The 47,082-nt window shown below is 39.6% G+C and carries 54 protein-coding genes and 1 pseudogene; 24 read left to right on the top strand and 31 right to left on the bottom strand.

What is annotated here, in order from left to right:
• From ABDW32_RS22650 to ABDW32_RS22670, 5 genes are all read right to left on the bottom strand, one after another.
• On the bottom strand, positions 1-472 hold a 472-nt coding region (locus tag ABDW32_RS22650; protein WP_343566084.1), incomplete at its 3' end, for a hypothetical protein.
• A 5-nt stretch (positions 473-477) separates the two neighbouring features.
• On the bottom strand, positions 478-663 hold the full coding sequence (locus tag ABDW32_RS22655) for a hypothetical protein (protein WP_343566085.1): 186 nt from the start codon (positions 661-663) through the stop codon (positions 478-480).
• Between the two features lie 315 nt (positions 664-978).
• The gene (locus tag ABDW32_RS22660; RefSeq protein ID WP_343566086.1) at positions 979-1,731 is read right to left on the bottom strand and encodes an SDR family oxidoreductase; all 753 of its coding nucleotides are present in this window, start codon (positions 1,729-1,731) and stop codon (positions 979-981) included.
• 60 nt (positions 1,732-1,791) lie between these two features.
• A complete protein-coding gene (locus tag ABDW32_RS22665; protein WP_343566087.1) occupies positions 1,792-3,432 on the bottom strand; it encodes an FISUMP domain-containing protein in 1,641 nt (546 codons plus the stop codon).
• Positions 3,433-3,469: 37 nt separating this feature from the next.
• Positions 3,470-3,643: a hypothetical protein gene (locus tag ABDW32_RS22670; RefSeq protein WP_343566088.1), complete on the bottom strand. Its 174-nt coding sequence runs from the start codon at positions 3,641-3,643 to the stop codon at positions 3,470-3,472.
• Between the two features lie 510 nt (positions 3,644-4,153).
• Here ABDW32_RS22670 and ABDW32_RS22675 point away from each other — a divergent pair.
• The gene (locus ABDW32_RS22675; protein ID WP_343566089.1) at positions 4,154-4,552 is read left to right on the top strand and encodes a hypothetical protein; all 399 of its coding nucleotides are present in this window, start codon (positions 4,154-4,156) and stop codon (positions 4,550-4,552) included.
• A gap of 106 nt (positions 4,553-4,658) precedes the next feature.
• Here the strand turns inward: ABDW32_RS22675 and ABDW32_RS22680 are convergent, their stop codons facing one another.
• The 4 genes from ABDW32_RS22680 to ABDW32_RS22695 all read right to left on the bottom strand — a co-directional run bounded on the left by ABDW32_RS22680 (position 4,659) and on the right by ABDW32_RS22695 (position 7,130).
• Positions 4,659-4,823 carry a hypothetical protein gene (locus ABDW32_RS22680; RefSeq protein ID WP_343566090.1) on the bottom strand — a complete coding sequence of 55 codons (165 nt, stop codon included), beginning with the start codon at positions 4,821-4,823 and terminating at the stop codon, positions 4,659-4,661.
• Between the two features lie 495 nt (positions 4,824-5,318).
• A complete protein-coding gene (locus ABDW32_RS22685; protein ID WP_343566091.1) occupies positions 5,319-5,549 on the bottom strand; it encodes a hypothetical protein in 231 nt (76 codons plus the stop codon).
• A 404-nt stretch (positions 5,550-5,953) separates the two neighbouring features.
• Positions 5,954-6,358, bottom strand: coding sequence for a DUF5675 family protein (locus tag ABDW32_RS22690; RefSeq protein ID WP_343566092.1), 405 nt, complete (start codon positions 6,356-6,358; stop codon positions 5,954-5,956).
• 4 nt (positions 6,359-6,362) lie between these two features.
• Complete coding sequence (locus ABDW32_RS22695) at positions 6,363-7,130, bottom strand: hypothetical protein (RefSeq protein ID WP_343566093.1); 768 nt, start codon at positions 7,128-7,130, stop codon at positions 6,363-6,365.
• Between the two features lie 443 nt (positions 7,131-7,573).
• On the opposite strand from ABDW32_RS22695, the gene ABDW32_RS22700 reads away from it, so the two are divergent.
• Positions 7,574-7,771 carry a hypothetical protein gene (locus ABDW32_RS22700; RefSeq protein ID WP_343566095.1) on the top strand — a complete coding sequence of 66 codons (198 nt, stop codon included), beginning with the start codon at positions 7,574-7,576 and terminating at the stop codon, positions 7,769-7,771.
• A 48-nt stretch (positions 7,772-7,819) separates the two neighbouring features.
• On the opposite strand, the gene ABDW32_RS22705 is transcribed toward ABDW32_RS22700, so the two are convergent.
• Both ABDW32_RS22705 and ABDW32_RS22710 read right to left on the bottom strand, forming a co-directional pair.
• Positions 7,820-8,308 carry a hypothetical protein gene (locus ABDW32_RS22705; protein ID WP_343566096.1) on the bottom strand — a complete coding sequence of 163 codons (489 nt, stop codon included), beginning with the start codon at positions 8,306-8,308 and terminating at the stop codon, positions 7,820-7,822.
• Positions 8,309-8,405: 97 nt separating this feature from the next.
• Positions 8,406-8,759 carry a hypothetical protein gene (locus ABDW32_RS22710; RefSeq protein ID WP_343566097.1) on the bottom strand — a complete coding sequence of 118 codons (354 nt, stop codon included), beginning with the start codon at positions 8,757-8,759 and terminating at the stop codon, positions 8,406-8,408.
• A gap of 157 nt (positions 8,760-8,916) precedes the next feature.
• Here ABDW32_RS22710 and ABDW32_RS22715 point away from each other — a divergent pair, with 157 nt between their 5' ends.
• From ABDW32_RS22715 to ABDW32_RS22735, 5 genes are all read left to right on the top strand, one after another.
• Positions 8,917-9,447, top strand: coding sequence for a hypothetical protein (locus ABDW32_RS22715; protein WP_343566098.1), 531 nt, complete (start codon positions 8,917-8,919; stop codon positions 9,445-9,447).
• Positions 9,448-9,759: 312 nt separating this feature from the next.
• Positions 9,760-10,749 carry an AraC family transcriptional regulator gene (locus tag ABDW32_RS22720; RefSeq protein WP_343566099.1) on the top strand — a complete coding sequence of 330 codons (990 nt, stop codon included), beginning with the start codon at positions 9,760-9,762 and terminating at the stop codon, positions 10,747-10,749.
• A gap of 25 nt (positions 10,750-10,774) precedes the next feature.
• On the top strand, positions 10,775-11,083 hold the full coding sequence (locus tag ABDW32_RS22725; protein ID WP_343566100.1) for a hypothetical protein: 309 nt from the start codon (positions 10,775-10,777) through the stop codon (positions 11,081-11,083).
• A gap of 21 nt (positions 11,084-11,104) precedes the next feature.
• Positions 11,105-11,413 carry a hypothetical protein gene (locus tag ABDW32_RS22730; protein WP_343566101.1) on the top strand — a complete coding sequence of 103 codons (309 nt, stop codon included), beginning with the start codon at positions 11,105-11,107 and terminating at the stop codon, positions 11,411-11,413.
• A gap of 77 nt (positions 11,414-11,490) precedes the next feature.
• The gene (locus tag ABDW32_RS22735; RefSeq protein ID WP_343566102.1) at positions 11,491-11,877 is read left to right on the top strand and encodes a hypothetical protein; all 387 of its coding nucleotides are present in this window, start codon (positions 11,491-11,493) and stop codon (positions 11,875-11,877) included.
• A gap of 68 nt (positions 11,878-11,945) precedes the next feature.
• On the opposite strand, the gene ABDW32_RS22740 is transcribed toward ABDW32_RS22735, so the two are convergent.
• From ABDW32_RS22740 to ABDW32_RS22750, 3 genes are read right to left on the bottom strand one after another with little or no spacing between them, the layout of a single operon-like run.
• Entirely contained in the window at positions 11,946-13,334 is a 1,389-nt protein-coding gene (locus tag ABDW32_RS22740; RefSeq protein WP_343566103.1) for a RagB/SusD family nutrient uptake outer membrane protein, read from the bottom strand.
• 6 nt (positions 13,335-13,340) lie between these two features.
• Positions 13,341-16,526, bottom strand: a complete 3,186-nt coding sequence (locus tag ABDW32_RS22745; protein ID WP_343566104.1) for a SusC/RagA family TonB-linked outer membrane protein — start codon at positions 16,524-16,526, stop codon at positions 13,341-13,343.
• Positions 16,523-17,446: a TlpA disulfide reductase family protein gene (locus tag ABDW32_RS22750; RefSeq protein WP_343566105.1), complete on the bottom strand. Its 924-nt coding sequence runs from the start codon at positions 17,444-17,446 to the stop codon at positions 16,523-16,525. Before ABDW32_RS22750 ends, ABDW32_RS22745 begins: the two co-directional genes overlap by 4 nt.
• Positions 17,447-18,070: 624 nt before the next feature.
• On the opposite strand from ABDW32_RS22750, the gene ABDW32_RS22755 reads away from it, so the two are divergent.
• The 4 genes from ABDW32_RS22755 (at position 18,071) to ABDW32_RS22770 (ending at position 23,013) form a co-directional block, all read left to right on the top strand.
• Positions 18,071-18,658, top strand: coding sequence for a hypothetical protein (locus ABDW32_RS22755; RefSeq protein ID WP_343566106.1), 588 nt, complete (start codon positions 18,071-18,073; stop codon positions 18,656-18,658).
• A gap of 320 nt (positions 18,659-18,978) precedes the next feature.
• On the top strand, positions 18,979-19,974 hold the full coding sequence (locus tag ABDW32_RS22760; RefSeq protein ID WP_343566107.1) for a hypothetical protein: 996 nt from the start codon (positions 18,979-18,981) through the stop codon (positions 19,972-19,974).
• Positions 19,975-20,080: 106 nt separating this feature from the next.
• Positions 20,081-20,668, top strand: coding sequence for a hypothetical protein (locus ABDW32_RS22765; RefSeq protein ID WP_343566108.1), 588 nt, complete (start codon positions 20,081-20,083; stop codon positions 20,666-20,668).
• A gap of 1,112 nt (positions 20,669-21,780) precedes the next feature.
• The gene (locus ABDW32_RS22770; protein WP_343566109.1) at positions 21,781-23,013 is read left to right on the top strand and encodes a hypothetical protein; all 1,233 of its coding nucleotides are present in this window, start codon (positions 21,781-21,783) and stop codon (positions 23,011-23,013) included.
• 135 nt (positions 23,014-23,148) lie between these two features.
• Here the strand turns inward: ABDW32_RS22770 and ABDW32_RS22775 are convergent, their stop codons facing one another.
• The 10 genes and pseudogenes from ABDW32_RS22775 to ABDW32_RS22820 form a co-directional block, all read right to left on the bottom strand.
• Entirely contained in the window at positions 23,149-23,466 is a 318-nt protein-coding gene (locus ABDW32_RS22775; protein ID WP_343566110.1) for a transposase, read from the bottom strand.
• A gap of 100 nt (positions 23,467-23,566) precedes the next feature.
• Positions 23,567-24,013, bottom strand: a complete 447-nt coding sequence (locus tag ABDW32_RS22780) for a hypothetical protein (protein ID WP_343566111.1) — start codon at positions 24,011-24,013, stop codon at positions 23,567-23,569.
• A gap of 74 nt (positions 24,014-24,087) precedes the next feature.
• Positions 24,088-24,522 carry a hypothetical protein gene (locus ABDW32_RS22785; RefSeq protein WP_343566112.1) on the bottom strand — a complete coding sequence of 145 codons (435 nt, stop codon included), beginning with the start codon at positions 24,520-24,522 and terminating at the stop codon, positions 24,088-24,090.
• A 144-nt stretch (positions 24,523-24,666) separates the two neighbouring features.
• A pseudogene (locus ABDW32_RS22790) lies at positions 24,667-25,748 on the bottom strand (IS3 family transposase).
• Positions 25,749-25,861: 113 nt separating this feature from the next.
• Positions 25,862-27,787 carry an AAA family ATPase gene (locus tag ABDW32_RS22795; RefSeq protein WP_343566113.1) on the bottom strand — a complete coding sequence of 642 codons (1,926 nt, stop codon included), beginning with the start codon at positions 27,785-27,787 and terminating at the stop codon, positions 25,862-25,864.
• Between the two features lie 380 nt (positions 27,788-28,167).
• Complete coding sequence (locus ABDW32_RS22800) at positions 28,168-28,389, bottom strand: hypothetical protein (protein WP_343566114.1); 222 nt, start codon at positions 28,387-28,389, stop codon at positions 28,168-28,170.
• An 8-nt stretch (positions 28,390-28,397) separates the two neighbouring features.
• On the bottom strand, positions 28,398-28,601 hold the full coding sequence (locus ABDW32_RS22805) for a hypothetical protein (protein WP_343566115.1): 204 nt from the start codon (positions 28,599-28,601) through the stop codon (positions 28,398-28,400).
• 18 nt (positions 28,602-28,619) lie between these two features.
• On the bottom strand, positions 28,620-30,383 hold the full coding sequence (locus tag ABDW32_RS22810; protein WP_343566116.1) for an AAA family ATPase: 1,764 nt from the start codon (positions 30,381-30,383) through the stop codon (positions 28,620-28,622).
• An 81-nt stretch (positions 30,384-30,464) separates the two neighbouring features.
• Positions 30,465-30,626 carry a heavy metal-binding domain-containing protein gene (locus ABDW32_RS22815; RefSeq protein ID WP_343566117.1) on the bottom strand — a complete coding sequence of 54 codons (162 nt, stop codon included), beginning with the start codon at positions 30,624-30,626 and terminating at the stop codon, positions 30,465-30,467.
• Between the two features lie 179 nt (positions 30,627-30,805).
• Positions 30,806-31,558: an SH3 domain-containing protein gene (locus ABDW32_RS22820; RefSeq protein ID WP_343566118.1), complete on the bottom strand. Its 753-nt coding sequence runs from the start codon at positions 31,556-31,558 to the stop codon at positions 30,806-30,808.
• 209 nt (positions 31,559-31,767) lie between these two features.
• Between ABDW32_RS22820 and ABDW32_RS22825 the strand changes: the two genes are divergently transcribed.
• From ABDW32_RS22825 to ABDW32_RS22855, 7 genes are all read left to right on the top strand, one after another.
• Positions 31,768-32,247 (top strand): hypothetical protein, encoded by a 480-nt coding sequence (locus ABDW32_RS22825; protein ID WP_343566119.1) that lies wholly within the window; start codon positions 31,768-31,770, stop codon positions 32,245-32,247.
• Between the two features lie 10 nt (positions 32,248-32,257).
• Positions 32,258-33,736: a DUF4407 domain-containing protein gene (locus tag ABDW32_RS22830; RefSeq protein ID WP_343566120.1), complete on the top strand. Its 1,479-nt coding sequence runs from the start codon at positions 32,258-32,260 to the stop codon at positions 33,734-33,736.
• A gap of 14 nt (positions 33,737-33,750) precedes the next feature.
• Entirely contained in the window at positions 33,751-35,196 is a 1,446-nt protein-coding gene (locus tag ABDW32_RS22835; protein ID WP_343566121.1) for a DUF4407 domain-containing protein, read from the top strand.
• Between the two features lie 3 nt (positions 35,197-35,199).
• Positions 35,200-37,101: a hypothetical protein gene (locus ABDW32_RS22840; protein ID WP_343566122.1), complete on the top strand. Its 1,902-nt coding sequence runs from the start codon at positions 35,200-35,202 to the stop codon at positions 37,099-37,101.
• A gap of 2 nt (positions 37,102-37,103) precedes the next feature.
• Positions 37,104-37,595 carry a hypothetical protein gene (locus ABDW32_RS22845; RefSeq protein WP_343566123.1) on the top strand — a complete coding sequence of 164 codons (492 nt, stop codon included), beginning with the start codon at positions 37,104-37,106 and terminating at the stop codon, positions 37,593-37,595.
• Between the two features lie 181 nt (positions 37,596-37,776).
• The gene (locus ABDW32_RS22850; RefSeq protein ID WP_343566124.1) at positions 37,777-38,097 is read left to right on the top strand and encodes a hypothetical protein; all 321 of its coding nucleotides are present in this window, start codon (positions 37,777-37,779) and stop codon (positions 38,095-38,097) included.
• A gap of 41 nt (positions 38,098-38,138) precedes the next feature.
• Complete coding sequence (locus tag ABDW32_RS22855) at positions 38,139-38,615, top strand: hypothetical protein (RefSeq protein WP_343566125.1); 477 nt, start codon at positions 38,139-38,141, stop codon at positions 38,613-38,615.
• Between the two features lie 115 nt (positions 38,616-38,730).
• Here ABDW32_RS22855 and ABDW32_RS22860 read toward each other — a convergent pair whose 3' ends face one another.
• Both ABDW32_RS22860 and ABDW32_RS22865 read right to left on the bottom strand, forming a co-directional pair.
• Entirely contained in the window at positions 38,731-38,865 is a 135-nt protein-coding gene (locus tag ABDW32_RS22860; protein ID WP_343566126.1) for a hypothetical protein, read from the bottom strand.
• A gap of 41 nt (positions 38,866-38,906) precedes the next feature.
• A complete protein-coding gene (locus tag ABDW32_RS22865) occupies positions 38,907-39,503 on the bottom strand; it encodes an SHOCT domain-containing protein (RefSeq protein WP_343566127.1) in 597 nt (198 codons plus the stop codon).
• A 139-nt stretch (positions 39,504-39,642) separates the two neighbouring features.
• On the opposite strand from ABDW32_RS22865, the gene ABDW32_RS22870 reads away from it, so the two are divergent.
• The 6 genes from ABDW32_RS22870 (at position 39,643) to ABDW32_RS22895 (ending at position 43,777) form a co-directional block, all read left to right on the top strand.
• On the top strand, positions 39,643-39,870 hold the full coding sequence (locus ABDW32_RS22870) for a hypothetical protein (protein ID WP_343566128.1): 228 nt from the start codon (positions 39,643-39,645) through the stop codon (positions 39,868-39,870).
• 93 nt (positions 39,871-39,963) lie between these two features.
• Positions 39,964-40,683 (top strand): hypothetical protein, encoded by a 720-nt coding sequence (locus tag ABDW32_RS22875; RefSeq protein ID WP_343566129.1) that lies wholly within the window; start codon positions 39,964-39,966, stop codon positions 40,681-40,683.
• 234 nt (positions 40,684-40,917) lie between these two features.
• A complete protein-coding gene (locus ABDW32_RS22880; protein WP_343566130.1) occupies positions 40,918-41,505 on the top strand; it encodes a hypothetical protein in 588 nt (195 codons plus the stop codon).
• 156 nt (positions 41,506-41,661) lie between these two features.
• Positions 41,662-42,453, top strand: a complete 792-nt coding sequence (locus ABDW32_RS22885; protein ID WP_343566131.1) for a DUF2711 family protein — start codon at positions 41,662-41,664, stop codon at positions 42,451-42,453.
• 54 nt (positions 42,454-42,507) lie between these two features.
• Positions 42,508-43,119: a DUF4304 domain-containing protein gene (locus ABDW32_RS22890; RefSeq protein ID WP_343566132.1), complete on the top strand. Its 612-nt coding sequence runs from the start codon at positions 42,508-42,510 to the stop codon at positions 43,117-43,119.
• Positions 43,120-43,165: 46 nt separating this feature from the next.
• On the top strand, positions 43,166-43,777 hold the full coding sequence (locus tag ABDW32_RS22895; protein WP_343566133.1) for a hypothetical protein: 612 nt from the start codon (positions 43,166-43,168) through the stop codon (positions 43,775-43,777).
• 159 nt (positions 43,778-43,936) lie between these two features.
• Here ABDW32_RS22895 and ABDW32_RS22900 read toward each other — a convergent pair whose 3' ends face one another.
• The 5 genes from ABDW32_RS22900 to ABDW32_RS22920 form a co-directional block, all read right to left on the bottom strand.
• Entirely contained in the window at positions 43,937-44,284 is a 348-nt protein-coding gene (locus ABDW32_RS22900) for a hypothetical protein (RefSeq protein ID WP_343566134.1), read from the bottom strand.
• 241 nt (positions 44,285-44,525) lie between these two features.
• Complete coding sequence (locus tag ABDW32_RS22905; protein WP_343566135.1) at positions 44,526-45,029, bottom strand: hypothetical protein; 504 nt, start codon at positions 45,027-45,029, stop codon at positions 44,526-44,528.
• Between the two features lie 118 nt (positions 45,030-45,147).
• Positions 45,148-45,801, bottom strand: coding sequence for a hypothetical protein (locus ABDW32_RS22910; RefSeq protein ID WP_343566136.1), 654 nt, complete (start codon positions 45,799-45,801; stop codon positions 45,148-45,150).
• Between the two features lie 162 nt (positions 45,802-45,963).
• Positions 45,964-46,581, bottom strand: coding sequence for a hypothetical protein (locus ABDW32_RS22915; protein ID WP_343566137.1), 618 nt, complete (start codon positions 46,579-46,581; stop codon positions 45,964-45,966).
• 3 nt (positions 46,582-46,584) lie between these two features.
• The gene (locus tag ABDW32_RS22920; protein ID WP_343566138.1) at positions 46,585-46,818 is read right to left on the bottom strand and encodes a hypothetical protein; all 234 of its coding nucleotides are present in this window, start codon (positions 46,816-46,818) and stop codon (positions 46,585-46,587) included.
• Positions 46,819-47,082: the final 264 nt, after the last annotated feature.

Below are 47,082 nucleotides of genomic sequence, written 5' to 3' on the forward strand. Positions count from 1 at the left end.
CTGCATTGAGAAGTTCATTATACAATGGCGTGGTAGCGCCATCTTTGATAAAGATCAGGCGAAATTTTTTATTCTGATTCAAGGGAACATCCGCTGCCCTTAGCTTGTTCGCATTTGTCGAAGCTTTCAGGCCCTTTCCTGATTCGCCAAGCGCATTGGTCTGCATATCCGTGGCGAAGTCAAAGTCAGCTGCTGACTGAATATTCAATGGGGATACCACTTTTGACTCGAATGTCATGCTTGCTTGTAAAGCGGCAGCATCCTGTGGGCTGGCCACCGAGGCACCTTTTTTCACTGTTCCGTCGACATTGATGACGTTGTCATCGTTTACAAAACGTACCGAACGGATAGCGACATTGCCTTTATTGACCTGTATATCTTCCTTATTTTCTTTGTCTGAACAGGAAGTGGCTGTCAGGGAACTTAGGCCCAGCACCAGGGCCATACTGTATATGCTAAAATATTTTTTCATTGCTATTAAATGTCGTAATCTCTGTTATTTGACCATCCGGATTCAAATTCCCGTTCTGAGGGGGTCTGACTGGCATCTTGCGACCCTGAATTAATGTTAGCTGAACCTGCTGCTACAGACTGCTCGAGCTCAATTTGAAACATCCCGATTTTTGGTGGAATGTACTGTTTCTTGTGTTGTTCGTTTTTCATTTTATTAGCTATCAAGTATATTTATCCTTCTTTCTTTTCCAACCGCTAAAAGGGATCTCAATGAGCCCTTAAAAAGATTAGTAGTAGTGCGCACGTAGTCAACCAATCTTTTACCGTTGCAAATTTAAAACGGGAATCAATGTGAAATCAGGACGATTCAGTGAAAGGTTAGGACATTTCCTATATTTGAAATTTTTACGCCGGACGAAGATTTGGGAAGGTGTTATAAAACTGTTAACCGAGCTAGCAGGCAACCCGAAAAGCTCGTGGATAAAATGGTGCCTGCCAACCCTGGTTTCAATCTGCCAGAAACGGCTATTTGATCAAGTAGCCACCATCAACAGGGAGATAAACGCCTGTACAGAAGCTCGCATCGTCGGAAGCCAAAAACAGAATGGGTTTGGCAATTTCCTCTGGTAAACCGAGGCGGTTCATCGGATGTAAAGACTCCATATAGGTCAAGAGTTCCTTATTATCCTGGTTTGGCAGTATTGGTGTTGCGATATAGCCTGGACCAATGGCGTTCACCCGGATCTTGTGCTGGGCATTTTCCAGTGCAGCCACTTTCGTTAGGCCTACCACGCCATGTTTGGCACTCACATAGGAAGCGATGGTCTCGTTGGCTACCGCACTCATAATGGAACCTATATTTACGATGGAACCGCCATTAGGTTGCTTGCGCATCTGGGCAATCTGAAATTTCAGCCCATAAAATACGCCGCTCAGATTAATATCCTGTACTTGCTGCCATTCTTCATTACTCTTTTCGTGCAGCAGGCTTCCACCGCTATCGGAAATACCGGCGTTATTAACAGCAATATCGAGGCTTCCGAAAGCGGTTACCGTCGCAGCCACGGCTTGTTCCAGCTGCTCCGATTTCGAAACGTCGCAGGATATAAATTCAACCGCCGTCCCTTCCTGACGGATCTCTTCGATGGCGTCCTGATTTTCTTTAACATCTGCCAACATGACGTTGGCACCCTCCCTGGCAAAAAGGATAGCAGCAGCCTTCCCTATTCCTGAAGTCCCGCCCGTAATAAAAACTGTTTTACTTTCAAATCGTTTCATCTATCTATTGTTTAGTTATATAAGCAGCCCCGCATCTCGGCGGGGCTTAAATCCATTCCCTTATTGTGCAGCGATACAGCGAATCGGAAAGGCCCAATCCCGATCGAAGCTACTGTCGTCGATATTTGCATCGCCGTCGTGTACGATTTTGTAGTGGAGCACCCTGTTATTCTGAATGGTGCTCGACCAGTAGAAACCTTCTATTCCTCTTTTACCCAATGTTCCATCCTCATAATAACGGTTACCGGCAATGGGCAGGGTCAACTGTACGTTCGCATTTCTTTTGCTCTTAAAAATACGGGCGGCAGAATAGTTACTTGCGGATTCGGACCAGGTTCCGATATTGCCATCGGTGACGTCATTTTCCAATATTCGCATTTCTCGGGCTGTGGGCAAGCGGTAGCCTGAAGGGCAGGGATCGTTTGCGGTTTTGAGAGGAGCAGTTTCGCTGCCCGAGTTCCATGCCTTATCGTCAGGATTCTCTTTATTCCAGGGGCTAATGGCGCCCGCACCAGTCGTAGCCGTGGCGGCAACGGCCTTCCTTCCCCACTGATAATAGTTACCGTGCAGGCCGTTCACACTCGGATCCTGATCCGGATTCAGGTTGTAGTTGGCACCTAGGTTATGGCGCATCCAGATCAGGCCGCTGATGCGTGCTGCAGATTGTCCCTGATAGGTCAGGTAAGTATCGTTGGGAATGACCGAAAGATTCAGATTATACTTTACGCCCGGCTGAATACTGAGGCTGTCAAGCGCCGTCAGGTTGCTCGCCGTAATTGGCCCGATGGTGATCTTGGTCAAGAACAGGCTTCCCCCCAGCGCTGTATTGGCATTCAGCTGTTTGGGTGCAGCATTTACTACCATTGCGTTCAGACCCGAAAAAGTCAGGTCGGCCTTGCCCTGGGTTCCCGTTTGGCTCAGCGTACCAGCGTCCAGGCTGACATCAGCTGTCGGATAATGTGGCGCAATGGAGGCTACAATTTCGGTGATGTTGTAGCCTGTCGCCGAAGCATCAATTTTGGTGCTGATCAAGGTAAACTTATGCTGCAGTACTATCGCTAAGTTATTGTCGCTATTTTCCATAACGGTCATCTCGCGACGGAAATACATAAAGTCGTCGTTATCGCCATTTAAGCCACTTATACTGGCAGAAGACAGTGTCTTATTCTGCGCATCCGTATAACTGACGGCTGGAAGTGCCGAACTACTGTTGACCGAATAGGCCACGAAACTATATTGTACCCCAGTTTTGAGCTTTAATTCCGCTGTACTGCTCTCCTGCCCCCGGGTATAGTCCCGTTCGGTGATGTACTTACCGCTGCTGTCAAAGACCAGCAGCTTATATTTCACATTTTGAGCGAGGTCAGTTTGTTCGGCAGCGGCACGTTTGTCCGTTGATGCCGCTTTTCTGATTGCTCCATCTGCATCTGCGGGAACTACAGGGCTCAGTTCGGCCACCAATGCCAGCTCCCGATTGATCGGTATTAGCTTTCGCTGTCCCGTGTTTTTCGGACTTCCTGGTGCTACCCTGTCCGAAGCTCTATTTTTGATGTCTGTAGACTCTTTAAATTGCGCCCCTGAGAGGCTGACTTTTATCGTTGCTTCGTCATCGCCGCTTTGCGGTGTTCTTTCCTTGTTGCATGAGCTTAGCCCGCTAGCGAGCAACAGCAAAATCCCAACGCTTTTTATCAAATTTTTCATCTTCATACGCTAATTTCTCTTTGTTTTTTCGATACGATTACCAGGCCATCGAGCCATTTTTATCGCCTTCGTTGTTCCATTCGCTCTTGACCTCCTGATTGCTGTTGGTCGGCTGCACGTTGGCCGAACCGGCCGCGATGCTGGCTTCCATTGCTACGCTTGTGGCAGCAAGCCGGGGTGCCACATACTTTTTTTTGGGTTTGGTTTTCATATGATTACATTTTAGTGTATACGCTTATTTCCTACTGTATATGCTTAAGGCAGCATGCTCCATGTAAGCGCTAAATTTTCGGTCGTACTGCTCTGCAGTTAAACCCTGCCCCAGGTATCCTGTACTGTCTTCCTATTAAGAAATATACGTACCGTTAAAATTAACCTTAACGCATAGATAAAAACAGGACAATTCCGCGTTTCTATAGGACAATATGTAGAACTGGCAATTTTTTGGGTAAATCCGCAGCAGGGGCGGATTTTCCCTGTTGTTCTTTTGGATTCATGGCTGACAAAGGCCAGCTGAATGAATACAGCAGATCTGCTTTGGTATGACCGTTTTACGCTGAGGAAGATATTTAACAAGACAGCGAGGCGACAACTTAAAGCGGCAAACCCGGCATAGCTACGATCTGTCCTGCTTATTATCAGGATTATACCACTCTTTTTCGTTTTACCGCACGGACTTATTATGTAGTTTTGATGCCGTTAAATTTAAAAAATGAGGAATATGAAAACATTAGAAAGAATGGGCTTGACGTCCTTATTAGGATTGTTGACCGGATCGCTTTTTTTATTCGGGGGTTGCAGCAAAGACGACGGCGACACAACAGCCAGTGGATCTGTCAAAGTGACCTACAAAATCATCGGGTCATCCGATACGAAGATCAATACAGTGGTGTATTTTAGCGGCAGCAGTCCGGTGAGTGCCACAGGTGATTTCGGTTCCACTTGGGAGAAAGAAGCTACAGTGGAAAGCAGATCCAAAGCGATCGTCACGGCCAGTGCCAACGGGCTTAAACAAACCTCAACGTTGAAAGCACAGATCCTGATCGACGGTAAAGTGGTCAAAGAAAGTACCCCTTCAACGGGAACAAGCCTCACTACGCAGCTTTCCCTTAGCAATTAATAATCTATCGGTCACCTGAAACAGCTCTAGGTAGCCAACTTTTAACAACGAAACAGGCATTTCAATGATGAAATGCCTGCATTTTATTCGCACAAAAATTCAAATGCTATAGCACACCTGAGCTCATTTCACCTGAATCATCCCCTCCATCGCCAGTGCTTAAAATTCCCGAGGAACCGGATCCAGCTGCAATGCCTTCTTCCATTTCCACTTCGTAACTGTTGATTACTGGCGCAACATAGTCTGCTTTCTTTTTTTGTTTTCTTTCCATAAGAATGATTTTTTAAATTAAACTGATTGTTGATGTACAGCCCTGCCGCTACTGCACGCCGCCAAATATATTTACAATCTCCCGACCAAAATATTAGGTGAAAAGTAAGAGAAACTTTAAGTATTAGTAAATTAAGTGTTACAAATCAATGGTTTATAAAAAGGTGTTCATAAATTACAGTCACGATTTGAACAAACAAAGTCAGGTTTGGCGAAAGCCTTTTCTTCCGTGGGTTAACGAAAGATCGTGAAGATCGGTGGACAGATTCCCAAAGCCCCTATACAAAAAGGACGCAGCCCCGGGCTGCGTCCTTCTAAAAATGGCCTAAAGGTGGCCTAAGGCTTGCGGCTGTTTTGCCATCTGCGCAGCAGGCGGCTCGTGGCAAAACTTACCAGCGTACCTAATACGGCCGTGAGGACCGTTTGCAGTACATCGCCCAGGGAAATACTGGCCCAGATGGAGCAGATTGTTCCGCCGATTGTGGAGATACGGAGATCATTCAGCTTCATTGGCTTCGCTCCTTTCCTGCAGCAGATCTGCCTGTTTATTTACTCTTTTCCCAGTCTCGGCTGGAGGCTTTTCCTGTTCCTCTTCCAATACAGTCTCCAATACACCTAAAGCTATTGCAACATAGCGCAATACATTCCCTACCTTACCCGGTAGTTTAACAGGCGCCGCGAGCAGCAGCTGCAGCACCTGTCCGATTTTGTTAAAGATCTTTTTCATTTCTGTTACGTTAATTAGACAGGATAGCGGTCATGTGCTCTATTCCTTCATGCAATTGCTACTGACCACTATCCTGCCTCTTCACCCACCAACACACCTTTCGATAAACATGAAGGGCAAGGAATAAGTGACATTGCTTTGTGTTGTAGCCTGTTCAATACAGGAGGACAATGAATTGGAAGCCTAATGTTCCGACTACCAATCCCCTTCCTCCCACACACACACCTTTCGTTAAGCTAAGGAGATCATGGAATTGAAAGCCTAGCGTTCCGGCTGCCTATCGCTGACGCAAGATGACGATAGCATAAATCACTGTCCGAGCACAGCGAGTTTGATTTATGCCGTCATCTTGCTAAGAAGATGGCACAAAGGAATGCAGCAGCCAATTCCAGATCTCCAAAGCCTTATCGAATACGCAAATACACTTCATCCCCCATATCCCAGAGGCAATACACCAGTGCTTTCAGCTTGGCCAGGGCTTTGCCGCTTCCGGTACCGCGTCCCTCGCCGGTCAGCGTGGTGACCGGGGCAATGCAGCCCAGCAGTTCCTCCAGTGCGTTATTGGCCGCATGGATCAGAATGGCCTCCCGTCCAAGGACATGTGAGATACCGATCTGCTCACCATGCCGTGGGTACTGCTTCTTCACCAGCTTGTACTGGCCGATCGGGATACAGCTGATCCGCGGGAGGTTGTTGCGATCCGGCAGCTCGATGCTGTGGCAGATCTGTTCCCCCTGGAAGCAGATGGTACCATTTGTTCCCTGCGCACCGTACTTGCGTCGGAGCGTCAGGACATGTTGCTGTTTCATGGCGCTATGGCATCAATACCTGAACAAAGGTCAAGGCATTGTACGCCCCATTCGATAAGGGATAGTAGCCGCCGTTGACAAACTGAGAATAACTGAGTCCCATCAGCAGCAAGATGGCGCTGTCGGGCTGTGGTGCGGGATCCAGCTGCATGGCCAGGCTTTCCGCTGGCGAAGCATCGCTGCGGCCTACATCCAGGTACGACGAACGAGCCATCGCAAGCGAATTGGCCTCCGCATTCTGGGCGTCAAACTCCGCAGCCACGATCTGCACCTGCACGTGTGTCGCCCCGGTCAGCATCTTGACCTGGTTTTTGGCGATCATCTCCGGTAGTTCGAGGCTTGTCGTGGCCGTAGCGCTGTCATAGATCGGACGGCTGCGCAGGAAAAGGACCTCGCTGAGCTTTGCGTTGGCATTACATTCCAGCCCGGTCAGCTGGCCAAGGTTTTGGCTGATGACCTGCCTGTCGCCACGGCCATTGACGTCGTCGGCGCGGAGAATACGGTTCATCAGTCCCGTCAGCCGGTTCGGAAAGCGCGGATCCGAATTCTGATTGAGCACCACGCGGAGCTGTTCGCGCAGTTTCTTGCTTACATTGGCCGCGCGGCCGAATTCCGTGCCATTTTCCTTGGTTCGCTGGAAGCGCGGATCGGAGTTGATCTGCTCCTTGCTCGGACCGCCCTTCATGCGTGCCTGAAAACCATCTTTTGTCTTGTAAAAGGATAGATCCCCGATCTTACCCTTGAACTTTACTAAACTTTCTTGTCTTGCCATGATAAATACATCTTGGATTACGAAACAAAGATGCAGGGCAAAAAATAAACCGCTGTCCCATAAGTCCCCATATGGGGTGATTTATACCCATTTGTTGCCGGTTGTCCCCGGATGGGGATATATGTCCTAAAATGGGTTATTTTGGGTCATATGGGGTTAAATGGGGTCATTTGTCACTTTTACATATTAAGTTTTTTTAATAACTTCAAATTAATGTTTAGCGTACTAATGGTATCCGTCCGGAGGGATCTGACGGGAGATGCACAGCCCCAGTAGGGATATAGCACATGTTAAGCACAGATAAAGCACGGATAAAGCACTGTTGACATACAAAGCGAAAAACGCTTTAAAGGTGCCACAAGCGTGCTTGACTGCTGGCCATGAAGACCAAAAACGACAGTGAACAGGACTTGTAGATATTAACTAAAAAGTAAGGAAGATTTATGTCTAATGAACGCGTATGCATCTATGCAAAAGATGTGAGTGCTCTTCTGGGCAAGAGCTACAAGCAAGCTGTACGAATCCTCGCGACGATCAAAGCAGCTTATGGTAAACGGGAACACCAGTACCTGACGATGGAGGAATTTGCGTCCTATACCGGTATCGATATAGCGACGGTACGTGCCCAATGTCGCGGCTAGCAGCAACAACCTCAAGGTGAAGACCTTGCCTATGCTTTCTTTTCTTACTTATTGCGATGCAGCCTCCGGATCCCAGGTCTGATGGGCCTTTTCAAGCCAGGCGGTAAAATCACTTACATCATTTTTATTCAGTATAAAATAATTGCTGGTATATTTCAGATAGAGTTTTTTTGTACGCGTTCCGGGTATGAGTTCCTGCCGCTCCAGGGCGTCGTAGCGCAGTATCCAATTGCCTTTCATAAAAAAACGGGTATCGCCCTGCAGCTCGTCCTTGACCATCCTCAACGATCGAAACCGGAGCAGCACCGTCTGTCCCTGCTCGTCATAGGCCATTACCCTCCGCTCCTGTAGGCTGAAAGCCATGTAGGCCGCCAGCTCAGAAGAACTCCGGACCTGTACAACTCCAGCTGTCCTAAGCCTTTGCTCCCGACCGAGGTCGCCGGCAGCATTGCCTTCGGGCGCGGGCTTAGCCTGGCGTAGCTTAACGATAGCTCCTGCCCGTGCATTGACGGCCAGAAAGTAGCGTGCCAGTGCCAACTGGTTGACCAGGGAAAACAGCATGAGCAATACCAGGCTCATCAGCACTAGCGCTGGCAGGTCTTTTGCCAAGGCCATCGCTCGCTGCTGCAACATTTCATAGGCCATCGGCAGTATCAGTATGGGGATAAACGGAATCAGGTAAGAGCGGCGGAAATAGATTATCAGAGCCTGACGGTTGGCATGCAACTGGGAGAGCAGTGGCCGCCGATAGCGGATCAGCCAATTGGTGAATAACGCTATCAGCCCATAAGCAATTGCCAAAGACAGTACGGGCATTACCTGCTTCTCCAAGCGAACCGATCGCCAAAAGTGTGCGCCTTCGCTGAGCATGATGGTCCAGTAAACGGCCAACAGCACGACAGCCATATGCAGCAGCGCTAGTAGTGGCCTCAGTCCTTGAAACAAATGATACATATTTCCTAAACAATTGGTCTAAACATTTGCCCATTTCCATGTCCTAATTTTTGCATACATGTCCGAAATATGGACGTGCGCGTAAAAAGTACAAGAAAATAAAAAAATGTTTCTATAGTTTTAAAATAGGTCTAACAGCAATTATTATTAAACCCCTACAACATAACAGTCAACTAATTTATTAAATATTAATGATAAACAAAGAAATAGACAACTTCATTAAAACATTAAGTGCCTACATGCCCTTGAGCCCCGAACATATGGCGATTTTTGCCGAGCAGGTGCAGGTACGGCAGCTCAAAAAAAACAGTCCCCTGCCTAATTTTCGCAACGACTACTTTTTCGTTTCTGCAGGACTTTTGAAAAAAGAAAACTGTGACAATGGCGATGTCCAACTCTTTCTAAAGCCCGGCGATATAGAGCTTTTTGCGACCGAATCGGAAACCTTCCATTACATCAGTTTAACGGAAAGTACAGTGCTGCTCTTTCCCGTCAGGCTGATCATCGAACTGCTTCAACACCGTGCACTCGTGGAAGGCTACCAGCGGCTTGTCCACCGCTGGTGTGCCCTACGCTGCAGCCGTCAGGATCTGCTGCTGCTCAAAGGACCCGAGAAAAAGGCCGAACTGTACCGGCGGTTGGGCAAATGGGTCAATAGTATTTCCAATAAGGATCTGGCGCGTTACCTGGACATGGACAGCAGCTATTTCAGCAGTCTCTAAGCCGGATTTTCCGATTGATTTCTATGAATTTTCCGGTTTGTTTCTGGGAAAATCAATAGCGCAAATACCCTTTTCTGAACGAACTTAGTGCTAAGAAAAGCAGCATAGGCTACCGTCGATAGCCTACAGTGCCCCAGGTAGCCGCTGCCCCATCGGCGGCTATATTTGGGGTCATGCGACACATTTTAAATTGAAAAATCTATTGGATCTTAGTTGGTTAGCGGTTCGCAGGCCGAGCGAACAAAGGAGGGTGTTCATACCCTCCTTTTCTTTTTAATAAAAGGCGATCAAAAAATCGCGCTATATAATTAAATGGAAAATCCCATCGTCATCGACCAGTTCTTAGCACAATTGGACTGCAGCGCGGAGATCGCCAGCAGCCCGCCCGGCTATGTGGCCTTTCCGTTACGTGGCGCAGGCTGGGAAATACTCCATTGCACTAGCGGTCTGCTCAGCCGGCAGTCCCGAAAGCTGATCGGTGCCCATCTGCAGCTTGTCGAAGCGCAGCTCGATGACGACCTGACGATCCCCTTTACCGTGACCAAGCCAAGCTGTTTTTTATATATCCAGCTGCGCGGTACAAGTCGCTTTTATGACCAAGGGCTACTCCTTCCTTGCCCGGATCGCCCCTACCTTTCGCTTTGTTATTATCCCGCGGGCGACTATACCTTTCAGCTGGGAGAAGGGCTGCATAGTTTTGCGTTAATCTCCCTAGCGGAAGACTGGTTTAAGGAGCTGGGCAGCAGCTATCCGGCTTTTAGCCAATTGACGGAGGCTTTCCTTTATGGTGCAACAGACTGCCAGCGCCTAGCCCCCATGCCCCTCAACAACACACTGTCGGAACTGCTGGATGAGATCTGCTTTACCACAGTCAAAAGCCTGCAGAATAGGACACGCATGGTGCAGCAGCTGGGCAAGGTGCTGGAGCATTATCATGGCTTTGTTGCGACGGTAAGCGCGGCCGCCGGTCGCAGTGTTACGGCACTACGGGCCGCGCTGGACAGCTACCTCGAGCAGCATTATATGGATGAGCGCCGATGCAGCATACAGCAGATAAAAAAGAGTCTGGGCTTGACGCGAAATAGCAGTGAAAAAATCGCAAAAGAGAGCCTGGGCTGTACCTTGCGGCGCTATGTCCTAGAATTTCGGATCGGCAAGGCCTGTGCCCTGCTGCTGGAAACCAATTTCAAGATCTCCGACATCGCCTATCAGACGGGATTCTCCGATCTCGCCCATTTTACCAACAGCTTTAAGCGCTCGTTGGGCATGCAGCCCTCGGCCTACCGAAAAAAGACGAGTTAGCCCAGATTTGTAAGATTTTGTGCTTTTGGGACAAAAAAAAGGATTCGCCGGCGCATTTCAGGACAAAGACTTCGGAAAATCCCGTCGTAACTTTGGGTATAGCGTTAAACAAAAATATTGGAAGCGTATCGGGGACCCGACCCATTTTTTCCGATGGGAAAGTTCTGACAAGGTAGCCAAAGGCAGTGAGACCAGCTACTGTTATCCGCCGGTACGCAATGGAGCTGAACGGATGTCAGGACATAGGAACGCGGGTACAGCGATAAAGTGCAAACAAGCCCATGTGGGCAGGTGGTGCCTAGGTTGCACTGCTGAGAACAGACAATTGGATTAGGTAAAACAAAGCCGTATGATTATGAAACGCACCGTAAAAATAGTATTGACAGACTTCTTCCGCTGGCTCGGAAAGCTGTACTCGTCCCTAAGGATATGGGTGCATGTTCTATTCCTACAGCGTGCTTTGGTCTTAAAGGTCGTCAAAGACCTGCTTGTGATAGACAGCTTACCTAATCGGATTGGCTTCGCCCAAAAGAGAGTTGTCAGGAGAAGGTTTCATGATCGTAAGGGTGCGCTGTTCACGGAAAACCCGGATAGCTGTGCAGAACTATCCGGGAAATGGCTGGCCGAGTATCGTGATACAAAGCCAGCCAGCGAGGTCTGCTAAAAGACAACAAGCAAAACAAATTTAATTAAAGTTTTTTGAGGCAACCTTTTTTTGCTATTATAAAAAAGACCACCACCATGATTTCAAAGAAAATCATAAAACGAAGTCTAGTCGGCGTCGGGTCGGCATTGACTTTAACAGTTGCAATTTCATTCGCGGTGAATGCGATGGAAAATGCACACGAAATCAAAAATAAACAAGTTGAATACGAAGATTGGTATTTTACAGGAACCACGCCCGAACAGGCATTAGATCCAAACTACTACTCTTCGTCTCCGTTACCTAGCAAACCTTGTGGCACTGTTGTCAAGGAAATCTCCTGTCACATCGTTGCTCCGGACAGTAGCGGATATCCGCAAATGAGTGCAAACTCAGCTGCCGGTAATCCGATCAACAGCGAAATTTCTTCTGCAAATTCGTCATTGACCCCCAATTCAACTGTTCAGTCCTTTAGACAAAAATAGTTGAATCGATCGGAAGGCCGGCATAAATATTCTCTTATGTCGGCCTTTCTCTATTATCGCATTCGCAATTATCTTAATGTTTGTGGGACACCACTTTGCTGGATCACTTTATCAGGCAAACAATAGGTATACCTTTTGTCTCCGGGCGGCAAGGTAAACACTTTTGATTCACCATTTATTTTCAGTTCTCTTCTTAAAGTCTGCGCATAATTAGGATCAAGATTTAACCTCCGCAGATCTGCCCAGCGTGCTCCCCTAAAAATCATTTCCTTTCGTCTTTCCTCCAATACAAACCTTAGCGCTGAGTCATTATCTGAAAAATCTGGCATTTTGAACCTGCTTATCCCATTCTCATCCTTCTTCCACCGGTTCTCCAAAAGATGCTTTAGCGCTTCCAGTCCCATTGATCGGTCTCCTTTTCTGATCAGGCATTCAGCCTTGATCAGATAGAGCTCCCCAACAGTAGGACCAATAAAACTTCCGAAGTCCATCCCCGCGTAGTTACCTCTAAAACCGATCCGACCGGGGGCCTTTTCAAAGAAAAACAGTTGTTTTCGAAGGTCGCCATCCTGATACAGATTGTAAACTGGAGCAGGTACGTCCGCGTAATATTGAATAGTCGTAATGGCATTTCCAACAGATGCGAAATAAATGGTCTCCTCATTAAAAGCTGCAAAAGGAAATATTAAATTTCCGTCAATCTTTGTATAGTCCATCAGATTGTCTTTAATTGCAAGCGTGGCATTTGCATATTGAAGCGCGCGCTCATAATCCTGCATATACAGGTACGTCCTAGCTAGTATACTCAGTGCGGCTTCCTTAGAAGCTTTTGTACGGTTCTTTGTTCCAGCAGGCAGTAGATCTACAGCTTCCTGGAGTAAGGCAATTGTTCGATCATAACTTTCCTTCACGGTAAGCCGTTTAGACACACTGTTAGGATCGGAAGATTCCCGCCAGACCACACCCAAGCCGCTATTATCTTGCCCTGCAACAAAAGGTTCGGAAAACACCTGACACAATGTACTATAAGCGAAACCTTTTATGAAACAACTACTCCCTTTTAGTATTTTCCGATCGGCCTCTTGAATACTTTTAATTCTATCCAAAGATTCTTCGATTACATTGGCATAGGAAATCGGCTTATAGGCATCCAGCCATTGCAGGGAGATATTTGCAATCTCATATTGCGGCTTCGGCTGCCAGGTGTAGATATCCTGATAAAATACCGATTGTTCATTATAAGTATCTTGGGGTAAAATATAGTCATCAGATCCCATTTCGATTAAACCTGTAAAGCCGCCATTGATAGTGATTACATCATTCATCAGGGCGAAAAGATCCGCCGCGCTTTCCGGATACGCCAAATTGGAATCCGGCTTTTCGTCCAAATATTTGCTACATCCCAGCATTAACATACTTACTAGGACGAAATATGGTATTAAACTATTCTTTTTCATAATGGATTAAAATTGAATTGTACAACCCAAGGCAGAGGAAAACGGAATCGGCATATTCGCTATTTCCGGATCCCGACCGATCTTATTTGACCGCCATAGAATCCCTATGTCCGAGAAGGTGGCATAAAAGCTAATTTGTTGAACCTTGCCAAAGGGATTTTTAAAAAGGTATTGCAGCTGGATATCCTGTAAACGGATATTGTCTGCCGGATGAACATTGGCCTCCGACGCGGCATAGAAATTATCCCTTTGCGTATTAGCGGGATAGCGCATGGAAGGAACTGTTGTAAACTGTTCATCACCCGTTTTCTGCCATCTCTTTTCAAAATCACTATGAGATGTCCAAGAATTAAAAAGATCAGTATATCGTATCGTTGGGGCTAGAAAATGGTGTCCAAGGCGATAAGCGATATTAAACGATAGATTCCAATTTCGGTATGAAAAGGAATGCCTAAAATTGCCAAACACCTTCGGCAGGGCACTTCCGTAATACTTTAAGTTCTGTAATGAGTCTATGAGTAGGCTATTATAATCCTTTGATTTATTCCCTTGCCACCAACCCTGTGGATCACCATTTGAAGGATCTAACTCTTGAAAACGATAAGCAAAGATTGGGTAAAGTTGCCTGTCAATTGTTGGGGCTAAATCCCTACCGGCACTTGAAGCATAATAATAACTGCTCGAGACCATTCCCGTATAACTTTTGACCGTATTCTTTACGTTAGAAATCGAAAGATCAGCAGACCATTTGACCAGGTTGCCGACATCCTTAACAGCTAACAAGATATCAATCCCCCGACCGCTGATTTTTCCAATATTGCGGTTGATGTTATAGAAACCAGCCGTTGGATCAATATCATCCGGTGCGATCAAGTCAACCGATTCCTTCTTGTGCCAATCCACATTTAATTGCAGTTTTCTAAATATTCCAATATCAAGCCCTACGTTGAACGTATTGACTGTTTCCCATTTCATCCGCTCATTGGGTAAGTCAGATACAATTGCAAAAGGTAATCCCTTCCACATATCCATTACAGTAGAATATCTCAGTACAGGTAAAGTGCTAAGCCGCCCACCCGAGTTACCAGCGCTACCATACGTGCTCCTGATTTTAAATAGATCAATGACTTCTTCATTTTTGAGGAAAGCCTCTTTCTTCAAATTCCAGGCTACCCCTGCTGACCAGAGCGGCTTCCATAGGTCATTGGTCTTTACCCCAAATTGATTGGAAGCATCTCTTCGTGCGGAAAGCGATAAGGTGTACTTGTCCAAGTAGGTATAAGCTCCATTTGCAAAAAGGGAGACAAAGCGCCGTACGGTAGAAGATATTCCCCTGCTGTTCGGAAAAAAAGCCGTTCCACCCAGCAACAAAGGATAAGCTTTGCGCTGATCCATCGCCGCTATCGTTCCCGTACTTTTATTGTAGCCATAATACGAAAAACTATTGGAGTTACCGCGGGTATTGCTGATTTCTGCCCCGGCGAATACATTGATCGCATGGTCTGATCCGTTACCCTGATTGAAAGCTACTGTCGCTCGTCCCCGTTGACTGTTCATTGAAGAGGTGATATGATTCTGAATTTCACCTTCCGGAAAGTTCCGTAGAACAGCATCTGCGGTAAATTGCGTAAAACGGTTCACCAAATCCCTTACAAAATAGCTCTCTGGTCCATAAGCCGCAACCGAATTACCCGTTTGTTTTTCTATACTATAATTGACGCTTAAAGTCAGCGTTTTAACCGGTCTATACTGTAGCGACAAGCTTCCCAATATATTCTGCGCTGGGGAGGTTGTTTGGGAATATCGCCAATCTTCCAGCGGCCTATACTGCCAATTCAATAATCTCCCTCCACCTACGGAATCAATATAGCGCGTGTTATAACCGTTTGGAACCGAAAGGAAATGACCATTTGGATCAACCAGTTCGGCATAAGGATACAAACTACCTTTACCACCGCCCGCAATAATGGGGTAATTGGACACGCGCGGACGGGTTAGTTCTTTTGAGAACGTATAGGTTAACCCCGTATTGATTTCAAACTTCGGGCTTAGCCTATAATCGTAGCTATTTTTTACCGTGATCCTTTGTCCCGACGTTCCGATCTTGTCCCCTTGCCGCAGATTAGCACCCAGGGACAATCTATTTGACTGCTGAGCATTACCAGATGTAATTGCAATATTCAGCTGTTGTTCCAGCGCGTTCCGATAAAGGTGTTTATTCAGATCCTTTCTGTAATCCCGATTTCGTAACGAAGCAATATAGCGCTCACCGTCAGCCGCGGTTATTAATCCCTTTCGCATATCGTCAAGTGTATACACAACAGGAGAAAATACGTTCGTCCTGTTATTGACATTGTTCAGTGCGGCGTTATAATGCCCGTTTTCAAAAAGAAACCGTTCTACATCAATAAAATCTGATGAATTCATTACCTTTTGATAATAGATGTCAGGTCTGGCAGTTACTAGCATATTCCCTTTTGCCTCAATGCTCGTGCGCCCTTGTTTTCCTTTTTTAGATGTCAGCACGATCACACCATTTCCCGCTCTAGCGCCCCAGATCGAAGCCGCAGCCGCATCGCGCAGGACGGTAACCGATTCAATATCTTCGGGGTTTATCATATCCAGAGAACCCTCAAACGGAAAATTATCCAGTACGATCAAAGGGCCAAGCATAGCCGAGGTGAAGCTATTCAATCCTCTGATATTAAACTTATAAAGCTGATTGCCGCCATCGCGTTTATCCTGGTATAATCCGGGAAGAAGTCCTTCCAATCGCGTCATGATATTTCCGGAAGCCCGAGAGCCAAGTTCTTTCTGTCCAATCTTTGCAAAACTGCCCGTGCTCCGCTCTTTAGGGACTGTTTGATATCCCGTATGATAGATATCCACTTCATCCAATTTATTTTCTTTCAGGACGAGTTGTATTGTCAAAGGTAGTTCTTTGATGTTGAAGGCAACCGTTCTGGTTTGATAGCGCACATGCGAGACAGTCAACTGCCCCTTATCCTCTTTTGCACGAATTTCGAAGTAACCTTCTGCGTTAGAAACTCCGGTTAGTTTAACCGGTAGGACTCTGACAGAGACATCCGAAATGCCTTTTCCCATGCTATCTACCATCCTACCTTTGACTAGCTGTTGTGCTGCTGCAATAGATGCTACACCTATCGCAAGGCATGTTAACAATAATCTCATGGCTCGATGTCAATAAAGGGTGCTACATAATTGCGATCAAGCAGATTCCGAAATGTTTGAGTCTGGACATAGCCGTGTTTGTTGATCCATACGTAATGCGGATAGCCCATAAACTGAAACATATTCTGTAATGAAGCATCGAGAATTATGCTATTTAGCTGCTTACCCGGTTTGTCCTTATAGTACCTTTTATAAAAAATTTGGATCCTATCATAACTATCTTTGGTTTTTAAAGGGTTAACCATCAAAACTGCAATATCATTGGCAAATGATTTTTTGAAAAAATCAATTTCTTCTTGCTGAAATATGCAGCTTGCACAGGTTGTTGACCAGAAATCAAGCACCAACAGTTTGCCCTGTAATTGGGATAGGTTGGCTCTAATGGTATCTCCATCGATAAAAAATAAATGCTTTTGCGTCCAAAACGTCTCCCGAACTTTATCACCTATGCTTAACGATGTTGGCCCTTCCACCCCGCTGTCCTTGCGAGGCGTCTGAGCCGATAAACTAAACATAGAAACGAATGCGATACAGTATAGCATTACCCTACCAACTCCCAACCAACTTCGCCCCTTCGTTGGTTTTTCTTCGAGTCCGCTCCGGGGTGGCTTCGGCACAGCTGTATGAAATTCCGAAGAAAATACGGAGGCCGGTGCATAAAAGGCAGAAGAAAGGCAGGTATTAACTGGGAGAAAGTACGAAGCTAGTAGGGATACTTTCTTCAGGATTAGACCAGTACACTTACAGAAAAATCCGCTTGCATATCTGGCTAATCCTTGGAAGATGTAGGTAAAATATAAACGAAATAAAATTTGTATAGCTACAAGTATAGTTTTCTTGCTATCTGATTTAATGTGTGTTGAGTAGGAAGAACCTGTATCAGTAGATAGTTCACTCCCACCCTTGTAAAAACTGTTCATTTTTAAAGGTGTTAAGGGCTGTGACCTAAGACCAGATTTTTATTATTCTGATACCTACAAACGTATCTTATTGCTCCTAAGCCTCGCTTAGGTCACAAATAATAAAATTGTTGTAAATGCGGGAAGCGCAAGACGTTTGGGTGGCAGTTTCATGTAAATAATTGGTTCGATACGTCTTCAGCTGCTTGGAAAGTCATGAAATGACTTCTGTCGCCGAGCTACTCGGGGGCAGTAATGATGTTTTTTGATTGTTGCTTTTTGTCCATACTCATCTTTTGAATATTGATGAGTCTTGGGAGAAGGCTTATCGGTAAATGTGGGCCTACATGCCGTGGTTGCGAAAAAGTTTCTGAAGCCTTACGTAACACGGTCTAACAGTAGGCCCACATCTATCTTATTTCAGCAAATATACTAAAAGCATTTATATAAGAATAGACGTGGGTATTTAAACTACTGTCCTGCGTTACGGCTTCAGAAATTGCAACCGCAAGACTCTTTTGTTATAAATACCACATTTCAGTATAAAACTAACTGAAATACATTATAAATATACCAATCTTAAAAGATAAAAACAAATTATATACTAACCAAAGTATATGTAATCAAATTTAGCTCATTTACCATATGGAAAACATATGGTATCTTACTCCATTTGAGCTATTAACTATTATAATTGTCAGAAATATTCGATTAGAATTAGGTATATCTGGTGAAGAGCTTTCTTTATATCTAGACAAAAGTAAGAAATATATAGCCGTTATCGAAAGTGCTGCTTCATATTCCAAATACACTGAGGAAATGCTATTAAAAATAGCGATTTATTTTACGGAAATAGCAAAGGAAATTGAGAGTAAACATGGAGGAGAAAATCTTCCTGCTAATTTTAAAAATGAATACTCAATTCTTGACCTGCAACCATCTGAAATTCTTGAAAGAGATAAGGTTGTCAAAGAAATTCCGTCTATTCCCGAAGGAACGGGTTCATCAGCAACGCTCAATGCTGTAATTGAAACTTCAGATTTTTTTGACACTGCAAGAACGCTGCAAGAAATTGTTGATTATTGTAATAAACTTCAAAACCAGAATTGGAAAGGCTCGGACTTTACTGCGGCTTTGAGTCGAGCGACGAAGAAAAAAAATAAAAGACTAGAAGTGAAATTGGTGAACGAAATTAACACATATATAATTTATAAGTCAAAAACGAAATCTTAAAGCCAAGATTAGCTGGTTGTTTCCTAATCTTTTAGTACTTCTAATATTTCTCTTTTACAGATCTCAATGAGCCCAATTAAAGTGGCGGCTTCACAGGTCTCATATCAATAAAGTTATTTAATTCTTCTGTGGTGGCAGGTATGAACGTAACTTCTAATAACTTTGGAAGAGACCCCAATAAATCAACTATATTGGACTGATTAACATTCATAATTCTAAATAGCGCTCTTGTACTTAAATATACATTTCTAGTCTATCAAACAAAATTTAACAAAAGGAATAGTTTGACTATATTTGTTGTAAGTCAGTAAGAACCGAATATGACAAAGGATCTAGCATTTGAAGTTTTAAAAATTTTAAGTATGCCAGATATTGAACTGTTCAAGATGTTCAATACTGTAAAACTACGAAAAGGCAGCGGTATTAGCCAGTTTGAGTTAGCTTTCTTGCTTGGCCAAAGGGTTTTTTATGTTCGCGATTATGAACGCCCAGATCATACACTTATACTAGGTCATGGGGAAAACAATACCCTTCGATGTATTTTTGATTGTGGCCTTGACGAAATCGTTCCTATCTCATTGCCAAAATATGCAATTCGAATTCTCCATGCACTAGATGAAAATGGAAACAAAAACTTCAAAGTACAAAGAGGTTACGATGATAAGATTTGGGAAGATGATATTGATTTAGTGATAGGCGATGAACCTAAAGAATTAGAGCTCCCCATCAAGAGCGACGTTACGCAGGAAAATGTTCAGGATTGGATTGATTCAGTATATCAAGCAGGCTACTTCAATATTCCTAAATCAGCACTACAGATTTTCCATGAATGTAAGAAATTTTTCAAAGATTACGTGCGTCCTTTATTTATTGCAAATGCCCTACAAACCTACACGAAAAAGAAAAAGGCTCCTCGCATTGTTCGGTTGAGGGATAAACTAAATGATTACGACGTATTTGCAAATGAACAGTTTGCAGAGATGGGTTTTCTTCGTATAAAAGTCACTAATTATATAAGCAACGACTTTCCGGGCTTTGTAAAAGCTGAATTCACTGATATAGCTGGTAATCTGCATATTATTGAAGAGAAAGCACCTGTTTTAACCGATCAGTTTTGGGATGAAAATACAACCTACCCGCGTTGGGCGCTGATCCCCGGAAAACTATTAGAACGGCGCACGGAGATTTTTACGACCAAAACTGGGAAAGAGAAAAAAAGAAAGATCATTAAAATCTCGCTTGAAAAACCGTGGGGTATTTATGATATCAATGATGAGACTGTTTTTGAAGTGCTTGATATGGATGTTGTGGGGTGATGATTGACGGTTAGTGTCTCAGCATTTTTGCCATTGATATTTAAAAAAGAGATGTCGTTATTGATAACTCGGCAACAAATGGAAGAACAATAAACTTTTAAACAATATGGCAGAACAATTGACAATTCAAGATTATACCGCAATAATCCAAGTTATTGTATCAGTTATAGGAATTTATTTTTTAATAGCAAATTTGAGAAGGACAAATAAAGCCATCTCTTTGCAAACACTTGAGTTTAGGAACTCAACAAGGCCTTCGATAGATGCAGAGATAAGTTATTCTCATCTGCATTCTAACATTCAAAAAAAGGAGTGTCCACCCTTGTTAATAAAAATAAAGAACAATGACATATTTAATCTAAAGCTAGAATTCAGTTATAATGAGTTTTTAGACATGGAACTTACTTTTGGTCTTTACGACCTCAATATGGTCCAAGATAATTTAATGTATTTTAATAGACTACCTGATGGTGGAAGAATAGTAATTAGACATAGTATAAAAGATAATGCTCCCAAAATTGCTGAAGAATTTGAATCCAAAGAAGCTATGGATGAGGCAATGGCTCAATATGATCTAACAATCAAGCTTAGTTTTGAAGATGAGTCTGGATACAAATATTTCCAAAGAATCATTTTTAATTCTATGTATTTTGATAAACTGGAAATAGGTAGAGTAAAATTGATCGAGAAATAATTATACACAAATGGCAAAAGTCCCCCCCCAAAAAAAAAATGGGGAGTGTAACACCAACTGTGTCATTAGATTAAAAACTTAAAAACCTCTTTCCTGTTTGAGTCTTCCCCCAAATCTAATATATAGTTGGGATATGGTCAAGCCCAAGTTATATATTGGCATCGTCCACTTTTCAGAAATGTCCTTAATAATCAGATACATCAGCTTCAACAAAGCCTGTTCAGAGCTAAACGCTCCCTTGGGCTATACTTTAGAATTAATTCTTAGGTATTCATGAGTTCGCTCGCTCAGTTTAATACTGTTACTCGTATTCAAAGAAAGTGGAAAGATTGGTCCAGTTATAGATCCAGGATTTGGTGGCAAGTGGGTATTTCTTACCCCATTTTTCTCGAAAGACAGTTGGTCTTCATATCCCATGTCTTCGTTCACGGCTTTATAGACTGGCTTTAGATCCTCCATTACTATCTTCTTATCTTTTTCGCTTACACTTTTCCATTCTGACGGACTTTAATATATACATGTAATTCAGGAAAACAAAGACATAACCAGCTTCCAGAGGTCTGCTCGTCCATTCATTCACTACTGGCCAGAACACTTTCAGTAATACGTGAAATTTCTGTGATATACATTTCACGTATAAACTCACTTATTTTTATATTTTAATTGAAAGTATGAATTGATAGAAAGCTTATATTTCGTGCTTGAAAGCTTGTTATCCTCTTTCTGCTCGTCAAAAGTTTTAATTAAATATATTGCTGTAAATCTAGTAACGATTACCATTGCCTTATAAGAAAAAAATAAGTTATTTACATAATGTAGAAAATATAAATGATCCACACCAAACAACAAAGAGGGTGCCACGACTGAAGTATTCAGAAAGTAACTACACTTTTGGGTAATTTTCTTTGAACAGGGGGAATATCACCAATGTATTGCTTATATTATCCGTTAATTATATTAACAAAAAGATATTTAATGTTTATTGGACCCCTAGGACTAGGCTTTGGTGCGTGTAAGAAAGAGCATATCTGAGGCGTATCAATCTTAACGAGTGTCCGAGTTTTAATAGATGAGACCTCAAAATAATTTAAAGATTTTTAAAAACACTGTTTATGAAATTATTTTTTTATTTGCTATCATTTTTAATATTAGCATCTTGTAGTAAAGATACAGCTAAAGTTTTAGATGACCCGAATACCAAGGATGTTATCAAATCTTCCAAGGCGGCTGGAAATTCTGCTCTAATTACCTCCTATCTGACGAAAACTTACAAATTTTCCTTCGAGCCATTTGGACCCAATGGATGTATTTTTGAAAACCAAAATCCGCTTGTTATAAATAATTATGAAGTTTATCGCACTCACGGATCTATTTATAAGTGGAATAGAGAAGTTGGTCCCAAAGAGCAAATTAGGCTCACTACGTATGTCAGTGACTTTAACGGTCATGGAAGCGGCATTGCGATTAAATTTCCTTTTCAAAAAGGGAAAAGTTATAAAATAACAACTGCCGCAGACGGCGATGATGGTTCTGTTATTTCTCCAAATTTTCAAATTCAAATCTCTAATAGCTTACAAGTAATACAAGGTTGTTCGGAATCTGCTCCCCCATTAGTGTTGACAGGAAATAATATTGTTTTTAACTCTAATAATTACAAATATAATCATGCACCTATAGTTATTAACTTTAGACCGGATTCTTGCTACAATTATTTGAAAATATTTGCAACTTCTAAACAACCTGCAGGAGAAAAAGATTACCAAAGTCTGGTGTTAAAACCTATCATTATCGAGGAAACTGACCTTTTGGAACTTGTTGTACCAGATTCCATAAACAATGGCTTGACTTACGATATAGCGGTAAAATATGAGGGGTTTACTCTTAATGAAAATATGAATTGGACAGCTTCGGGTAATGTCGAGATTGTCGGGGCAAATTACGGAGGGGCGGTTAAAATAAGAAAAAAGGATAGTTTACCTACAATAGGTAGCATTACAGCATCTTTCCCAGGGTGTGGAGCTTCCGTAACTCATAACTTTAATGCTTGCTCAGGCAATCAGAATTTTGTGGAAATTTATGGTGAATTAATGTTAAAAAAAGGTTGGAAAAACAGAGTATACTCCTATACCTTGACTAATCCATCATTTAAAAACTTGAGGTGGCATATTGGTTCCCAATGGGTAACTTTTAGTGGTAGTGAATATTCTGAGGAAATTTTGGTTTCTGTATCGCCAAGTTTTCAATTTAATGATCCCATAAATGGAGACTATATTCCTATTAGTATAATTGGTGATGGTCCTTGTGGTAAGGGAACTAAAACATTAAAAGTTTTAGTTACGCCATAATTGTGCCTTTATGATTATAAGCGGTTCTTTGCTTAGTTTCATGAAGCATGATGAAAATTCATCTTGATGTTTTGCTAATACAATTGGTAATTTTGAATTATGTAACCGCTAGAAGTCCACTGCCTCAATCGTGTCTTATTCGTAAAAACGAGCATTGAGGTTCTTGCGCTTGGGAACGATAATGGGATTGAATGTACCATCGCGATCACGGGGGACCTGAATTTCCAGATCTCCCTGATCCCCACGGACCTTTTTGCTCGTATGTCCGTTTCGGGAATTGCCCTGACCACTGCGCTCATGCTTTTCATAGCCAAGGTAGCCGTCCATTTCTCCTTCAAGCATCTGCGATACTGCACGTGCCTGTAATTCCCGGAAAAATGATTGCAGCTCTAACCCGTCCTTAAAACTCTTTAAGAACTCCTTGTCGTTTAATAGTGACTCTTTGTCAATCATACTCTTATAAAGTTAAGTAAATAAAAAATGTGAAGTCCTTGCCAACTCCGCATTTTTATAACTTACACACTTTATGAGACAGTGTCTAAAAAACACATGATTACCAGTCCTCGATTAGACTTTTCTCCTGCATTCTGAGAACGAATTTGTAACCGTCATCTAACAACATACTTCCTCGCCTCTCCTCTGGTTTATTTGGGTCCTGGGCGCGAATAATAGCTTTTGGCATATCGAAATCTCCACCTGTTTTAATAAACCTTACTATATACTCACCTATCCCCTTACACTTAAACTCATCAGATGATGACATTGTATACAAAAAATATTTTGCGCCTTCGTTCTCATCGTTATATCCTTCATCGATAAAATGAAAATGTGCCTGTTCCACAGCATTAGTAAGTTCTTTGTCTCTATATAAATCAACATAATAATGTTCGTCTATCCACCAAAATCTAAGCCATAATTCAGTGCCGTCAGATAACAGAACTTTATCAACGATTTCCTCATCATCAGGATAATATCTATCTACCTTTATTATCTTCTCCATTAAAGCAATATTACCTATAATAATTAGATAAATGTGTCGTAAGATACATTTATCTAATTATTATAGGACACTTATCACCAATCATCCACTAATTCACTCGCTTGCATAGCACGAACGAATTCCAAACCATTTTCTGTTAAATCAGAACCGTCACCCAATCTAGTTTCAAATGGATTTCTAGCCCATATGATAGTATTATATTCTTCAATGACCCATTCTAAGATAAATCTTCCAATTCCCATTCTTTCAAATCCACGAGGTACATCCATGGCTCTTAGCAAATACCTTTCACCCTCGTTAGGGTTGGGTATGAACTCATCACTTTCTACATCAACACTTTCATCAGTAAAAGCGAAGGTTGCGCCAGAGATTTGATTTTCCATCTCCTCATCTTCATAGAATTCAACATCAATTCGTCCTTCACTGTCGACAATCTCTAATGTCATTCTTCGACCATCGTCAAACGTGATGTTAGCCGTTCTTTCATTTTTAATAAAATTTTTAATCATATCCTTAAGATAACCTATTTAAAAAAAATATCAAGTTTAATCATGAAACTTAGGGGGATATAACGGAAAAAGGAGCAAAATTGAACTCCTTTCTTTAAAGATTTTAAAATATAATAAATATAAGTTTGACGTCCTCCCCGTTGTTCAGACCGTCAAAAGTGGAGTTTCGGGCCTGGTGAGCTGTAAGTTAACTAATTCTTTGGGTGTTAAATCATTCAGAGTGCTGTGCGGTCTGTAATGATTGTATTCCCACCTGAAATTTTCAATCTTGTGCCTGGCATCTTCAAGTGAAAGTAACCAGTTTGCTGACAGACATTCGTCTCTGAATTTACCATTGAAAGACTCCACATACGGGTTGTCAGGTCTGGAGAAATCCAGTGTTACCTGATTTTCGTAAGCTCACCGAGCTACATCTTTTGATATAAACTCACTGCCATTGTCACACTGGATTCTTTCCGGACAACAGTCTTCCACCAAACAGGCTTTGTTCGGTTCATCCACTACATCAACACCTTTTCAAGACTTCCCCACTAATAGACCGTGACAGGTTTTACTACAGCTATCCACTATAACTAAGATATGAAAACGCTTGCTGTTAAACAGTGTATCCTGTAAAAAATCCATGCTCCAAACCTGGTTATACCTGTAGTCTGCAATCGGTCCAACCGATGGGCAGCACTACGACTTCGTTTTGGCCTCTTGGTGCGCAGGTTTAGTCCACAAGCCTTATAAATACAGTAAACACGTTTATGGTTATCGGTAAAACCTTCCTGTCGAAGCAGAACAAATATACGTTCAAAGCTATAACGAATACGTGTGTGGGCTATTTCATTCATCCGCATTTTCAGCAAACTATCCGGTCGATGTCGATAATGGATATAATAGTACATCGACAGGCCCGCTGGGCAGATACCCGATGGTTACTGACCATCCAACAGGCCATTCCCTTTTTGTAGGCAGACTTCACAACTTTTTTTTATCACATCCTGTAACATCTGCTTGTCCAAACTTAAATCAGCGACAAGATTTTTTAGCTGGACATTCCCCTCTTCCAGCTGCCGCAGTTGCGCAACTCTGGAACGCCCACACCGCCGTATTTTTTCTTCCAATTGCAAATGTTGTCTGAGAGACTACATTTGCCGGCATATCTCTTCTACACGGGTACCGGTCTCGGACTGACGCAATGCGAAGGCGATCTGAGCTTCGGTAAACTTTGATCTTTTCATCTTTTTTCCTCCTATTTAAAATTATCAATTCACACCCGAATTCTCTATTTTTAAAATGTCCTGTTTTGCGGGGGGAGGTCAATCACTGATGTCTTTTCTACAATTTTCTTAGATTAATAAATATTCCTTATTTCTTCAATCCAATCTGGAGTTTTATACTCATCGGATATCATACTCGAATATACAGTTGCAAAGGCAAATTTGTTATTATCCATGTCAAAAAATGTTTCTAGCAATTTAGCTTTACTCGGTGAAAGATCTAATGAGAAGTAAGAGGCATCCTCCGAAGGATTATTTAATCCAGAAATTGCCTCAGATATTATTGGATACGAGCTTTCAAACGTTTTAAGTACATTAAAAAACAATTTTCCATTTAGTGCATCTTCGATTTCTGTTTTTGGTGAAACAGGATTTGAATCAATAGCTACTAACTTGGTTTTCCTTTCGCCTGTAATATTAACCATTCGCCAGCACTTCAGGTTTCTAAGATCTTTTCGAACTGGGAACTGAACCAATTCCTCATCTGTGTCAGAAAGCAAAACGACTTTTCCCTTAACTTCCGTCTTAAAATCTTCATATGCAACTTGCAAATTATTATAAATCCTTTTTATTTCCGAAGCTCCGCCGACAGGAATTATGCGAAGTTTTTTATCTCTGACAATATCTTCTAAATATTTCTCAAAATATATTTTTTCAGAGGAACCTTCACATATTAACCAATTGTAAGGTTCCTCTGTTATTATACTTGTTATAATAGATTGTATAAAATCATTTATACTTTTTAATCTTATATCAAAAGGCAAAAGCCCTTTAGACTCTTTTGCTGATTGCTTAATAGCTTCTCTGTAACTATTTACATTAATTAAATCAAATTGGTGCTCATCTTTGGTTTTTGTGATAATACTTACACTACCATTTCCGATTGTAGGTAAAAATCCATACCAATGAGTAGTAAAAAACAGTTGGTTACATAATTTACTTATCTCAAATAATTTAGAAAATTGCTCGTAACATGCAGACATGTGTAACGAAGCTTCGGGTTCGTCTATTCCGAGGATAACCCTGCTAGCGTTCGCGCGATGGTTTTTTAAAAATTGATATGCTAGCTCTATAATCGCCTTTTGTTTCTCTCCAGAGCTTAAAGAAGCCATTTCTAACCAATGATCACCCTCTCGTCTGTGTAATTTTCGAATTTTAAAGTATGCTTCAATTATCAATTTGTATACATCAGACTTTCTAACATTTACTTGTCTTTCACTCACTGTTCTAAAAGAATATTCTTTTAGGATAGTTGAGAGACCGTCAATGAAAGTATTCAAATTAGTATTAATTTCCTGTATTTTTTTTTGTGGCACACATTGTTGGACAATATCTATTAAAGTTTCGCCCATAAGAGACTGGATTTCTTTTGTCTCTAACTGCGTAAAATTATCGGGGTCTATGTCTTTGGGAATATAAATATATTCTACGGAAGTTATGAGTTCAGCAATTAATCCTTCATATAGTTGAATATCAACATCAGAAATTAATTGAGCTGTTTTGTCAAACGAATCTCCCATAAGATAAGTTCCAAGTTTTCTATTATTAAAAATACTTAAACTAGGCATATCATCGTATGTTAGCCCTAATGGAAGAAGTAGCGTATCTTCTTTGGATTTGTCTCGTTTTATTAACTGTAATTGATCCTGAAACATCTTAAAATGCGGCCTATTCTGTCCAATTATATCAGCTTCTTCGAGTTCCCATACATAATCACTCAGCTCTTTAGCAAGATCAAGATTTTCTTTACTAATTTCTTTAATTGAAATAGCAAAAACAGGGACTATGTGAGGTCTGGTTGTGGCCAATCCACTTTTTTTAGTCACCACGTTAAAATTCCATGATTTTCTATTAAAAAAGCAGTCAAGAGCTTCAAGTACTGAACTTTTACCTATACCGTTATTTCCCACTAGACCACAAAAATTAGGGCCGTAGGTTAATGGGATATAATTTATTCCTGAATATGTTTTAAAATTTCTTAAAAATAATCCAATTATCATTTCGCTAGTAATATGGTAAAAACAAAAGTAGTTTATTTTAATAATAAATCAATTAAAAATGGAAACGACATTATCTAAGGAATCTCCTTTGCAATCCCTGACACCAAAATAAAAGAATTACCCCGAAATAGTTCTTTTATTAAAATTATATTAAATTCCTAATTACAGATTCCATGGAATATTCAAACAATAAAATTTCATACATCAAGATAGTTTGTTTCCATCGCTTGGCATTCAAAAATATTAATTATCACAACTGTTAATATCATCGGCACCTTAACTATCTGCCATGCTCTTAGAACATGATCATTCCAACCGGAATCCAAAATATGATAATCTTTGTTTCTTGAACTATAATATTCATGTTTGTCAATAAAAACTCAAATGCATAAATAAAGATCAGCTTTAACATCAACAATATACTCAGTACCTACAAGTTCTTTAACGATTAAATCCTTATAATTATAATCAATCCCTTGAACATCTTCAATACGGCCCTCATTATTAATCAAAGCATGTCTACAACCAGGCAAAGCACATTCATTTCCCGATAATGCAAATAGTTGTCTTATAGTTGATGTTCTGGGAGCTGTTCTTGCCATAGTAAATCCTAAACAATAATAAGCGTATTAATTTGCAATTCAATATCTCGGAGAACAGTGTATTTAATATCATTTTTCATTAAGATTGCTTGTACTATAGAAAAAGAATCATCTGAAACGTAAATTAAATCATCTTTCTTAAGAATCCTTTTAACACTTAATTGTGTCTCTAACAATCGAATTTGATCAAGCGTATATTTTTTTCCTTTCATAATATAGTTCCGAATTTACTATCCTTTAGCCATAAAATTAGAAAGACCTGCCGACAATTGTTCAATATCATTCCATTCTAAACAATTAGGTGGGTGAGGTAAAGCATGATCGATCAAAGAGTCCAGAAGCTGCTCAACCACGCCGAATTTTTCATTGTCAGTGGTGAGCGTAGCTAAAGCATTGTACGGCTTATCAGCTACTATCTCTTCTCTAAAATAGGCGCCTTCAAAATTTGGTATAGAGGCCAATAAGCGAACCGCTAGTCCTACAGGCCGTGCGTTTAAACTATCTAAAATTCGTTGATTATTTGTCCAAGCAGGATTCGCTCGATTTCCATCTTTGGTGCGCGGTGTATCACTATCATGTAATACAGAATAGGCTGTTCCAAAATGATTAAGAATTTTAACAAGGGACACAATAGTAGCCTTTCCTCGTGCCCTTATAATATGGACGTTATTATATTTTTCAGGTTTTTCTCGACGAACGTAATTGAAGGCGGTATATTCAGTATCACCTTCTACGATTATCACTCTACCACCAAAGAAAAACTCAGCAACATAAGGGTCACATATATTGAGAAGTTTAAGATTTTGTCGATCATCGCCATCAAAATTAACTCTATCTGGTCTAAATACTGTGGTACCTTGAATGTCTCCATCTAAGCTTCGTTCCACTTTCACTATCGTAGTATTGTCACGAGAGAAATCAATAAAAACAGGACTATGAGTCGTTACCATAACTTGCCAATTTCCTGACAATGGCAAATCATAAAGAACTTTACATGCCTCACGTATTGCACTTGGATGTAAACATATTTCTGGTTCATCAATCAATAGCAAATATGGCCTTTGGAGGGTATTCTCCTCTTTAGCTTTTCTATTTGTTTCAGCAATATATTTCAACGCCGTCCATAACAAAGTTCTTCTGGCTCCACTTCCTTGCTTGTCAATAGTACTTTGAAATCCACCTTCTGGTCCCATCTTCAACTGGGAATGCCATTTGAAAATTCCTAAATCTAAACTGTTATCAGGTTGCGCTTCAAAATTAACTATATAATTCGGAAAAACTTGATTTATTAATCCGGTCAATGAGCTATTGGCAACATCAATCTGATCTTGTGTCTCCTCAATAATTTTTGTCTGCAAAGTTAGAGCTTGCTCGAGAAGTTCATGATACTCGTTTCTTTCTTCAGACGATTGTAAACTCTTGACTCTTTCCGTAATCGCTGCCATTAGTAGCTTCTTAATTTCTTTAGCCTGTTCTTCTGGGTCAGAAAAAGCATCAACCTTATGAGGTTCAGGCCTTCTTTTGTTAGCAATATTAGGTGGGCCAAAAGGAAAACTAGATTCATCCCAATCATCTATCTCAACATTCCATCCACGACGAACCGCCTTTCCCACGTTCGGCCATGTCCATTTCTCCCTTACCAAATACCCGCCGTCTGTAGCGGAAAGCCATTTTTGTCCGACACGTTCATCATATACTACAGTATGAAGTTCTATTTCAGGAAGGCTTTCTGGATTAATGATATTATTTGGAAAGTCTTCCAATGTAAGCTCCCCTTTCTTCGAGCCGTCTGACATAACCACTTCATAGGCTTTTAAAATTGAACTTTTCCCTGCATTGTTTGCTCCTACTAATACAACGATATCATCAAGGTCAATCTCAACTCCTTTACTTCCAATACATCTAAAATTTTTAACTACTAATTTTTTCAACCTTGGTCGAGGCATATCCTCGATATAGGTAAAGTCTTCCGTGGTCTTTACTGTTTTTCCCATATTTATTATTATAATTTATTAGCGGTTTCAATATCAGTTAAATCAGATATTATTTATTCAAAAAAGACTGGTTTTAGTGTGCTAAGAAAAGATATGACTAGTTAAAATATCTCCAAATAAATCTATATAGCTCGCTCCGATATCGCTAAAGACAGTGGTGCCGATGACAACATTGGCAGCTATCGGATTATTATTTCGTAAGATCTGCCTCCCTTCGATGGAATTGGTCGTGGTTACTATCATGGCATTATTCTTTTCAATCGGGCAAGGTTAATACCCAAGCCTAATATACATTATTTATTCTGAATTAATATGTTTGTGAATATTAACTATCTAGATTATTACAAACTTGTAACGCTAAGGTATTAGTTTAAATGGAGGATTGGTTACGGGAAACCGTAGATATACTATAAAAGAGTTAACTACCTGTTGAATTCTTCTTTTGAAATTGTCTTCGTATCAAAATTATCTTTGAGCGAGTGATCATGACTTCGAACTGCCAGTCTTAGGCTATACGATGGGACAGTCTGTACTTCGTATTTCTTTCCATCTACCGTTTCAATACGTTTGGGTCCCATTCTAAAATCCAATATTTCTTCCCCAACTTCGTAATGAGCACTTTGATTAAAAACCATGGTACATTGTCCGTCTTTAATACCTTGTCTAAAATCCCGCCCGCTGGCAACCTTTAGGTAATAGGTGTTTTGGGGTATATCTTTTACTTTAATAGATTCACCAGACTTTATATAAAATGCTCTTATACATAACCCTGTGTTCCGTTCCATAACTTTTACAGCAAAATCTGCTCCTGCCCCAACTATTATTTCGAGAGATCCTTGGGCACCATAGTCATACCGCCAAGCCATATTATCACACTCGGGCAAATCACCTGTATTTAAATATATCCTATTATATTGGTTCTCTGGTTTCGCAGTTAAATAGGATCTTTTTAACCAACCTTCATACCGACCAACAGAAACTTTAAACCAGTGATCCGCTACATCAATGACGAGCACCTCTTGCCCTTTACTCAACAAACCGTAAGATTTAGATTCGGCATTTGGAAACTCTCTCAAGTTCAGCTTGACCGCACTGACTATATACACATCCTCAATCTGAGCATACAGAGATAAGGAACAGAGATAGATAACAAGGAGCGTAATTAATCTTTTCATAATAATGTTTTGCTCCAAAATTATCACTTATGTATATCCACATTTATGGTTTCCCGTAATTTGAGTCTATTTTCTTTCCATACTTTTACCATTGTTAAATTTTGAAATAAAAATTTAGTTAACAGGTTTGTTTATGCATGAATATTTTTTAAATTAGAATTAGCTGAATGCCCTAGCATATTAACCCAACAAGGCCATTTAAAGTTGTTATGAAAAGTTTAGAATATATACCTAATTTATGGTTTAGATTTCGTGCAATAGTAAAAATATTATTCCGAAACCTAAAATACAGCTTGTCAGGAAGGGATCTGAAAATAAACACTTTTGCCTATTATACTGCTAATACTAAAGGGCTATTGATAATCAAATATCAATGTGAAGGTCTTCTCTACACAGAAATCCTGGGTAAAAAGTATTTCGATCGAAGCAATGTAATTATTCTAAATCTGGAAAAAATAGAGAATGATATACACTTGGAATTTTCATTCATCGGACGGCGAAGCAAGGTTGTAGAGATGATTACGATTGATGATATATTCCAAATGGACTTTGAACGATTCAGAACCGAAATAAACCTAAAAAAACTGGAGATAACAGATTTGAGTCTTGCGCAGAGCAAGAATACGTTGCGTTACAGATTAAACAGCACCGCCATAATCATTAAATCAGCTAAACTAAAATTTAGATAATCCTTATTATATGGAAAGCCAATTTTACAACACCAATAAACCTGGAAAAATCATTAAATTTTTATGGGCCTCCGCTGGCGGAGACGAGTATATTTTGGAACGATCTACCTATAGCGATCAGGTTAAGTATGCATGTCTTGGCGGTATTGTATTCGCTACAGGTCTGATGGCTGGGCTATCAGGAGGATATGCATTTTACACAATATTTGAACCACGGGGTAATGTACTCGAAAATCCAATACATCTCCCAACGGTATTGATGGCTCTTGTTTTTGGTATCGTATGGGGGCTTATGATCTTTAATTTGGATCGTTTTATCGTGGCAGCCACAGGGAAAGGTGATGGTACCGAAAAAATTACCTGGGATGAATTAAAAGGTGCTCTTCCTCGTATTATCATGGGGATGATTATCGCTGTTAGCATTTCAAAACCTGTTGAAATCCGTATGTTCAAAACGGAGATCGATACGGAGCTCAGAAAAATTCAGATCCAAAAACAAACTGAGTATGCCGCCGAAGTGGATAAAACCTATGCTGAACGCGAAAACAATCTGGAAAAGGACTTTGGAAAAGTAAGTCAAGAAAGGACAAAGCTTTTAAAAAGCCTTGAGGACTATGACAAAAAATATCAGGATGAAATGGCGCAAGGACAAGGTGGACGCGGGAAAGGTGAAGGCCCCGTGGCGCTGGCATTGAGACGGGAAAGAGACAAGGCGGATGAAAGGCTGGCAAAATTTGATGAGCTGAATCAAGCTGAACTCAAGAATCTGAATGAACGGAAAGATGCGCTTAGAAAGGAGAAGGAAAAGGAAAGATTGAACAATAAGAAAGCAGCGGATGGTTTGGATGGTTTGCTCGAAAGAATCAAGATAGCACATGAGGTAGCTGGGTTCTCCATTACATTATTTATCACGCTCCTATTTATGGCAATCGAGTTGACGCCAATATTCTTTAAACTAATGCTAACAAAGACTCCCTATGATTATCTCAAAGAGAATATCGAGGATATGATGATGGCAAATAATGGTATTGAAATAAAATATGACTACTATAAAGATAAAAAAGGCCTGGAACGACATCTTGTCATAAACCATGAAGCCGACATAAAACTCTATGAAAAAATAAAAGAATCAGATATTCAGAAAGAATTATCCGATTATGCCATCGAAAAGTATAAACAAAATGAGAAAGATATTATAGATCATAATCCTGACCTGTATATCCGAAAAAATACAAGCCTAAAAAGTGGCGAGGAATTTAGGGAAGAACTTGCCAAGGAACTTCAAGATCTAACACAGCAATTGGATGCTAGGACACAGCGCGAATTATTGGCTTTTGCTTATGCTCGCCATAAGCAAAATGAGGAATCCGCTATTATGAATAATCCCGAAGCGTATATCGAATCCGCAAAAAAGAAAATAGAGTCGGATGTGCCTGAACTACCAATTGATGAAGCAGATCAGGATAAAGATAAGACAACAATGGCCTAAATCGTAGTCGTAAGATGAAGTATTCATTGTCAAAATTCGAGCACTTTCTGTTTTTCTTCTCCTCAGAGGATGTATATGTCATTGAGCGGTATATACAACTCAAGGAAGAAAATAAAGAGTACAAGATCAAGTATTACTTTTTGACGATCGGGCTAGCTGTCCTTATATTTTTTATATGTGCGGCCATAAGTACCATGTTTTTTATCTACAATATCTTTGACGGCTATTCTCGGCTGCTGAGTTTGCCAATCGGGCTATTTATTGGATTGCTGATTGCTAATATCTATTTATTTTTACTGTATACCATTACTCCTACTATCTTGGACACGGTGGACAAGAAGAAGAAAAACGACATACATATTAAGGACATTAAAAATACGCAAGAAAGCACATCTATATTTTCATTTTCATTTCTGTTTCGTCTGGCGTTTATCGCCTTCATTGGGTTGATCATTGCTCAACCACTCAATGTGTGGTTATTGGTAGATATGAATCCATTGGGCCTCGGTAATAAAGAAATCGTACAAATCGAACGTTATAAATCGGAGTCCTTGGTGGATAGTTATCTAACTAATGATGACCATTATACAAAAAATGAAATAGTGCTCTTTAAGGATATCAATGAAAAATTAGCTTACATTGAGCATGGAAGATATGATCTATCGGAGATCAAATCAATAATAAACACCATCAACCAAAAGGTAAAAGAAGACGAAAGTGCGATTAAGCAGTTAAATCAATTTAAGTATAAACTAAACCGAATAAACAGAAACTTCTTAAAAAAGAGGTTTAATTATCAAGAGACCGCTGCATTGACTTCACAAATAAATGGATTTGTTGAGCAAATGGCACAAAGTGATCATCACTTTCTAGATAAACTCGAAGGATTGAATAGAAATAAATCATTGGACAGGAATATCTTTGGATTTTATCTGCAAAATGCCATCCCTTTGATAGAGGAAAAAATAGAAAGCCACGATCAGTTAAAACAGTTACTTGATAAAAACACACTCTATACTTTAAAAATCAAACTATTAATGGCAGAAAATCCCTTTGCCCTGATTGTAGCGATACTGACGATCAGCGTATTCTGTATTCCGGTTTTTGCCAAATTCTTTATCCGAAGCAAGTTTAATTATTATAAATTCAGAGCTGGATCAGAAAAGACAATCATATCGAGGCTTTATGAGATTCACCGTAAGACGTATGCGGATCTCATAAACACTAAATTGAAGGCTCAGTTAGATAATAGTAATGAATATCTGTTACAAAAGCTAGCGCCAGTGAAGCGTATCAATACACCACTGTATCATTATATTGAAAACGATCTTTTACAGAGAACACATCGCGAGGAAATAGAAAAGTTTGAGTATTGGAATGATGCCCCCTTTAGAACACAACGGAAATCGGATGTAAAGCTTCCCAATAAAGAAGATCTCATAAACAAATTATACAATTAGCGGATGAATCTACTGATCATTGGAGTAATATTGTGCGCATTATGGTGGTTTTTCTTCCGAAAAAAGAGAGCCTCCAAAATAGATTTCCTAACGAGGTCAGAGGACATCGCCGTTCCTGTGGTCAAAAGTAATGAATTAAAGTATAATTTAACTTCCAATAATTATCCGCTATATGATGAGAGCAAATCAAACTGGTATCGTGAAGTGAGCGTCCCCTTCTTCTGGGAACGAAAAACGCATGTACAGGGAGAAATGATAGGTAAATATTATGGCGAATATCTACCAAACAGCAATGACCAACCTATTTATCACATCACAATCTATGAAGCTACGATACGTCCCATCAATTCGGATAAATGCAGTTGCATAAATGGAGAAAAAACATATTGTGAGGGAATCCACAGACATGAAGAAGGTGGTTTTGCGGATTTTGAACAACCGGTATTTTTTGATAAATCACAGCTACCAGCAAAATTTACACTGCTCCTTCCAAACGATCAACTTGAATACATGATCGATATCAATGGATTGACAATGTATAATGTTCAATATCTCCGGCATCTTCATCAGAAGGAAAACAAGGAGGTATTTGGTACGGTCAAATGTGTTGTAAAGGGATATTTTTCGGATGTAATTGAAGAGAAGCGGTTGCAGAGAGAATATAAGCCATTAGTTGAACAAGTTTATCAACCTTCTTTTCCAAACACCATTCCGCAAGGGAATCCGCCAGGTCCGAAGTCAAGCGGTATTTATATCTTTGAAGATGATGGCAATACTGGTAATTCCAACATTTTCCGTGCTGGGTTAGGTTCCAGACAACTTTCAAATGGAAATTGGGAGAAAAAAATTTCGTATACCAGAAACAGCCATGCCGAAAATAAATACGCAGATACTGGCATCAGTTGGATATTTGTGCTGTTGGCGCTTCTCTTTCTATTGATTATCATTCCGGGTTTAAAGTTTCTGATCCCAATAATTACGGTTTTAATATTATTTACACTGGTGCCTGGTAAGATTTGGGAGTGGTTTTTCAATATCATTGGGTTTCTGTATTTAGCATCAATTGTCGGATTTATTGGCTGGACAGTTTTCAATAGCTTTCAGAAAAATCTGGCTCCGTTAATCGAGATTCCCAAATATATTGTTGCCTCACCTACTATAAAACCTGCGCCAAAGCCTGTAATGGAAGAATCAATAAATAACAATAACAGAGATACCATCTTAAGGTTTTCTAAAGAATGGAAAGATTACTCGGGTGCGGAGTATTCTGGGGGCTACTATATCTTTAAAAGTGACTATCAAAAATCAATGAATAACAAGAATTCTCTATTTGGGAGTAATCAAAGGGCTAACTATAACTTTATTGTCCATAAGATAAAGGAGTTTGATCAAAATAAACTAGATGGTGTCTATAAGATGTTTGATAGCTTGGCGACGGCTAGAAATTTGACCAGGTTGCAGTTTGCTTCAATGGTAATGGCATTTGTGCAGGACTACAACTATTCCCTGATCTTACCACAGGAATGTGATCCGACGATCTATTCAGACTATTTTGTAAAAAATTATCTGGCAAAAAAAAATGGTTCATGTATACCCAATGAGCCTTTTGGCCTATTGACGCCATTGGAAACCATTGCAACCTCGAATGCCGATTGCGATACCAGAACATTGCTAATCTATACCATTTTGTCAAAATACGGCTACGACTTAGTGATGCTATCAAGTGATCTTTACGGGCATTCACTGATCGGTATTAATTTGCCATATTATGGAAGCAACTATTTTATATACGGGAATACAAAATATGCGCTAGTCGAGACGACAGTTCCCGCATCCAGACCGGCTTACATCCCAAACGAAATCGCGAACATGAACAATTGGTATATATCCTTAAAATCTAAATAATTATGAACCCTAACTTCTTTTTAATTTATACGGTTTTTGCATTGCTTACGATAATGATCAGTTTATTTGTGCTGATCAGGCTAGCTAGGATTTTAAAAGTAAAAACACCGAGGGATGAAGTCGATTATTACAATGGAATTGTTGAGGTCGGTATGCTAATCGGATGTGGCATAGTATTTTTCGATGTATTTCCAGCTGTCTCTACCATGCTCAGTGCCATGGATATGCAAAAGGTGAGTTTATATAATAAAGATATTATCAAGCTACTATTCGTTTATGAAGGGGTTACTTTAGGAAGTATCATAATCGCCTTCCTCTGTTCTCGTGCAGTATTTGTAATTGTGAAGAGCCAATTTAAAGAGGGTCTGACACCGATCTTATTCAGGTTATTTTTTGCCATCATTTTTATTGTGATGATTATTGCGGTAAAACCAGTTGTCTTAGAACTATTAAATTACTTCCAACCCACCATTAAGACCCCATTTTTTAGATAGCTTAATTTTTAGCTTATGGATAAAAAAAATGTAAATTGACAGTGTTAACTTATTCAAGAAGTATATTTACGGACTGAAACCCAATAATGCGCCATTGAAATATGGTAATGATTTAATTTACTATAGCCATTTATTAAAAGGAGCTCGGTTTTAAAATTTGTAGATATAATACCTTAAAGCTATGATGAAAAAAGTACTGATTATTATCTTACTGTATACAATCTCGTTTCCTATAATTGCACAAAACAAATATGCGACAACGACGGATGGAAAAACGGTGTTACTTAAAAACGACGGGACATGGGAATATGTAAAAGACCGATCTACATCATCAAATATTAATCAATTTAAAAATACGAGCTTCTCCCCTTCGTCCCGCAGAACGAATACTTCTAAAAGCAGCTCTTCTTCTAGAAATTATATTCGCGGCCCTCGTGGGGGTTGTTATTACATCAACTCCAATGGCAACAAGACTTATGTCGACAGAAGCATGTGTAATTGATTAAGCAATTAGGATTTATGACTATTAGGGCTATTCTCATCATGTGCATATATTTATTTATATCCTGTAAATCGGACGTAAATAAAAGGAACTACGTCAATTATAACGAAGATAAAGCAAATTCTTTTTATCAAAAATCTGATCAACAGAACATCCCTGAGGATGAGGAAGACGATGACGGATATGAATACAAAGATGGAATGTACTGTGCATCCGTTGAATACTATAATCCAAATACCGGAACTAGTAGTACATATACCTTAAATATTGAGGTGGAAAGTGACAACTTAGTTACTATACATTGGCCAAATGGTGGTTGGCTGGACGAGTCTCATTTTATTTCCGAAGACATTTCTAGTGGCTCTTGTTCGTTTATAAGTGATAAAGGCTATGAGTATAATGTGACAATTTTAGGTAAAAATTGCCAGTTCACGGATAGCTCGATATCTGAAGACTTTAATGAAGAACAGGAAATGGATATTGAAGAAGAAGTACAGCCTGATGAAGGAATAGAATAGTTTCGTTTACGGTATTCCGTAACGTAGAAAAGCTTTTAAAATTGAGGGTACATCTCCGGCTAATTAAATGGAATACACAATGCAAAAACTTTGCATTGTGTATAATGAAAAGTCGTTACTTTTTACCTTGTTGTCTTTTTGGCGGAGGTAAGGACGGAGTATTTCCTGGAGTTTCCTTATTATCCCGTTGACGTCTATCTGGTTTTCCAGTTGATTCGGCAATTCTTTTTGAGCCTGGTTTTAGTGCCATAATGTTCAATTTAAGTTATAAAATGTGTTAATTAAATAATCTCATGACCGCATATAAATCTCAGATATATCATACCGAGTAGTTTCGTCCATCACTGTTTTTAAATAGACCTTCTTTTCGCTGGCAAAAAATCCAGTGGGACTGATCACGACTTTAACTTCGCCTGCATGTACATCAAAATCCAATGCGTTATCCCTCCCCTGTGGCAAATCTATAAAGTTTCCCTTGTCTCCTACCCTGATCATCAACCTTCCGGAAATGCCAGAGGTGGACGAACAATAAAGTGATAACACGGTTTTCTTTTTTGGCAGGTTACTTCTTAAATTTACCTTCTCCATTTCAAATTCCTCCCTGGTAATCAGGTCAGAGTCGAGCAAACTCTTAAGTTTAAATAATTCATCAGTAAACGACTTGTCACCTGCTTTTAAAATTCCTTCCGTTTGCTTCTTAGCATTGGATAACAGTTCTGTTTCAAATTTGATCTGATCGTCTGATTTAGACATCAGTGTGAATATGAGTCCAATAACTGGCGATAGAAATAACGACAGGAAGAATGCGCCCGCAAAACCTATATTTCTATTGATACCGATAGCACCTACTACTAACGAAAAAATAATCCACCCTAAAAATATATCCATTGTCAATGTTGTTACAATAACCCTGAACAAAGGTAAAGTTGGTATAGGATGAAATTATACGGGAAGCCGTAAGGAGAAAGTAAAAGAAAGGCTGAGATTTGCTAGTAGATTCTATTTAATCTTAACCATCCGCAACAACATGGCGCAAAGGAAACCTTACAATCCGAATACGAAATATGGTCGTCGCAAATTAAGGGAAGATCATTACCGGCGAGTGGCAAATATGACTGACGACGAAAGAAGCAAACTGGAAGGCAATACCTTCGGATGTATGTTATTGTTTCTCATTATAGGTGGTCTAATTGTATTCCTTCTTTTGGGCGGAAACGGACTTATGAGATGGTTGGGTGGAAAACGTCCCTATTAAAACAATCCATTTAAACTTTAAATAGCTGAGAGTATGGGGAGCCATAGCAAATCATAAAATTTAACCACGGTATATACTTAATAAAATACTATAATGAAAAGATTTTTATTCATATCACTGAGTGCAACAATACTGTTTGCTAGCTGTCTAAATTCAGAAACAACTGAGTCTACTGAGTTGACAGACACAACCAATGTTGAAACAAGTATTGTGGCGCCAACTAAACTAAGCGGATACACGGTATCATCGCCAACCATTTCTACGACACCAACAAAAACCTTATATAGAGCCGACATCATATTAAATGGGGACGATGGATTAAATGATGAAAACAATAAACAGCTCCTACTCCATCTTTATGATTCCATAAAGAATAGTGATGCAAGCCCGAATGCAGTCAGTCTATTTCTATTTCAAACGGAAGAGCATAGTAAAAGTGGTATGGGACAATGGGTTGCAAGGCTTTCAAAGGCTAAAAACGATGGTGAACCTACCGTAGCTGCACAGCATTTTAAAATTCCTTCGCAGCAAAATGCACCATCTTATCGCAAATCACTTACACTTGCAATTCGAAAAGAGATATTTAAGGAGATTATCCAGGCAGAGGACAAGTCGATGCAAGAGGCAGAAAGAAAGTATCCATTGACGAGCTTTAGTAACGCAGAGAAGAATGATATTTATCAACATCAACTCGCAAAAAAGTTCAAAGCCGAGATTCAAAGAAAATTTAATGTAGACCAGAAAACACTTAAAACAATATCATTGGAAGGATTGGAATATAATTGGCCGATGCCAAAATATTTGAAAGACTGAAATAATATATTGCGGCTGTCCCACATGCGGTTTAGGGCTAAGGTATAAATTGGCAAAGATGGATACTTACGTGAAACCACAACTAATTTAATCAATAATCCCAATTAAGGAATTTGTGAAGACTGATTTTATATTTTTGCCAATATAAATACTGTTTTGTAAATTCAATTATTAGAAAGCCATTTAATACCTAAATATTATAGCAATTGATTTTAGAGCATTCATTATATTATCATGGATCTAAGCGAAATAGAAAAAAACTATGAAAGAATGTTGGATAGCAGGCTCATTGAGGTTATTACCACAAATGCGCAGGGAATTCTGCCGGAAGTAGTTAGCATCATAGAAAATAAAGTTAAGAAGCGTAACCTCGACCCTGGTCTTATAAATTGCTTAATAGCTCAAAATGAACAGCATTCTATTGAAGATATTTATCATTATGCGGAACTGCTGCGGAATTGTCCCTGCCCTATCTGCAACAATACTCGGGACAAGTTAAATGGAACAATCTACCATAGTATCAAAAGCATCCTAGTTACGACTATTACCGAAACGAGATGGATCATTGCTTGCCCAGATTGTTTGGATAAGCAAATTCGAAAAGCCATTGTGTCTTGCTCACTTCTTGGTTGGTGGGGAATTCCCTGGGGAATACTGAAAACCCCGGTGTACATCTATAGAAATCTAAAGGTAAAGGAAGAAAACAGGATCAGCGATCCAAACGGTTCGCTCCTTTCATTTACTGCTGACAATATAGTCCAAATAAAAGCTTTCGAGAATAATCCTGAAAAATTGAAGAATATTATTAGAGATTTAAGATAACTATTAATAAAAATGGGAAGGCTTTATAGCAGTATAGCAACCCTTTACAAAACCCCAGCTGGATATGGTGGTTGGCAATTAACGAATTTTCAGCTCTCCATAAAATTCCATATATTGGATTTGAAATAAAGGCTATACATATTTAACCAATATTTTATGAGCAACATATTTGAAGAGGAAAAGTTATACCCTTATGAAGGGACAATAAAAAAGCATTTCGAAGATCATTATGACAGCGTTTTCATTGCATTGCTCCCCTTCTTTCAACTTGACAGAAAGGAAACTGATAAAGCTAATCTAAAAAAAGCCAGGTTACTATCGCATGAAGAAGCGCTGAAGGAAATTGATTTATTAAAAAAACTTCCCGAAGCGAATAGGGATATCTATAGTTACGACAATGATCGATACCCTGCCGATGAAGAGATTTTTCGGAAAGGCAAATCAATACGTTGGCACAATATCGTGAAAGGTTCTGATCTTGCAGGTTATGCGGATCTCAATACAGCCCTACGAACTTCAATAGGTGCGTTAAACCGAAATTTTACGAGACCGGACCTCATGGAAAAGCTTAACAATTATACGGAGAGCGAAAGTATCTACCATCCGACCGAAGGTGCCTTTGGTATGCTTTCAATGATGGCTATCTATAAAGCGTTCAAACTCCTGGGAAGGAACGAGATCATGATAACCGACGAGTTTTATGAACAGACCGCAACTGTAGATCTTGATCGACTAACCGAATATGAATTCTGTGATCAGATCGGCGGTAAGGATTATTACTTATACTCGGCTGATAAAGAAATTCTGTTTACCATTGAATGGGATAGTTTCTTCTTTCTCATCGCAACAGATCATAAAAAAATGGATAAGCTTATCGCTAATGATTTGTTTGAGGGTTTTCTCTGCAATGACAAGACAGAACATTCTTGGGCATACACCTTGGAGTAAAATAACAATTATAGTCTGAAACAGGCTTAGTACAATATAGTACCACAGTCATTTATGAAAACAGAAACTCAAGAAAAATTTGACAGAATCATAAAGGAAAGCTTTATTGAAATCTTAAAACCACTGGGTTTTAAAAAAAAGGCTAACAATTTTTATTTGCCGCTTGAGAAAATCGGTCACATCATAAATATTCAAAAAAGTTATTATAGCACTAAAGACGATATCCGTTTCACTATAAACGTTGGAATATTTTCACCCGAGTATTGGTTAGCGTGCTTTAACTATCATAACAAAGATGTACCAGCATATCCCACTGAACCTGAGTGTTTAATAAGAAAAAGAATTGGCTGGATGAGAGGGCTAGACGATACGTGGTATACTGTAACAACAACGACAGATGTTGAAGGACTAGTCGCTGAAATGAAATATAATATTTCAGGCTTTATTTTACCATTCTTGGAAAAATTAAACACTGAACAAAAGCTTATCAACGAACTGGAAACTTCTGAAACCTTACTTCACACCGCCGCTAAAATGACATTTTTCGCAGAGCTAAAGCTGCTGGATAAAGCCAGAGCCGAATACAGGAAAATATCAAAAGAAAATTATAATCCATATCAAATAGCGAGCCTCAAAGAATATGCAGAAAAGCAGGGTTTAATTTGATAAAATAGATTTTTTAATTGGCATTTTATACAGCGATCAAGACAGGATGAAGATATTAGACTTTTTCAGAATATTTAAACGAAAGATTGCATCAAAAACTAAGAGGAATGCATACTTGCCCCTGTCTTGGGACGACGATTATTGTCAAATTGAAATTGTCCCCGCCGAAAATAGGGAGTCTATAGAGAATAGGATTACAGAAGTAAAAATTCTCGCGGAACAATCAAGAGAAGGGCTGGGTTTTACTGAAATATTCGAAGTCGGCCAGATGTCTATAACGACTTTTTCGAAAGAAATCCTAACAGAGCCGTTAAGTCAACTATTAACAAATTATAAATTTGAAAAAGCAAAAAGCATTAACTATGTCGGCTATAAAATAGCCAACTGCGAAACAACATCGACTAAAGCTTTTGGTTTCTCAAACTTCACTATATTTTTTGATACAGAAGAAGAATTTGTAAAACATATTTGGCTTTCGATCAACGCGACAGCTTCTCGAACGGAAATTTCACGAGAACAATTCAAATTGATTAAAGACGCACTATATAGCTTAGGAGAAGAATACGAAATGGTTTTAGCTGACTGGAATAGCTTGCAATTAATCGATTTAAGCAACAGAAATCAGATTGACAAATACCTTAACGGTTACTGGAAATAGTATTCGAAGATCAATATCCCTAGTTCCATTTTCATAATGATAATGATCTTGACTTGCGAAAGTAAATTGTTGGATAAAATTGGCTTAGTTCCTTTCAGATCTAATGGAGCACCTCAATGTATGAAAGCTGGCTCGGCTGATCAATGTTACGATTTTTCATCATAACTGTTTTAAATCCTTTAAAGTAAAATTTTGAAAAGTACAGCCCCATTCATCCGAACCATAAACGAACAGTTCTAGACTATGCAGTTTAAAATCTGCTATATTTCCAACAAATCCAATACCTGGATCAATTCCTTTGGTTACTATCATTTTGTCGACCGACAAGATATCCTCTGAAATTGGGAGGATATCTTCTTCGTCATAATACTTGAAAAACACATACTGCCCTAGACCGGTACATTCCCTTTCTACAACATATAATTTTTCTATATGGCTAGTTAAAGCCTGATATTTCTGTGCGAAAACAGAAAGCAATTCTGATTCTAAAACTGTCAACTTATTCATAGCTATACTAAACTTCATAGATTCTCTAAATAATACGTCATTATTTTTCAATTGCCTCACAAGTTCATAATCATAATACTAGGCAGAAACATCTGACTCCCCTTTCTTGAGATTTGGTCGATATCTACACTAAGCCCTATAATAGCATCAACTCGATCGCCTGTGCATGTTGCTTGAGCAATTCGCTCAAGATATGTTGCACTTCAGATTGTGCATAGATAATTCCGGAAGGTAATGCATATTATTCCTTTTTTTTCATTGTCCTAAAAATAAACAGCAGTCTGTCGAGATCTTTAGTTGATTTTCCATTGCCAAACATGTGAACCAATTCATTCCACCCCTCGCCGCTTTTACTATACAAAATACTTTGAATTGAATAGTCTCCATTGCAGTTATAAATGGTCCAGCTTACATCTTGATCAAATATTTCATTTTTCAGATGCTCGGTTTTGCAACTTTTGCTTTTAGCTGGAAATTGGCTAGGATGATTACCGAAATACAAGCCGCCCGAAAATCCAGTATGATTTGTGGTGTCAGCAGGATTAAAATAGTAAACGGAAAAATCTTCTCCATTGGTTTCACCTAAAGCAAAATCTGTGGGTAAAGAAATAGAATACTTACCTTTTCCTAATTGCCTTTCTTTTAATGACTTTATAAAAGTGGTGTCTGTCAAGCTATGTACAGATTTATGATCGTTATTTTGTCCGCAGCTGGTCAATGTTAATGTTGTCAGCAGGACAATCATTGTGAATTGTATCTTCATATCTTGGTTATCTTTTTAAGGGTTTGTGGCTCTATATTTTATACTTCATAATCGCTACGATGACAACATTGGCAGCTATGGGAACACTGGAATTGCTTTATTAAAAAATTTTAATTTTCCACATTTCTATATTTTGTCGTGACTTATTCCGAATAGTAATAAAATTGTTGTCATCCCATTTAAAATCTAAATAATAAACTACTTCACCTCCGCTAGGTTCACCTTCTGTGATCAAATCTCGATTGATTTCCGTACCAGTCTTGTCAAATAAAACCCAAAATAATTTAAAACAGTTAATCTCCCATTCGCACCAAAGTCCTAATTTCCATTGACGATTTGGTGAGAATTTGTATTTATTCCTTATGAAGAATTTATAGTCTAAATCGTTATCAATACAATATTTATATGCTTTTAATAACGGTTTAATATCCCATTTTTCCAACTCACCAATAGTTGTCATTCCGGAATGAAGCAAATTAAGCTGTAAACTTTTCTTTTCATATGTATTCATTCCAAAATACTGGTCAAAATTTATTTGCTTATAAACTTCTCGGAATCCCTGATATGATGTTATTTGATCTACTTTTGAAGGATCCTCTCCAACCGAAACCACACATTTTCTGACATCATCAGTATTGTATTCACGAAGAAATGACCAATACATTTCGGCAATACTCCAACATTCTCTATTAAATTCTCTAAAATTTTTACCTGGTAAAAATTTCGCTCCTAGACTAATTTCACTTAAACTCATTGTATCTACTATTTTCTTGGAAGTGAGATATAGTTATTTCCCTATGCATCTTACCACTGAATCTAACGGTAAGCTCAGCGGACAAAAGGCGGTCATTGACCAAGGCTGTTGATTTTGTTTGTTTTGCTCTGTTCATCCCAATCCATCCTAGTTGTTTCATTGCTAAAATCCATAATGCGCAATATATGTCTCCCTGAACATAAAAGCATCAGATGATTCATCAACGACAAAATTGACAACTCTCTTTTCTACGCCCCCGCTGTCTCCACTATATTTCTGGCTGTCAAAAGATGCCGGAAACGGAAATTTATTGATTTCGGAAAAATCCATTTTTTGTTTGCCTGTGTCAAGCTCTTCCTTGCTGACTTTTTTAAAGGCTTCAACAAAATAAGAGCCAAACATATCATACACGAACCCCGCATATACTTCGGGAGTAATCTGCTCATCGAAAAGAATGCATTTACAGGAAATAGAAACTTCCGTGGTCGTCACCCCATTGTATTTTCTGTTCCTGTAGGTCGGATGAAATTTTACCGTATCCGTATTGTAGATAGAGTCATAAAAAAACTTATGGGTCTCATTCATCACTTCAAAATATAATGTAAACGAATAATCCCCTTTCTGCATTAACTTTTTGGGACTCAATATATTCGTCCATATGTAATCAAAAACGTAATGGGATATCTGGGCATCAACTCGGGGCCTTTTGAGCAGAATAGAAGCTCTTGATAGACCCTCATCGTCATCAATGCTCCAAAACCTGTTAATTGTAACTTCCATACCTTATGAATATTTACTATCGATTTTATAGGTTTCAATATGTGTGCTGACCACTTCAAGGACTTCTGTCGGACAGCGGAACTCCAAGATTTCATTCATAAATAAGTATGTTGACCGATCTGAGAAAAAACTATCTTTTCCCATTTCAACAATTTCCTTGTACTCGGGCACTTTATCAAACAAAATACCTGTTAATGTATCAAAAATAAAAACATCAATTTCTTCTAATGGCTTCATGTGGAGTTGCAAATTCATGTGCTATCAAGGTACAAAATAGGTATGAAAATTATCATTACTGGGTTATATCTTTTGTCTATTTAAATCCTCTTTTGTAAATTCAACAGTCTTATTACTGAAATAAAACCGATTATGCATAAATTATCGCTAATTATTTTCCTTACGATCTGTTGCCTAAGTAGTAGCTTTGCCCAATCTACTAGCAACTCTTCAAATAGTGAAATACATAATACTTTCTCGTATGCGTATATACGTGTAGAAGGA

The sequence above is a fragment of the Sphingobacterium sp. genome, assembly GCF_039596235.1.
GTDB lineage: Bacteria > Bacteroidota > Bacteroidia > Sphingobacteriales > Sphingobacteriaceae > Sphingobacterium.

What these genes read in the sequence shown, in the direction of transcription:
- ABDW32_RS22655 (WP_343566085.1), bottom strand. Translation starts at nt 663, where the DNA reads ATGAAAAACGAACAACACAAGAAACAGTACATTCCACCAAAAATCGGG.
- ABDW32_RS22660 (WP_343566086.1), bottom strand. Translation starts at nt 1,731, where the DNA reads ATGAAACGATTTGAAAGTAAAACAGTTTTTATTACGGGCGGGACTTCA.
- ABDW32_RS22665 (WP_343566087.1), bottom strand. Translation starts at nt 3,432, where the DNA reads ATGAAAAATTTGATAAAAAGCGTTGGGATTTTGCTGTTGCTCGCTAGC.
- ABDW32_RS22670 (WP_343566088.1), bottom strand. Translation starts at nt 3,643, where the DNA reads ATGAAAACCAAACCCAAAAAAAAGTATGTGGCACCCCGGCTTGCTGCC.
- ABDW32_RS22675 (WP_343566089.1), top strand. Translation starts at nt 4,154, where the DNA reads ATGAAAACATTAGAAAGAATGGGCTTGACGTCCTTATTAGGATTGTTG.
- ABDW32_RS22680 (WP_343566090.1), bottom strand. Translation starts at nt 4,823, where the DNA reads ATGGAAAGAAAACAAAAAAAGAAAGCAGACTATGTTGCGCCAGTAATC.
- ABDW32_RS22685 (WP_343566091.1), bottom strand. Translation starts at nt 5,549, where the DNA reads ATGAAAAAGATCTTTAACAAAATCGGACAGGTGCTGCAGCTGCTGCTC.
- ABDW32_RS22690 (WP_343566092.1), bottom strand. Translation starts at nt 6,358, where the DNA reads ATGAAACAGCAACATGTCCTGACGCTCCGACGCAAGTACGGTGCGCAG.
- ABDW32_RS22695 (WP_343566093.1), bottom strand. Translation starts at nt 7,130, where the DNA reads ATGGCAAGACAAGAAAGTTTAGTAAAGTTCAAGGGTAAGATCGGGGAT.
- ABDW32_RS22700 (WP_343566095.1), top strand. Translation starts at nt 7,574, where the DNA reads ATGTCTAATGAACGCGTATGCATCTATGCAAAAGATGTGAGTGCTCTT.
- ABDW32_RS22710 (WP_343566097.1), bottom strand. Translation starts at nt 8,759, where the DNA reads ATGGGCAAATGTTTAGACCAATTGTTTAGGAAATATGTATCATTTGTT.
- ABDW32_RS22715 (WP_343566098.1), top strand. Translation starts at nt 8,917, where the DNA reads ATGATAAACAAAGAAATAGACAACTTCATTAAAACATTAAGTGCCTAC.
- ABDW32_RS22720 (WP_343566099.1), top strand. Translation starts at nt 9,760, where the DNA reads ATGGAAAATCCCATCGTCATCGACCAGTTCTTAGCACAATTGGACTGC.
- ABDW32_RS22730 (WP_343566101.1), top strand. Translation starts at nt 11,105, where the DNA reads ATGAAACGCACCGTAAAAATAGTATTGACAGACTTCTTCCGCTGGCTC.
- ABDW32_RS22735 (WP_343566102.1), top strand. Translation starts at nt 11,491, where the DNA reads ATGATTTCAAAGAAAATCATAAAACGAAGTCTAGTCGGCGTCGGGTCG.
- ABDW32_RS22740 (WP_343566103.1), bottom strand. Translation starts at nt 13,334, where the DNA reads ATGAAAAAGAATAGTTTAATACCATATTTCGTCCTAGTAAGTATGTTA.
- ABDW32_RS22745 (WP_343566104.1), bottom strand. Translation starts at nt 16,526, where the DNA reads ATGAGATTATTGTTAACATGCCTTGCGATAGGTGTAGCATCTATTGCA.
- ABDW32_RS22750 (WP_343566105.1), bottom strand. Translation starts at nt 17,446, where the DNA reads ATGAACAGTTTTTACAAGGGTGGGAGTGAACTATCTACTGATACAGGT.
- ABDW32_RS22755 (WP_343566106.1), top strand. Translation starts at nt 18,071, where the DNA reads ATGGAAAACATATGGTATCTTACTCCATTTGAGCTATTAACTATTATA.
- ABDW32_RS22760 (WP_343566107.1), top strand. Translation starts at nt 18,979, where the DNA reads ATGACAAAGGATCTAGCATTTGAAGTTTTAAAAATTTTAAGTATGCCA.
- ABDW32_RS22765 (WP_343566108.1), top strand. Translation starts at nt 20,081, where the DNA reads ATGGCAGAACAATTGACAATTCAAGATTATACCGCAATAATCCAAGTT.
- ABDW32_RS22770 (WP_343566109.1), top strand. Translation starts at nt 21,781, where the DNA reads ATGAAATTATTTTTTTATTTGCTATCATTTTTAATATTAGCATCTTGT.
- ABDW32_RS22775 (WP_343566110.1), bottom strand. Translation starts at nt 23,466, where the DNA reads ATGATTGACAAAGAGTCACTATTAAACGACAAGGAGTTCTTAAAGAGT.
- ABDW32_RS22780 (WP_343566111.1), bottom strand. Translation starts at nt 24,013, where the DNA reads ATGGAGAAGATAATAAAGGTAGATAGATATTATCCTGATGATGAGGAA.
- ABDW32_RS22785 (WP_343566112.1), bottom strand. Translation starts at nt 24,522, where the DNA reads ATGATTAAAAATTTTATTAAAAATGAAAGAACGGCTAACATCACGTTT.
- ABDW32_RS22795 (WP_343566113.1), bottom strand. Translation starts at nt 27,787, where the DNA reads ATGATAATTGGATTATTTTTAAGAAATTTTAAAACATATTCAGGAATA.
- ABDW32_RS22800 (WP_343566114.1), bottom strand. Translation starts at nt 28,389, where the DNA reads ATGGCAAGAACAGCTCCCAGAACATCAACTATAAGACAACTATTTGCA.
- ABDW32_RS22805 (WP_343566115.1), bottom strand. Translation starts at nt 28,601, where the DNA reads ATGAAAGGAAAAAAATATACGCTTGATCAAATTCGATTGTTAGAGACA.
- ABDW32_RS22810 (WP_343566116.1), bottom strand. Translation starts at nt 30,383, where the DNA reads ATGGGAAAAACAGTAAAGACCACGGAAGACTTTACCTATATCGAGGAT.
- ABDW32_RS22815 (WP_343566117.1), bottom strand. Translation starts at nt 30,626, where the DNA reads ATGATAGTAACCACGACCAATTCCATCGAAGGGAGGCAGATCTTACGA.
- ABDW32_RS22820 (WP_343566118.1), bottom strand. Translation starts at nt 31,558, where the DNA reads ATGAAAAGATTAATTACGCTCCTTGTTATCTATCTCTGTTCCTTATCT.
- ABDW32_RS22825 (WP_343566119.1), top strand. Translation starts at nt 31,768, where the DNA reads ATGAAAAGTTTAGAATATATACCTAATTTATGGTTTAGATTTCGTGCA.
- ABDW32_RS22830 (WP_343566120.1), top strand. Translation starts at nt 32,258, where the DNA reads ATGGAAAGCCAATTTTACAACACCAATAAACCTGGAAAAATCATTAAA.
- ABDW32_RS22835 (WP_343566121.1), top strand. Translation starts at nt 33,751, where the DNA reads ATGAAGTATTCATTGTCAAAATTCGAGCACTTTCTGTTTTTCTTCTCC.
- ABDW32_RS22840 (WP_343566122.1), top strand. Translation starts at nt 35,200, where the DNA reads ATGAATCTACTGATCATTGGAGTAATATTGTGCGCATTATGGTGGTTT.
- ABDW32_RS22845 (WP_343566123.1), top strand. Translation starts at nt 37,104, where the DNA reads ATGAACCCTAACTTCTTTTTAATTTATACGGTTTTTGCATTGCTTACG.
- ABDW32_RS22850 (WP_343566124.1), top strand. Translation starts at nt 37,777, where the DNA reads ATGATGAAAAAAGTACTGATTATTATCTTACTGTATACAATCTCGTTT.
- ABDW32_RS22855 (WP_343566125.1), top strand. Translation starts at nt 38,139, where the DNA reads ATGTGCATATATTTATTTATATCCTGTAAATCGGACGTAAATAAAAGG.
- ABDW32_RS22860 (WP_343566126.1), bottom strand. Translation starts at nt 38,865, where the DNA reads ATGGCACTAAAACCAGGCTCAAAAAGAATTGCCGAATCAACTGGAAAA.
- ABDW32_RS22865 (WP_343566127.1), bottom strand. Translation starts at nt 39,503, where the DNA reads ATGGATATATTTTTAGGGTGGATTATTTTTTCGTTAGTAGTAGGTGCT.
- ABDW32_RS22870 (WP_343566128.1), top strand. Translation starts at nt 39,643, where the DNA reads ATGGCGCAAAGGAAACCTTACAATCCGAATACGAAATATGGTCGTCGC.
- ABDW32_RS22875 (WP_343566129.1), top strand. Translation starts at nt 39,964, where the DNA reads ATGAAAAGATTTTTATTCATATCACTGAGTGCAACAATACTGTTTGCT.
- ABDW32_RS22880 (WP_343566130.1), top strand. Translation starts at nt 40,918, where the DNA reads ATGGATCTAAGCGAAATAGAAAAAAACTATGAAAGAATGTTGGATAGC.
- ABDW32_RS22885 (WP_343566131.1), top strand. Translation starts at nt 41,662, where the DNA reads ATGAGCAACATATTTGAAGAGGAAAAGTTATACCCTTATGAAGGGACA.
- ABDW32_RS22890 (WP_343566132.1), top strand. Translation starts at nt 42,508, where the DNA reads ATGAAAACAGAAACTCAAGAAAAATTTGACAGAATCATAAAGGAAAGC.
- ABDW32_RS22895 (WP_343566133.1), top strand. Translation starts at nt 43,166, where the DNA reads ATGAAGATATTAGACTTTTTCAGAATATTTAAACGAAAGATTGCATCA.
- ABDW32_RS22900 (WP_343566134.1), bottom strand. Translation starts at nt 44,284, where the DNA reads ATGAATAAGTTGACAGTTTTAGAATCAGAATTGCTTTCTGTTTTCGCA.
- ABDW32_RS22905 (WP_343566135.1), bottom strand. Translation starts at nt 45,029, where the DNA reads ATGATTGTCCTGCTGACAACATTAACATTGACCAGCTGCGGACAAAAT.
- ABDW32_RS22910 (WP_343566136.1), bottom strand. Translation starts at nt 45,801, where the DNA reads ATGAGTTTAAGTGAAATTAGTCTAGGAGCGAAATTTTTACCAGGTAAA.
- ABDW32_RS22915 (WP_343566137.1), bottom strand. Translation starts at nt 46,581, where the DNA reads ATGGAAGTTACAATTAACAGGTTTTGGAGCATTGATGACGATGAGGGT.
- ABDW32_RS22920 (WP_343566138.1), bottom strand. Translation starts at nt 46,818, where the DNA reads ATGAAGCCATTAGAAGAAATTGATGTTTTTATTTTTGATACATTAACA.